We start from the raw sequence: 57,671 nt of genomic DNA, 5'->3' as shown, positions 1-57,671 counted from the left end.
CTTTGCCAAACGCTTGGATTGACGGAAAAGTTAGTAGGCAGATTTTCCACGGAGCCGAAGACTACCAAAAAGATATAGCCGAAAAACACCCTGGAAGCGTTGTAATCTACGAACTTGGAACCAACGGGCCGCCTAGAGACGAGTCAGTTTTACAAAACATGGTAAATATTACTGGCGGAAAACCAGTGTATTTTGTAACAACTCGCGTGCCTCAACCTTGGCAAGACGAAACAAACGCAAAATTGCGTGCATTTGCAGCAAAGCGCAAAAACGTTGGAATAATCGACTGGAACGGCCTAAGCGCAGGCCATAGCGAGTTTCTAACAGACGACGGAATACACCTAACGCCTATTGGCGGCCCGCAATACGCACGAATGATACGACTAGCCGTGTGCGGCGGATAACTTGCCAGGCAAGCGCAAACCGCCCAAATCACGCCAAAATATTACGATGGTACATATGAGTGAGTTAATAACCCCATTTTCCCAAAGCAATAAGGGCGATTCGATTGCAGGATGGAAGAATCCACTGCGAGACCCACGCGACTTGCGACTAGCCAAAATCGCAGGCCCGTGCAGCCTTGTTATATTTGGAATCACGGGCGATTTAGCGCGAAAAAAGCTAATGCCAGCTGTATACGATTTAGCAAATCGCGGACTTTTGCCGCCTGGATTTGGTCTTACTGGCTTCGCTAGACGAGACTGGACCGATGAGCATTTTGTAAACTTTGTGCGAGAAAATATTCAGCAGCATTGCCGTACGCCATTTTGCGAATCCACATGGATTAATCTTGCAAAAGGCATACGTTTTGTTCGCGGAACATTCGACGATGCAAGCGCGTTTGAGCGCTTAAGCAAAACAGTAAGCGAGCTAGACCGAGATCGTGGAACTCGCGGAAATCATGCGTTCTACATGTCTGTTCCACCATCCAGCTTCCCTGTTGTAGCGCAACAATTGGCCGCATCTGGGCTTTCGCACTCATCCGAAAACGCATGGAGACGAGTAATAATCGAAAAACCGTTTGGCCACGATTTAGCTAGCGCGCAAGAACTGGATCGCGTAGTTTCCGAGGTTTTTGACCCAAATTCCGTGTTCCGCATAGACCACTATTTAGGCAAAGAAACTGTGCAAAATCTGCTCGCCTTGCGCTTTGCAAACGCAATGTATGAGCCAATCTGGAATGCTAATTATGTTGACCACGTGCAAATCACCATGGCAGAAGATATTGGCATAGGCGGCAGAGCTGGATATTACGATGGCATTGGCGCTGCGCGAGATGTTATTCAAAACCACTTGTTGCAGCTAATGGCACTTACCGCTATGGAAGAGCCTGTAAGCTTTAGTGCTAGCGATTTAACAGCGGAAAAAACTAAGGTCTTGTCTGCTATACGCTTGCCTAAAGATTTAGCTGCAAACACTGCCAGAGGCCAGTATGCAGAAGGCTGGCAAGGGTCATACAAAGCCGTTGGATATTTGCAAGAGCAAGGAATTAGCCCAGATAGCAATACAGAAACGTATGCTGCTGTGCGATTAGACGTAGACACTCGCCGCTGGGCTGGAGTGCCATTCTATTTGCGAACAGGCAAACGCTTAGGTAAGCGAGTTACAGAGATTGCCGTGATTTTTAAGCGCGCTCCACACTTGCCTTTTGAGACTACTGCTGTGCGCGAACTTGGAAACAATGCAATTGTGATTCGCGTTCAGCCAGACGAGGGCGTAACAATGCGATTTGGCGCAAAAGTGCCAGGCGGAACGTCTATGGAAGTTCGCGATGTTTCCATGGACTTTAGCTACGGAAGGTCTTTTACAGAAAACTCTCCAGAAGCTTACGAACGCCTTATTTTAGACGTTTTGCTTGGCGAACCTCCGCTTTTCCCAACAACGCAAGAGGTTGATTTAAGCTGGAAAATTTTGGATCCGATTGAAGATTTTTGGGCTTCTCTTAACACGCGTCCGCAACCGTATCGCGCTGGAACGTGGGGACCAGCGGAAGCTGACGCCATGCTTGCTCGCGATAATCGCCATTGGAGGTTGCCATGATTATTAATCTTCCTAACACAAACACGTCTAAAATATCCGCAAAAATCGACGAGCTTCACGAAGAACGAGGAGAATCCGCCACTGGCCGCGTGCTCACTCTTCTTATTGATACCACTCTTAAAGAGCTTGAAAACGCGCTGAATGCAGCAAACGCGGCTAGTCGCGAGCATCCTTGCAGAGTTATAGCGATTGTTCGCGATTGGCAAAGCGCTAGTGCAAATTTGCATAATCAAAATCAAGACAATCAAGCAAATCAAGCAAATCAAGAAGAAGAAACACCAAACTTAGACGCTCAAGTGCGATTTGGAGCAGATGCGGGCGCAGGCGAAATCATTATTCTCTATCCGCATAACGACCTTGTTCGCCACCCAGATACGCTTGTTATTCCGCTTCTTGTGCCAGATGCTCCGATTGTTGCATGGTGGCCTACAAACGCGCCCGAAAATCCTGCTAAAGACTTGCTTGGAGCTATGGCAAGCAGCAGAATCACAGACGCTCAGCGAGCCAGCAACACTCTTGAAACCGTACAAAATCTGCGCAAAAATTGGTCTTCTAAAGACGTTGATCTTTCTTGGACTCGCATTACGTCTTGGCGTGCAATGCTCGCCTCTATGCTCGACCAGCCGCCGCACTTACCAATTCTTAGCGTTAAAGTTAGCGGAGCCAAGCACTACGTTCCACTACATTTGCTTGCACAATGGCTAAAAATCTCGCTTAATGTTCCTGTGGAAATTGTTGAAGATTCTAAAGCGCATGCAATTACGGAGGTAAGTCTTAAGCGGCAAGACGGCGAGCTTTCTTTAACTCGTCCTTCTGGCAGCAGCCAAGCAATAATAAGTCTTCCAGGGCAAGCAGCTCAGCCTATTTCTATGCCGATTCGTTCTTTACAAGACTGTTTAAGTGAAGAATTGCGCCGAATTGACCCAGACGAGATTTACGCGCAGCTTATTAACGAAAATTGTTGCGCAATGCAGAATAACAAATGTGACTAAACGCAATAACACAATCAAGAATAACGAAGATTGCAAAATAAGAGGTTCATATGACTAAAGATTTTAGATTTGCGCATAACGCAACAGTGTACGGCTACGACAATCAAGATATTCTAGCTGCTGTTGCTGCACAAAAACTTGTGACTTTGATTATGCAATGGCAAAACAATGTTGAAAATCTTAATAAGCCATTCCATCTTTTGCTAACAGGTGGAACAGATTCTATTCGCATGTTTCAAATGTTAGCTAGCAACCCGTTACTTCCAGCAATCGACTGGTCTAATGTGCATATTTGGTGGGCAGATGAGCGTTTTGTAGCTTATAACAGCAGCGATCGCAATGCGCGCAAAGCTCGCGAGCTACTTCTTAACATGCTTAGCGATAACAAAGTTTTGCAGGAGTCTCATATTCACGAAATGCCTGCAGACGAGCGCAGTGCGCAAGAAGTGGCGAATGCTAGCGATGCTGAAAATAATGCGATTTTAGACGCAGCAGCACGCGATTACGAAGAAGAGATTATAGGACTGCTTGGGCCAGAGCCGGTGTTTGATTTGGCAATTCTTGGCATGGGCCCAGACGCGCATATGGCCTCGCTTTTCCCAGGATTACCGCAAATTCATAATCGAGATCGCATAGTCTTAGGCGTAAATAACTCCCCTAAGCAGCCGCCAATGCGATTAACGCTTAGCGCACCCGTGCTGGCTCATAGCCGCCGAACTTGGTTCTTAACGGCTGGCGAGCAAAAAGGAAAAGCTTTAATGGACGCACTTTCGGCAGACAATAATCCAGACTATCCTGCGTCTTTTGCCAATGGCACCGACGAAATTGCATGGCTAACTACCACCGAAACCTTGCAAGCTGCAATTCAGTAATCTGCATAATATTCAATCAACTAAAAATTAAATCAACATAGTCGAGTGGCGCATTTGCGAAAATCTGCTTGACAAAACATGGCGCATTTGCGAAAAACAGCCCCTAAAAACATGGCGCATTTGCGAAAATCTGCTTGACAAAACATGGCGCATTTGCGAAAATCTTTATAAAACCGTTGAAATTACAGGGAAAACTGCATTCGGTAACACTTGAACAAATCAAACACAAATTTACAATCTAAGAAAGAGCGCAAAACCACATGTTTGATAGAAAAATATATAAAGAAATGCTGAAATGGAAGCATGAATATGCACCAAATTATGCGCTTTTTCTTAAGGGAGCAAGACGAGTCGGTAAAACAACGTTAGCTGAAAAACTTGGCAAAGAAGAGTATAAGTCTTATATTCTTATTCGTTTCGATCAAGCCGAAGAAGATATTAAGCAACTTTTTATAAACAGTCTAAGAGATTTAGATACTCTATTTAACACAATACAGTTAGCTTACAATACCAGACTTTATAATAGTGAATCTCTTATAATACTTGATGAAATACAATTATTCCCACAAGCACGGCAAGCAATAAAAACTCTACTTGAAGATGGTCGTTACGATTACATTGAAACAGGATCGCTTGCTTCTATTACAAAGAAAAGCAAGGATATTCTCATACCTTCAGAAGAGTACACATTAGAAGTACTGCCACTTGATTATGAAGAATACTTATCAGCGAACGATAACAACCTGATTTTCCCTACTATTAAAGGTCACTTTGAATCACTCAAACCTATGGGCAGTATGCACCAGAGCATAATGAAGTCTTTCAGAGAATACATGCTGGTTGGTGGAATGCCACAAGCTGTTCAAGCATACGTTGATACAAAAGATTTTGCGAAGGTTGATTTTGCTAAACAGCAAATAATCAATCTTTATAAGCAAGATATGCAAGATCAGGAAGAAGAGAACCCTACTTACGTAACTAATTTTTTCGATAGAGTTCCTGCAGAGCTTTCCAAACACGACAAGCGTTACGTGCTATCCCACGTAGATTCCAACGCGCGTATTAAAGAATATAGGGATCCAATACGTTGGCTAGAAGAAGCAATGATAATAAATATTGCAAACAGCGTTGAAGACCCAAGTGTAGCTTTGAATCTATCTACTATCAACCCTTCCTTCAAATGCTACATGATGGATACAGGACTGTTAACTTCATTAGCATACAAAGATAGACCTTACTTAGAAAATGAACTTTATAAGGCAATTCTGCTAGACAAACTACATGTTAATGAAGGAATGATAATAGAAAATATTGTCTCACAGTGTCTAAAAGCAAATGGACACAACGCGTATTTTTACAAAAAAACAAGTATCGATACCAAAAAGACAGTAATGGAAATAGATTTTCTCTTGCGCAAAAGCAACAAGATTATTCCAGTAGAAGTGAAATCTGGTAGTAGTAAAAGTGTGAAGTCAATAACAAACTTTATGGAAGCTTTTAGTAAAACCAGCAGCGAAGGAATCGTGCTTCACCATGGAGAAATTAAGCGCGAAGGTAAACTGCTTTACTTACCGTACTACATGGCTTCTGTATTGTAAAAACAAAGCGTCGCATGCAGAACTTACACATGCGACGCTTACGAAATAATTATTTTTAGATTATTTTTAGATTATTTGATTTAATCTTGCTTTACTTCTGGGCGATTAGGTTCTGCCCACAAAGTGTGAAATACGCCCGACTCGTCAATGCGACCGTAGGTGTGCGCGCCGAAGAAATCGCGCTGAGCTTGAATAAGCGAAGCTGGCAAACGCTTGGATCGCAAGCCATCGTAGTATGCAAGCAAGCTGGAGAATGCTGGAACAGGCACACCATGCTCCACTGCGCGCGCAATAACACGGCGCCAAGCAGCTTGCGACTTTTCAATAGCGTCTTTAAAGTACGGCGCAAAAAGCAAGGAAACACTTGCCTGCCCAGATTCAAACGCCTCGGAAACGCGGTTTAAGAATTGCGCGCGAATAATGCATCCGCCTCGCCAAATACGAGCAACAGCAGCCTGGTCAATCTTCCAATCATGCTCAATCGCAGCAGCCGCAATCTCATCGAAGCCCTGAGCGTAAGAAACAATCTTAGAAGCGTACAAAGCTTGGCGAATATCCTCAATAAACGCCTTACGCTCAGAATCGCTAAAATCAAAATGCATATCTGGCCCAGTCAAACCCTGGTTTTCTGCAGCTTCACGCAAAGCAATCTGGCTAGAAAGTCCGCGAGCAAACACAGCTTCTGCAATACCAGTTACAGGGATTCCAAGCGAAAGAGCAGACTGCACAGTCCAAGTACCCGTACCCTTCATGCCAGCGTGATCCACCATCATCTCTACCAAAGGCTTACCAGTCTTAGCATCCTTCTGGCGGAGCACATCTGCCGTAATCTCAATCAAATAAGAATCAAGCTCGCCCTTGTTCCACTCGCTAAACACGTTTGCAATGTCTTCGGACTTCATGCCCAAGCCGCGAAGCATCAAATCGTAGCTTTCGGCAATAAGCTGCATATCCGAGTATTCAATGCCATTGTGAACCATTTTTACAAAGTGACCAGCGCCATCAGTGCCAATATGCGTTACGCAAGGCTCGCCTTCTGCAACAGCCGCAATCGACTTTAAGATAGGGCCGAGCGTCTTCCAAGATTCTTCCGTACCGCCTGGCATCATCGAAGGACCGCGAAGCGCACCTTCTTCTCCGCCAGAAACACCGCAACCAACGTAGTGAAGACCACGCGCGCGAATGTTTTTCTCTCGGCGAATCGTATCTTCAAAGTAGGAGTTTCCGCCGTCAACAATAATGTCGCCTGGCTCCATAGCGTTTGCAAGCTCTTCAATTACAGCATCCGTAGGAGCACCAGCTTTTACCATAATGATTGCAGTGCGTGGGCGCTTAAGCGAAGCCACAAACTCTTCAACGGTTTTTGATGGCACAAACTCGCCTTCGCTGCCATGCTGATTCATCAGCGTTTCTGTGCGCGAATAATGACGATTGTAAACAGCAACAGTATTTCCGTGATGCGCAAGATTTCGCGCTAAATTAGACCCCATTGCAGCCAAGCCAACAACGCCAATATTTGCTCTAGCTTGAGTTTCCGCCATTTTATACCTCTATCTTTTAATATTTGTACCGTTTGTTGTTTTAACCGTCTTATTGTTTTGCTTTTATTTTTACCATTTGACTAACAAAAACACACTTTTTAAGTTTATCGTTTTATATGCACAAGCGTTATGTATGCGCTCGAAAAGCGTACGCCATAGCCCGAGCGTTAATGGCATTTTTGTGATAAAGATTACATTTTCTCTTTCTATCTTCCCTAATAAAAAGTCTTAAATGCCGCTTAAATCTTATAGACACGCGTGGTGAGCACAAATTTGGAGATACTAGATATAGGGATTCTTTATACAACACACCACTACAAATAGTGTTAATTAGTAGTAGACTTGCGCTTGCGCGCTCAACAACACGGCGCCAAGCAGAAAAGTGAATAACCATTAGAATCAGCACAATTACAACGCTCAACGAAGGGAGAAGAACCATGACTATTACAGTTTTCACCAAGCCACATTGCCCACAATGTGATGCCACAAAGCGTCAATTTACAAAGCTTGGCGTGAATTTTGAAACAGTAGACTTAACTCAAAGCCCTTCTACGCTAGACCAATTACGCGCAGCAGGCTACCGCCAAGCGCCAGTGGTGATTACGCCAAACTCGTCGTGGAGTGGGTATCGCCCAGATTTGATTGCACAAATCGCAAGTCAACTAGAAGACAACAATCAAAACGATTAAAGCAATCAACAATCAAAAATCAAAACAATTAAGAAGCATAAAAATGTGTGATCAAGAAAATATGTCACAACCAAGCGAGCCAGAAGCGCGCGCACAAGGCGAATCAATCGGAGCTGTAGTCTATTTTTCTTCCGTCTCCGAAAACACACTACGATTCGTAAAAAATTGCGATTTTCCAAGCAATAACGTAAACGTGTATCGCATACCGCTTCGACCAAAAGAGCCAGAATTGCACGTTCGCGAGCCATACGTTTTGATTGTGCCAACTTACGGCGGCGGAAATATTTCTAAAGCAATACCAATGCAGGTGCGAAAATTCCTAAATAATCGCGAAAATCGTTCGTTTATTCGCGGCGTAATATCTTCTGGAAACACGAATTTTGGAGACGCATATTGCGCTGCAGGCGGTCAAATCGCAGGCAAGTGCGCAATCCCAAATATGTACTCGTTTGAACTTACGGGAACTCAAGAAGATATAGAAAAAGTAGCGCAGGGAATACCAAGATTTTTACGGCAATTAAAAGAAACAGAAGAAATTAAATAAGCAAAACAATCAAAAACAATCAGCGTTTGAAAGCAAAATAACGCCCAAAGAAAGGAATTAATCAAATGAACAGCACGGATCCGATGAGTGAATCCACTTCTCTTAATCTTGATCACACTGATGCCAGCGAAACTGCAAACACAGCTGCTAGCAGCACAGCAGAGCGCATTCGCAACAGCCGCGACTACCACGTTCTTAACGCTATGCTCGGTCTTTTTGACCCAGAAAAGGGCATTCAGTTTGATAAAGACAGGGAAGCAGAAAAGCTTTACGTTTCGGGTTACGTGCAAAAACACAGCATGAAGTTTGCTTCCACTCGCGAGCGCTTGAATTATTTGATTAACAATTACTACTACAACGGCAACGTTTTCCACAAATATAGCGACGAGTTTCTCGATAAATTCTACGAGCACGCAGAAGCTGCTCACCACACTTTTGGCACATTCTTGGGTGCTTTTAAGTTCTACACTTCTTACGCTTTGAAGACTTTTGACGGCAAGCAATATTTGGAAAACTTCGCTCAGCGCGCAGCTGCAGTGGCTTTGGAACTTGCAGACGGAGACGAAAAAGCAGCGCTCAACTATTTGGACGAGATGCTTGCAGGCCGATTCCAGCCAGCAACTCCAACGTTCTTGAATCTTGGTAAAGCTCAGCGCGGCGAGGCTGTGAGCTGCTTCCTCGTGCGCTTGGAAGACAACATGGAGTCTATTGCGCGCGGAATTAATTCCGCTTTGCAGCTTTCTAAGCGCGGCGGCGGCGTGGCTCTGCTTCTTACCAATTTGCGCGAGCTTGGCGCTCCAATTAAGCGCATTGAGAATCAGTCCAGCGGCGTTGTACCTGTTATGAAGCTTTTGGAAGATTCATTCTCTTACGCTAATCAGCTTGGCGCTCGTCAGGGTGCTGGTGCTGTGTACATTAGCGCGCATCACCCAGATATTATGCGTTTCCTTGACACTAAGCGCGAGAACGCGGACGAGAAGATTCGTATTAAGTCGCTTTCTTTGGGCGTTGTGATTCCAGATATTACTTTTGAGCTTGCTAAGCGTAAGGAAAAGATGGCTTTGTTTAGCCCTTACGACGTTGAGCGCGAATATGGCAAGCCTTTTGCAGACATCTCCGTTACTGAGCATTACGATGAGATGGTTGCAAATCCTCGCATTCACAAGAAGTACATCGACGCTCGTGAATTCTTTATGACGCTTGCGGAGATTCAGTTTGAATCTGGCTACCCTTACATTTTGTTTGAAGATACTGTAAATCGCACAAATCCTATTGAAGGCCGCATTACTATGAGCAACTTGTGCTCCGAGATTTTGCAAACTCAAGAAGCAAGCACATATAACGCCGACTTATCTTACAGCCACGTTGGTCGCGATATTTCTTGCAATCTTGGCTCGCTTAATATTGCCAAGGCAATGGATGGAAACTTGGGTACAAGCGTTGATTTGGCTGTGCGCGCGCTCACTTCTGTTTCGGAACACACTTCGATTGATTCTGTGCCTTCGATTCGTCGCGGAAACGCAGAAGGCCACGCTATTGGCTTGGGCCAAATGAATTTGCACGGTTTCCTTGCTCGCGAGCATATGCAGTACGGAAGCGAGGAAGCTCTTGACTTTACAGACATGTACTTTATGACGGTTGCCTACCACGCTTATAAGGCTTCTCACGCTTTGGCTGTAGAGCGCGGCCACGCTTTTGCAAGCTTTAAGACTAGCGCTTACGCTAAGCCTGCAGGAAAAGGCAACTACTTCGATAAGTACACTGATGGCAGCCGCTCGCTTGAACCTCGCACTCAAAAGGTTCGCGATTTGTTTGCACGTTTTAACGTTGCAATTCCAACCGTTTCGGATTGGGAGCAGTTGCGCGACGAGATTTTGCGCGATGGCATTTACAACGAGTATTTGCAAGCTGTTCCTCCAACTGGCTCAATCTCTTACATCAACCATTCCACGAGTTCGATCCACCCGATTGCTTCTCGCATTGAGATTCGCAAAGAGGGCAAAGTTGGTCGCGTCTACTACCCTGCTGCATACATGACGAATGACAATATGCAGTACTTTAAGGATGCATACGAAGTTGGTTGGAAGGCAATTATTGACACTTATGCGGAGGCAACTCAGCATGTGGATCAGGGATTGTCTCTTACTTTGTTCTTCCCAGACACTACGACTACTCGCGATTTGAACAAGGCTCAGATTTACGCATGGCGTAAGGGCATTAAGACTCTTTACTACATTCGTATTCGCCAGAAGGCTTTGGAAGGTACAGAAATCGAAGGTTGCGTAAGCTGCACGCTGTAAACCTTATGGTTGTAAATCTTCCACAAATTAAATCAAAAACTTAAAAATTTTATAAAACGTAAACACAGAATCAGGAGTAATTATGACAGAACTCGACCCAACTGCGCTCGATCCAACAGCACTACGCAGTAGCTTAGATAAGCCTTTCGGCACGAACCGCGTAATCGCAGACGATGCTATGATGGCAGCTTCCATCACACCAGCTCAGTATCGTTACCATCACGGTTCGCGCGTGCGCCCAGTTAATTGGAATAATATTGTTGACGACAAAGATTTGGATGTTTGGAATCGTCTTATTGCTAACTTCTGGCTTCCAGAAAAGGTGCCACTGAGCAACGATATTCCTTCTTGGCGCTCCCTCACCGATCTTGAACGCAAGACAACTACTCGCGTTTTTACAGGCTTGACTTTGCTTGATACCAGCCAGGCAACTATTGGTGAGCTTTGCCAGATTGAGCACGCGCGCACGGAGCACGAGCAGGCTATTTACACGAATATTGCTTTTATGCAGTCGATTCACGCTCGCTCCTACTCCTCTATTTTCTCCACTCTTTGCTCTAGCGAGGAGATTGATGAGGCTTACCGTTGGGCTGTTGGAAACGACGTTTTGCAGCAGCGCGTTACCACCGTGCTTTGCGAATATGAGAGCGAAGATCCGCTTAAGCGCAAGATTGCAGCAACTATGCTTTCTTCACTTCTTCTTTACGCGGGTTTCTATTTGCCACTTTACTTTGCTTCTCGCGGCAAGATGATGAATACTGCCGATATGATTCGCTTGATTTTGCGCGATAAAGCGATTCACGGCTACTATTCTGGCTACAAGTTCCAGCGCGGTTTGGAGCTTAGAAGCGAGAACGATAAGAAGAATCTTGAGAAGTTCACTATGAACTTGCTCGATACTTTGTACGATTTGGAAGTTGAGTATTCTGGTCAGATTTATGAAGGATTTGACTTCCACGATGACGTTTTTGACTTCGTACGTTATAACGCTAACAAGGCTTTGATGAACCTTGGCTACCCTGCTAAGTACAGCGAAGAAGAAACTCACGTAAGCCCTGAGATTCTTGCGGCTCTTTCTCCTGCAGCCGACGAAAATCACGATTTCTTCTCTGGCTCTGGTTCCAGCTACATTATGGGCAAGTCTGTTGAAACCGATGACGACGATTGGGACTTCTAGTCACTAGTCGCTAACCACTAGTCGCTAGTCGCTTTACTAATTAATTAGGTTGCTTATGTACTTTCATAAGCAACCTTTTTTATTTAATTATTTAAGAATATTTCCGTTTTGGAACTATTTTTAAATATCCGCGTACTTACCGAGTTATCGTGGCAGTTTTTGCTAATTTTGCATTTTCTGCCACGATAACTTGTTAAAAAATATGACGTCTGCAATTCTTGTTGCTTTTACACTACAAAAAAGATAAAATATTAGTATGAAAGCAACAGAAGTGAGGCTATTATGTCAAACAAAGAGATGCTCCTTGACTATTTAGATAACCATCATGGAATAATTACATACAAAGATTGTAAAACATTAAATATTCCAACTATATATTTAACTCGTTTGAAAAACGAAGGTGTTCTTAATCGAATTGAAAGGGGAATTTTTCTCTCTTCCAATGGTGATTATGACGAATATTACTTCTTTCAATATCGTTATCCACAAGCTGTATTCTCTTATGTTTCAGCTCTTTATCTTCAAGGTTTTACAGATGAAATTCCACAACATTTTGAAGTAAGCGTTCCTAGAGGATATCGTTTTAATAATCCACCATCAAATTTAACTATTCATTGGGTCTCAAAATTGTATAGCAAATTAGGCATTACTACAACGATTACCACAATGGGGAATAAAGTACGTGTTTATGATTTTGAACGCATTATTTGTGATTTTATAATAAACAGAAACAGTATTGATTCTGAACTCTTTGTTAAAACTCTTCAAGCTTACAGTAGGTATAACGGGAAAGATCTTATAAAGCTTCATGAGTATGCAACAAAAATGAATATATCCAATAAAGTCAAGCAAACACTGGAAGTGCTACTGTGAATAAATCAAAATCAACAGTGGCAAAATTATTCGAAAAAATATAGTTATACAAAAGGAATAACATTTTCAAACGTACTTGATGAGACTATAAACTTACTGAACATTCTTAGTGCTAAGCAAAATGACTAAATTTGTATACATTGGCGACAAGACGGCAATTTTGGCGACATAAAAATGTCGCTTTGTGTCATATCTCTCATGTTTATTCTTGACAAACTCATACAGCGACTTTAATATTTTTAATAAAAGTTTAATTTAATTAAAGTTTATAGGCTGAAGAAAGGGGTGATATGGATCATATTCCAAGATGGATGGCTAATCTTACAGACGAAGACATGTCGTTTATAAAGAACTTTGTATTATCGTCTGGATCGTTAAAAGAAATGTCGCAAATGTATCAAGTCTCTTACCCAACGATGAGAATCAGGCTTAACAGGCTCATTGAAAAACTGCGTATAAGCGACAATGAACCAGAAGACCCGTTCGTTCTTTTAGTAAAGAGTCTTGCTATTGACGATAAATACGATGTTGACACAGCTCGAACACTCATAAACGAATATAGAAAAAGAAAGGATGAATCATGAGCTATGCATTATTTGGTCCGATAATTGACATTCTTATCGCACTTGCTATATGTGCTTTAGTGTTCTTTATTGCAAGAAGTCTTATTCGATATGCGCATTCTCTTAAGAAGGACGATAAGTCATCTAAGCAGTCTGCAGAAGATAAAAGAATTGCGTTACAGGACTTATAAAACACAAAAACCGAGTTATCGTGGCAGATTTTGCTAATTTTGCATTTTCTGCCACGATAACGTGTGATTATGGCTGCGCGATATAGTACGTAACTATTGTCTCGTAATCAGTTAAAAAACATTGTTTGTGCGTCAACAAAGTTGATGCTTGTTTTAGCATGACGAGGATTGTAAGAAGTTGGATGTTTTGTAAACAACATAAATATTTTCTTATAATCGCTATTTTTTGCATTCTCAACTAAAGTTGCGCGCTGCAACAACTTGCTCACCGCTTCAGCTTCGTTAAGATTATTACGCCACTTACATTCTGCAATAAGAAGCTGCTTGTTAATATCGTCTTCTGCAACAATATCAATATCGGTTTGCTCACGAGCAATAGGATCCGCACCCCACCATTTACCTAACTTAGTTGGTAAAAAGTCCATTCCTCCAACTTTGCATTGGCGCACAATCCACTGTTCGCACATTTTCTCAAACTGTTGACCTACAAAAGTACTAAACACTTCATGCTCACCGCCGAGAACACTACTTGCGGCAGCGCGTGAAAGTCCGCGTTCGATCAATCCTTTATTCGGTGCTACAAACCTATACCAATACGCAAAGAATGGGTCACAAATCTGCCATAATCCTTTTTTGCAATGAAGTGGATTCATGCCAAATGGAATATTTCTTTCAATTAATCCAAGGCCTTCTAATGTTTTCAAATACACGTTCACTGATGTAGCTGGCAATCCAATACGATCCGATATTAAAGTCGGAGTATTGCATCCCGTAGCAAGAGCATTTAGCACACTATTGTATGTTGAAGGATCGCGCAATTCCTGGCGCATGAGCATGTCTGGCTCAGCGTACAAAATTCCCGATATGTTAAAGCATAATTGCTCAAGATTTTCCGCAAACGAAGACTTATTATCTAACTGCTCTATATAGTATGGTGTTCCTCCAAGGGATGCAAAATAGTTGATTTTATCTTCCCAAGTAGCATTATTTGGCATAAGCTCAGATGCTTCAAAAAGATTAAATGGTCGCAGGCGAATCTGCGCGGTACGTCTTCCGTAAAGTGGACTCTTTTTGCCAAGCACTTCACTTTCCATGAATCCTTCGTTGCTGCCACACAAAATAAGAGTCATGTTCGTGTTCTTAAACTTATGATCTATTGCGACTTGGAATGTTGACGCTAAGGATTTATCTGCTTGAGCTGCGTACGGAAATTCGTCGAAAACTAGAATAAGTGGAGATTTAGGAGCATTCTGGTCTACGGCGTTAGATTGTTGCGCAACAAAAGCGAGAGCGTCGTTCCAATTATTAAACGATCCTGTAGTTGACGGTAGATTGAAGAAGTCGTACACAACGCGCGAAAAATCACGCAAATTCTCGATATTAGTTTGCTCGCGAGCAGTAAAAAGTATTGCGCGCTTATTTTTACAAAATTGTGAAATAAGCGAAGTTTTTCCTATTCGTCTTCTACCATAAACTATTGCCATCTGGAACGAGTGTTTGCTGTTCTCATATAATTTTTCAAGTACCTGTAACTCGTCTTGTCTGCCAACAAAAACCATATTCCACCTGCCGTTACGCCAATAATTGTAATACTTTTCAGCGCATCTTATTGCTGCTGAATCTGCGCTCTAGTTAATATAATCGCGATTATTATAATCATAATTATAATAATCTAAATTATATTATTTTGCAATATGCTCAACGCAATCGCACGTTATCGTGGCAGATTTTGTTAGATTTGCAATTTTTGCCACGATAACTCGGTTTTTTGCGGTATAATATGACTAATATGCCAATGCAAAAAGGCGTTTGGCTCTTGTAAAAGGATTTTGCTATGACCGTGAATCAAGAAAAACTGTATCGCCGCGAAAAGTATCTTAGCAAAATTCGCGCGTTCTACGATGATAGCGATCTTATAAAAGTGATTACTGGCATTCGCAGATGTGGTAAATCAAGTCTTATGCGCACAATTATTGATGAGCTTAAAGAACGAAGTAATCCAGTTGCAGAATCTAATATTATTTATATAAATCTTGATAAGCGTGAATATAGAAACGTAAAAACAGCCGATCAGCTTGACTCTCTTATAGAAAAACTTACTAATGCTAGCGGCTTAAAATACGTGTTTTTAGATGAAATACAAAATGTTAAAGGATTTGAAGAAGTAGTAAACGGCTTTCGAGAAGAAGGCGAATATTCTATTTTTATAACGGGATCCAATTCCTACTTGTTAAGTGGCGAATTAGCAACAAAATTAACTGGAAGATATCTTGAATTTGAGATGTTTCCGCTAACTTTTGATGAATATGAAGATTTCAAAAAATTCTATGATCAACCAGTAGATTCCGACATTAGTAAAGAGCTTAATAATTATATTCTCGAAGGTGGTTTCCCTCGTACTATTGCCATAGATAATATGAGTGACAAACGAACGTATGTAAGTAATGTTATTAAAGAAATTTTTGATAAAGATATTAAAACTAGAGTAAAAATTAAAGATACGCAAGCGTTTGAAGCTGTACGTAACTATATTATTAACAATTTTGGCGCTACAACTAGCATCAATAGCTTGTGCGAATCTTTAAAGAAGAATGGATTAGCTATAAGTCGTACTACTTTAGCAAGATATATTCGTGTTCTTTTAGATGCGAAAATCATTTATGAATGCCCACGTTTCGACATGAAATCAAAGCGTGCTCTTTCGGGGGAAAAGAAGTATTACTTAGCAGATTTAAGTTTTTATTACGCTCTCAATACGGATAATCGCATAAACTATGGTCCTACTTTGGAAAATATTGTGTACTTATATGCTAAAAGCTTTGGATACTCTGTAAGCGTTGGGCGTATTGGAAAGTTGGAGTGTGATTTCATTCTGCGCAATGCAGATATGGATTATGCTTACGCGCAAGTAGCTTATACGATTTTGTTGAGTCGAGAAACAGAAGACCGCGAGTATAGGGCTTTAGAAGCTATTCATGATAATTATGAAAAATATGTTATGACCATGGATTCACTTATACAAAAACGTAACGGCGTTAAGCACGTAAACATCGCAGATTTTATTAAAGATAAGCAGATTTTTTAGAAAACTATAATAAATAACCTGCGCATATCGTGGCAGAAATTGCAAATCTAGCAAAAACTGCCACGATAACTCGGTATGTCACGCATTTGCGGGTTCTATTGCAATACGCCCACCTAACGCTTGAACAACCTTCGCAATAGTTTGGAAGCTGGGATTGCCGTCTCGTCTTAAGCTTTTGTAAAGGCTTTCCCTTCCAACCTCGGCTTTTTGAGCAATCTCTTTCATTCCTTTAGCTTTTGCAATATCGCCTATAGCAGCTTGCAACAAGCGAGGATCATTAAGTTCTGCTGCGGCATTGAGATATGCAATAACATCATCATCGTTCTCAAGATACTCACTCGCATCCCATTTACTTATATTTACCATTTCTTCTCCTCAATTAACTGTGCAAGAAGTATCTTCGCTTGCTTAATATCTTTACTTTGACTACTTTTATCCCCACCAGCAAGTAATAGCATTAACTTTGAGCCTTTTTGTGCAAAATACACACGATATCCTGGTCCAAAAGCGAAACGCAGTTCACTAATGCCATTGCAAACTGGATGTAAATCACCTACTGGCTTACCTGCAATTTCACATAATCTCAGCCTCGCGTTAATTCGAGCTTTAGATTGCGTATCGCGAAGTTTTTTCATCCAATTGCGATACTCATCTGTTTTAAGTATCTCCATAAAAATATTTTATCCTGTAGGATACAATTTTGCAATTTCTGCCACGATAACTTGTGATTTAGTAATAATTGTGTACACAATGGTGCTACTTTGGCATTACGTTGGGTGCTACATGTCTGCTACAATAAAGCAAAGCTGAATAACAAATTTATGATTTTAAGCTTAAAGGAAACAACATGACTTCTACAAAAACAGCCAAAACAAGCAGATTAAGTGTAAGAGTTAATCCAGAAATACGAGATAGCGCATCGCAAGTTCTTGAACATTATGGTCTTGATATGAGTTCAGCAGTCAACTTATTTTTGTATCAGATTGTAAATACGCAACGTTTCCCATTTTCACTTGAAAGTTCTCCTTATGAGCACTCTATTGATGAAGCTATGAAAGAAAAACCAATAGCTGCAGGTACTGTAGACGATTTTGCTGAGCTGATGCGCAATGCCTAAACCGCCATTTTATAGTCCAATCTATCTGCGAGATGTTAAGAAATATAAGCAGAAGCATTACGATATTGAACAGGTAATCAATATTGTGAGACTTATTTGCAATGGTGCAGACTCTCGCGAGCTTGCAACTTATAGAGATCATATTCTTAAAGGCTCATACAAAGGCGTGCATGAATTGCATGTGTCTGCAGATGTTCTACTGTTGTATCAAGTTAAAGAAGATTGCATTATATTCCTACGCTTAGGATCTCACGACGACTTATTCTAGCTAGCAAAAACTGCCACGATAACGCAAGAGTCTGATTGATGCTAGTTTAACGGAACAACAACATTGACCAGCCAAGTGTCATCATCTTTTTGCGCGCTTAAAGATCCACCTAAGCGTTCCACAGATTTTTTATGAAACAGTAGTCCTTTACCAAAAACAAGCCTTTCGCCAAACTTGTTCAACATTGAAATTGAATTCATACACATTATTTTGCATTCGCGCTCATCAACCGTAACATTCATAGAAAAATCAACGCTAGTATTGCAATGCTTGCGAATATTAGTAAGCAACTCGCTGCACATGCGAATAGCACATTGAGCCTTTTCAGTACTAACAGTTGCAGATGCAGTAAAATCACCACTCCCCGAACTTTCATCATTTACTATTAAAGAGCCATAATACCCAAGCTGCTCGCAAATCTTACGCTCAGATTGCAATCGTGCGCGAATATTGCATAAGAAATCAGTCAAACTTATGCGATCATTGCTATTAGAACCATAAACGAACTGCGTGCTGGCAATATTTGAATCTAAAGAATCATCATACTTATGCTCAGCTTGCTCAAGTAGGTTAATAACAAGTCGCGTTTTAGAAAGCGCATTACGAGAATGCTCAACAATCTGCTCTAGCGACTCTTTTGTATGATCACTTTTCTCGGCATACAAAGCATCAGTCGCAAGCAATGTAATATCCGTAATCTCATTGTTCACATCGTCGTGCAATTGCAATGCAACAGAAGCAATATAAGACTGGAACTCACTGCGCACAATATCCATTTTTGCGCGATTATTTTCCTCCAACATGTTCAAATACTTGCGCAAAGCGTAACCGCAAATCATGGAAATAAGAATAAAACAAGGGAAAGTAAGCGGAATGTACGCCATTTTTGCAAAGTACATAATATTCAGCGAAACTATGTACGCACAAAGCAAATACTTCCACGAATCGTAAAAGCCTGCAACAAACATGCTAGCGATCAATGAAAAAAGAAAGCAAGTTGCATTTACACCTGGTACTGCTAACGTTACGCAATATAAAATCGGAGTTACGAGGGATATTTGACGAGGAAAAGCAATCAAAAGAAATATTGCGAACATCCAAACGTATTGGCACACAGATTGCTGCGGGTTATGCCACAAACCAGCTGTATTGCAAGATTGCACATCCATTGACACTACAAGAATCGCCAATATTATGAATAAAGTTCGCTGAATTTTCCAGCTTTTAACCAACTCAATAACGCGCGAAAATGTTTTCATTAACATGCATTATCCGTTTCTTGCAAAAGATTCGGATGATTTTGCAGCGAATCATTAAAATATTGCATATTGCTATTTTGCTCACGATTTTGCATTGCAGCAAATGCGGATATTGCTTGCACTCGGTTAGAAACATGCAATTTTTTGTAAATTCTATGAATATGCGTGTTAATAGTGTTTGGCATAAGACCAAGTTGAGACGCAATCTGATTCGTTGTGTAACCTTTAGCGAGCAGATCCATAATTTTTAGTTCTTGAGGCGGCAAAACGCTACGCGACCTTGATTTAGAAAGCCTAATAAAAGATTCTTGCGGAGTAGCAAAATCGTAAACAACATCTTTAACACAACGGCAGCCATACACCTGCTGATTATTACAATATTGCAAAGCTTCTGCTAGTCCTTTGAAATTGTCTTTAGCAACCATTGCTTGCCCGCCAACTTGCGAAACCATCGAAGCGTAGGATCTACAATCGTAAGAAGTCATGCCAATTAGAATAATGCTGTTGTTTTTCTCGCGAATTGCGCGTATTACGTCTACTCCAGACATGTCTTTCATTGACATATCTATCAGAATATAATCTGGAGTAGTTTTTGCTACTTGGCAATATTTCAAAGCTTGCACGCCTGATTTTACGCACCATTTGCACGCGTACTCGCTTGGCAAAAGCTTGCTGAGCACGTTTCGCATAACCGCTAAAACTAATGGGTCGTTATCTACTATTGCATACGTTTTTGGCATAATGGCTTTCTTGCAATCTTATGCTACTTTTCTTATATTCTACTTTATAATCATGCGCAAAGTAGAGCAAATCGTGTAGTAATAAATGATTACAAGTAATGCATGTAAATCAAATGTGATTATAATAAGTAACAATATGTGACTTTTGGTTGCGTTGAAAATTCATTTTCAATAATGATTGCAGCAGGATTATATGACAAAACGACTAGTAGTATTGCACTCCGCAGAAGTAGCTGCGATGGCGTTTGCCTCAGCAGCTGCTTTTATGCGTAGCTTTGACTTGTTCGCTTTGTGGCTTGTTCTAGGACTTCTTTCTGTTGCAATGTATTCTTGTGCATATTTTTTCTTGCTCAACAGCGTTATTAAAGCAAAAAATGCGTATATAGAAAATAATATATCTAAGTTTAGCGGCGCGGGCGCTAACAGCATAAGTAGTGATGTTGAGAATACAGAGAACAACAAAGATTACATAATGACTCTTGAGCGAGAGCGCAAAAAAGTCGAATCACAAAATAAGCAAATAATCAACAATTACTCAAATAATTTAATAAATATTATTTCATGCTTTATTTGTGGGCTTATTCACGTTCCTTGGATTTATTACTACGGAATTGCAAATGGCGTTTTAACATTGGTGATTTTGTGGCGAGTAATAAAGCGCCCACAAGGTCACCCTATTGATGAAAGCGATTTTTAAGGATTTAGACTTTAAGGATTTAAGCTTTTAAGGATCTAAGCTTATTGTTGATCTTCCATTGAAAGATTTAATCCTTTTGCAGCATTGCGAAAATATTCTATGTGATCGCCATAACCGTCTGCAATAATAGCATCCTCTTTTACAACAAAAGAGCCATTTTCTAGCACAATATATTTTGTAAAGAATTCTTCTAATTGCTTAGCTAATTCATCAATTTCATATTGTGAAAGCTCTTCGCTACTATTTTCCGCAAGGTTATCTTCCTGCTTTTGAATTTGATTAATGCTATTTTCACTAACATTTCCTATTTTGTTTACGTTATCTTCTGGCTGCCAAGAGTTTATACCAAAATCACTCATGCTTACATTACCCATATTTGCGCTACTCATGTTTGTATCTCCTTGTATTTGTAACATATTCACAACTTATATTCGCAACACATATTTTCAATATATTTGTGCGTTGCTTTAAGTCTAATTACAAACATTTTCCGTGCAATCTTGAGTACTAAGTTCTGAGTACATCGTATTGCTCGAGGGATTGCAACATTTATACTAGAAATACAAAACGCATACGAACGATAAGCAATGTACATGAATTAGCTATAATGCTCACAAACAAAACAGCGAATTGGAAGGGAAACAACTCATGAGCAAGGACTATATAAAACTTATTAAAGAAACGCTTATTTGGATTCTTAAGTGGGCAATATTTACAGTAGTCGAATTCCTTATTTTGTGCGTTGCGCTTATATCTTGTAATCATGATTTTGTACAGTTCATGCACGAATACAGTAATGCTATTATTCCATTTATGGCATCACTCGGAGTCATGATGGCAACAATGATTCGCAACGAAGGCACTATTTTTGAAGTCAAAGATTAAGGTAGTTCAAGATTATTTTGCGGATTGAATTGAAGCCTCTTGGCGAGCAACATCAAGCGCTTTGTTGAAGGCATCACTAGTCCAACTTGCTCCAGCAACAACCGAAATATGCAAATCTTTTAACGGTTTTCCAACGATTTTTCCTGGAATAGCCTCACTGAAAGCGCTCATGTGTTTTTTGGAGATTGGCGTAAACGGATGAGACGTTATTTGCACACTGCTAATATTTCCATTTGCAACGCTTAAATTCACGTCAATACTGTCTTCTGCAACTGGCCCATACTTAGCTTTGATTTTGTAATCGCCATCTTTGTAATTGCCAGTGTCTGTTTTAGGCGAATTTTGCTGATTTTGCTGATTTTGCGAATCCTCACTTTGCGCGGAAGCATGCGATTGTTGCGCGCCAGAATCGTAAGATTTTGAAGAATTGCCACTATCGTTTTCGCTTTGACCAGAATTACCAGCAAACTCATCATTCATCGGCACAGCACTCGGCTCGCCGCAAGATGCAAGAAACGCACTTGAGCTAGCCAAAACCGCAATCGCAGCAACCGTTTTTGCAATTTTTTTAGACTTCAAATCATCACGTGAAACATTGTGAAACATATTATCTGAAACCATAAAATCATCGCCTTTAAATCTTAAATTAAAACCATACGCAACTAATCATCTAAAAACTAATCATCTAAATTCGCTAATTTAGGCGACTTAGTCGGCTCATGATTTTGCAAAGATTGCGCAACGCTTTCATCAACATGTGCACTCGTAAACGCAGGCTTGCCACCAATCGCCTCGTACGCTTTGCGCGCATCCTCATTATTCCAACGCTCCCCAACAAGCACACCGTGGTTGAGCATAATTTCACGATCCGCGCATTGAGCTACCAAAGAATCGTGAGTTACAACAATAATCGTAGTGCCCTGGGAATGAAGCTGCTTAAATAAGTCAAGTACAATCTGCTCATTCTTTTCGTCCAAATTACCAGTCGGCTCATCCGCAAGAAGCAACTTCGGGCAGTTAATAAGAGCACGCGCAACGCAAACACGCTGCTGCTCACCGCCAGAAAGCTGGCTTGGTAAATGATGTGCGCGGTCCTTTAATCCCACGCGTTCCAAGGCTTCCATTGCTTGCGATTCATCTACAACTGAATGATAATATTGCGCAACCATCACGTTTTCTACGGCTGTTAAATGCGGCACAAGATAAAACTTTTGAAACACAAGACCGATTACGTTTTTGCGAACGTCTGCAAGCTGGCCCGCGTTCAAATCCTCGAGTTTGCGGCCTTGCAAAGCAACGGATCCTTTAGACGGCGAATCCATGCACCCAATAATGTTCATTAGCGTAGTTTTGCCAGAGCCGCTCGAGCCAACAATCGAAAGCCACTCGCCTTGCGGCACAGTAAGCGACAAATCGTCAACAGCGCGAAGAGAGCCGTAAATCTTGGAAACATGGTCCAAAGTCAACAGCATTTCTGGCTTGGAATCTGTATTTTCCTGCCTATTTTCTACATTCTCTGCCATATTAAATCCTTAACTAAAATCCTTAACTAAACACTCTAAAATCACTATAAAAGCTATTCTTCTCGAAGCACAATCGCAGGGTCGATTTTTGAGGCTCTCAAAACAGGCGGCAAAGCGGCAACGCAAGACGCTGCAACGCTAAACACAATAGAAAACACCACCAGCCACCAATTCACGCTCAAATCTCGCGCAAACACCATTGACGCAAGCAAGCGCGCAAATCCATACCCTACTGCCGTACCAGCGATTCCGCCAATAAAACCATAAAGCCCAGATTCCGCAGTGAACTCAATGCCAATGCTCTTAGCGCTCGCACCCAAAGCTTTGCGCAAGCCAATCTCATTTCGGCGCTGCTGCACAATCGAAGAAATCGTAGTGCTTACGCCAACCATCATCAACGCAAGAACAACCAGCGAAACAATCCAAAATAGGCTGCGAAGCATAGCAATAATTCCAGTATCTGCCGCTGTAACTTTAGTAACTTGTTGCGCACGAACACGCATAGAAGTCATATCGTTAATGCTGCGCACAACCGCATCTACGTTCGGCGCAGAAGATGAGTAAGCAATCACGTCCGCGCCGCGCTTAACGCCTGTAAGCGCACGCAAATCCGCGTTAGTTGCGTAAAGCATGGAATCTTCGGCGTCTCCCGTATCTAAAATGCCGCAAACGCGGAAAGTTGTGCCGTGAGTATCCATAATATCTGTGGAAACTCTGCCTTCAACAAGCTTTTTTGAGGAAGATTTATCTGCTTGATTTTCTGCTTGATTACCTTGCGATTTTTGCGCGGGCTTGTGCGAATCTGGGGAATTATCGCCAGCGCGATACGCGATTGCAATGCGCGAACCAATCTTCAATCCCATAGCCGAAGCAACATCTCGCCCAACCATAACGTTGCCGCTGCTAGGCCAAGCGCCATCCACGTTCCAATGCTTATTAAGCGACTTAACAGCGGAAACATCCACGCCAGCAAGCACATACGGAGCCGCATTAATGCGCACATTTTCGTAACGGTAGGTAGCAGATCGCATAGCACCTTTTGCAAGAACCATGTCGTTAGTGTGTAAAACCATTGCGCGATCAATGCCATTTTTCCACTCGCCTGCAAGCGGCGTCACAATAATATTCGCCCCGTACGTGCGCATTTCGTCACTCATTTGTTGAGGAACAACAATGCAAATTGCAGCCAAGCAAAACAGCGTAGCGGCACCAACAAGAGTGGCAACTACTGCCATAAGCGCACGCGACTTTCGGCGAAAAACAGCGCCAAACAGCATAGTCGCAAACATTGCGCTATTAGAAGTCATACCCGAACCAGATTTAACGCCCATGAAGCACCTCCGCAGGACGCACATGCAAAATAGAGCGAATAGAAGAGCCAGCGGCAGCAAGAACAGTAATCGCAAGAAGCACAAACACCAGCACAAACACCATTGGTCGAAGCGAAATCGCAGAACCAAACACGCTAAATCCAATCACTTGCGCAACTCCAAAGCCTACAATCATGCCAATAAACGCACCAACGCACGCAATAACCGCTGTTTCCATAAGCATTAGCCGCGCAACAGCGCCATCGCGCGCACCCAGCGCCTTAAGCAGCGCAAGCTCCCCCGAGCGCTCCGAAATCGCAGCCGCCATAAGATTTGCAACCGCAACAGCCGCCGCAATCAAGCTAAGCGCCGTCATAAGTACCATCACAGCACGCGTCTTGTTAAGTACGCTGCCTTGCATAGCCGAAACTTGCCGCACTTGCTTTGCAACAGCTCCTGGAATCACTTCTTCAATTTGGTAAGTAATCGAGCTTGGGTATGCTGTGCAATACCACGTCTCCCACTCTTCTTGGCTAAGAGCCGCTGGATTCTTCGCCGCTTTACGAGCTAAATCGTTTTCTGGCGTAGTCAATGCTTTAACTTCAATCGCCTCAACCATATTTGGCTTATTTGCAAGACGCTGTGCCTGGCTGGAATCCGCGTAAATCGCGTTATTGTCGCTATCTCCAGAATCGTAGATGCCAACAATTTTAAGTAAGATTTGCCTGCCAGAACGAGTTAGTTTTATTCGCTGACCAACTTTTAGATTATGACTTTTAGCAAGATTTGTGCCAACAGCGGCTTCGTGCTTAAAATCGCGCGGGAATCTGCCTTCAATCATCTTCCACCAAGACCGCATTCCTTGCACGCCAACAACTGTTGTCTCTCCAGAAGCGAGCGCAAGCTTGCGATTAAACCACGTGCCAACAATCGGGACTACTAAATTAGTGGATTTAGCGGAATTGGCGGATTTAGCAGATTCAGCAGAAGAATTTGCTTTAAGATTTGCGTAAATCGTTAGTTTTGGCGCAAAATTCGTTATGTTAAAAGCCCAAAAAATCATTTTGATTTTTGCAGCATCCGATTCCTTCAAAAAAGCGGTAGATTCTTCGCTTTCCGCATCAGCCAAAGTTTGCGAAGATTGCGAAGATTGCGAAGTTTGCGAGTTACTATAAGCTGACTTTGTGCGAGACGCATACAAATCGTTTACAACGGCATTCGACTTAGGCTGAACAATAATATTGGATCCGTAAGAGCTAAGCTCCGCGTTAATTTTGTCTCCAACGTCGTACACAACGCTAAGCATTGCCACGCTTACACACGCACTCAAGCACACAACAATCGCTATAAGAACTCGCTTTTTAATCTGCCTAGCAAGGGAGCGCGCAACCATTCGAATCATAAACATTTGCAGGCACCTCTACTTAAAGTGCGAGCTAAGCACGTCTAAATCGGCTGTGTGAATGGTAATTTTGCCGCCACCAGCCTTGTACGGGAATGGAATCGGGTTGCATCCGCCCTTAAATCCAATAGTCGCCAAATTTATTGCAACATCGCATTTTCTGCAGATTATCTTGCCGTCTTTTTCGTAGTAGCCTGCATCGCCACAATTTTCGCAAGCATCCAAGCCCACACCATACGCTCCACCATTTTTCTTGATGATTATAAAGCGCATAATAGTGCCATCTTTAGCTTTGTATTGGAATCTATGCAAGTGGCCATCGCTAATTTGCACAAAGTTGATTGTTGCTACGCCATCATGCAACTCGTACGGTTCTGGAGGCGTAAGCGTTGGCTTAATATTCATAAGAGACACGCCAGCGGTAAGCGTAAGTATTACTACGATTGCAGCCATTAGCGCCGCGAGCGCGGACCTTCTAGACTTGCGCTTAAACGCTCGCTTTGCGCGGATTTGTGCAGGATTTTCTCCCACAACTTTTGTTCTAGCACCGCGGATTATAGAAGATACAGCTGGAATCAAAAAAACGCATATTTGGGCGATTATTATAAGCGGAGCATTGTTTATAAGCCAAACAAGAATGCTAAACGAAAAATCGTCTATATACAGCAAAATACTTCCTTGCATAATTTGCAGCAAAGACGTTAAATGCTGAATTAGCAAAATTATTAAGCTTAGAATAATTGCGATTTTAAAGGCGCCAATACTCGCGGTTGTGCGCAAAGAGCGCACCATAAGACTTATGCAAATCGCAGCAGCCGCGCCAAGAATAAATCCTAGAGCGCGAAGAAGCATACTAGAAGTAAACGGAGGCGTGCTGGAGTCAACGAAAATCGTAAGCTGCAAAATCACGTCTGGGAGCGCGTAAAACACTGTAAACGCTAGGCAGAGCGCGCCAATTGCATTGCTTATGTGCAAGAGCAGTGGATTTTTGCGCCATTTTGCAACAGTTTTTCCAGATACTGCAATACAAGCGATTGTTGCAACATCTAGCGGAACAGCAATGCAAAGCGCTGGAAGATTCACAAAATTGCGCTGATTAATCACCACGCTTGCGCGCAAAAATGCAAAAACGAGCGCAGCAACTGTTCCAAAAATCAAGCCAAAAAATCGCCAGCGGGAGCTGATTGGTTTATCTCGCCCCTCGCCAACGCTTAGCGTTGCGCTTAATCCCATTGTAAGCAGCGCAAGAGGGAGCAGCCCTGGAAGTACTGTAACGAACATCCTGAGCATGTTCCCTCCTTTGCTGTTTACATGATTTTTGTTTTTTATTTATGCATTATGCATTATTTATGCATTATGCATTATTTATTTGTTGTTTTTATTCGTAAAAACTACCACTGGCAAAACTACCACTGACGTGGAGTGTACTTCCAATCGTCAAAGGTGGCGGTAATTGGCTCAGTCCAGAATCGGCCATCCACACCCGTAGCAGGATCTACGTGAAGCATCCAACCCTTCTTTTCTGGCGATTCAACCGAAAGCACCAACTTGTAGTTTCCAGCCTTGTCGAGCTTAACATTTGCGCCGTAGTGTGGGCCGTCGGAAGCGTTCATTTGCATAAACGTACCCTTTACAACGGCTTCACCGCTCGCCTTATCAACAATTTGATAATTCACAGTCAAATCTGGAATAAACTCACCCTTGCCGTAGCCAAGCTGTGTACCTTTCTTGTTTGCGTGAATATCTGCCTCAAGGTGGAAGCTTGCCTCGCTTGCCTTTAAGCCCATGCCTGCTGGAACCATGTCGACTGGCTGGAAGTACACAGCGCCAATCGTAAGCGGGCCAATGTTCTGGTCTTGGTGAGGTCCAACTGGAACCTCTTCAAAGCCCTTGTCTCCACCCTTATCGTCGGCCTTCTGCTCAGATGATTGTGGCTTAGCAGCAGACTTTGCTGCGTTTCCGTTTGCGCCACAGCCAGTGAGTGTTAGCATTCCTGCAAGCGCTAAGGCTGCAATTGCCATCATCTTTTTATTCTTCATATCTAACCTTTTCTATTAGTTATTGTTTATTATTGCTTGATTTTTAGTTTTGATTTTTAGTTTTGACTTATCCGTTAACTGTTGCTAACTGTTGCTAGCAGTTGCTTTGTGCTTTCGCGCGCGCACAAAACTCGCGCACAGCAGTGCCACAACTACGATTGCAGCTACGACTTGCGCCGCAATCGTTTCAACGTACGGATAGAATCCAAGCCAATCGTTAGTTGGCAAGCCTTGAATATACGCGCCAGCGAGCGCATCGCCCTCTATAAGCGCATGCACACCTCCGCCAGCAAAAATCACCACTAAAATGCACATAAGCGCGCTTGTTCCTGCAAAGAACGGGCGAATCGGTATGCGCACAGACGCAAAGCGAATCAGTAAGAAGATTACAACTAGAACAGCAGCTGCGGCCACGAATCCGCCCCAAATCATGGAGTCAGCTCCGCTTGATACAGCAAAAATCGCTTGGTAGAAAATCACAGTTTCTGCACCTTCGCGAAACACTGCTAGGAAGCTTAGCAACGCTAGAGAAATCAGGCTGCCTTTAGAAACAGCTGCCGTTGTTTGGTTGCGAATATACTCGTTCCAAGCTTGCACAGAAGACCTTGAAATCATCCAATTGCTTGTATAAAGCAGCATGAGCATTGCAAACAGCGCCACAACGCCTTCCGTAATCTCTTGCTGCGGTCCAGAGCCATTGAACAACAATCCAAATAGCGCAGCAACAACAAGCGACGCCGCAATTCCAGCAACAAGACCCATGTAAATGTACTTAACCATGTGCTTGTGCCCAGATTTAATAAGATACGCGATTATTGCAGCAACAACCAGCAGAGCTTCCAACCCTTCGCGCAACAAGATTATAAAAGCCTGGCCAAAAGAGCTTGTTATAAATTGCATAAACACATTGGCATTAGCCGCCGCTCCGCCGTCTAGCTTGGATGCATCTTCAATAAGCATTGACTTAAGATCTGTAAACAGCTTTTTTGTTTGCGCAAATGATTTGCCATTGTTCATAGCTTGCCTGCACTCTTTGAATTGATATTCAACAGTGCTTACTCGGCTTCCGCTTATTGCGTTCATAACGTTCTTCTCAAAACCGAGCTTTTCGTAATACTTGTAGTAGGCTTCGTTCACTAAATCAACAGCTTTGGCAACTTCTTGCTTATTTGCTTTTGCCGATTTGTATGTTGATGCAGATCTATCTAATATAACGTTCATTTCTAGCGCTACTTGACTCCAAGTTCTGCCGTTTCGCCCAAGATTCTTCTTTTTTGCAGCATCGAGCTTTTTGCGTTCTTTTGCGATTTGCGCGCGCAATTTGGATGCATAAACATTTGGCTTATCTAAATTTGCGTTTGCGTCTAGCTGAGCCGCAGTTTGCGCAACGTCTTCTTCTAGAGCAGATACGACTTCACTAATTTGCGCGGCCTGATTTTGTTGATATACCAGCGTTTGTAATTGTTGGAACTGATCTTGCTGCGATTGAACTTTATTCTGGCCAATCGTATCTCGCACAACTGTAATCATGTTTGAAGCTACATAAACAGAGTTATATGCGGCTTGAAACCTGGTTGCTGCTCCTGCCATATTTGCGTTTGCATACTCGCTTTTGCCTTGTTCTAGCTGACTTGCAACAGCTGACGAAACTTCCGACCAAGTGTTGTATGTTTTATTGGCATCCGTAGCATAAGCAGGCGTTGGAGCTGCGATTAGACCAGCAAAACCAGCGAGCCCTGCAAGCCCTGCAAAACCCGTTGCGCAGCATACAAAAACGCATACTGATGCTAAAAGCGCTACTAAGCGCGACGTTTTTTGGCGCGCTTTTGCACACGCGTGCATAATGTCTCCATATCTCCTTTGGCTCTAATCCCCATCGAGCGCACCCAACTTCTTCTGTTTTCGTCTTAATTTTTAGTCTTAGTTTTATCTTTAGTTTTAATCGTTTAAATTTTTTGGCGACTTTATCGCGGCTTGTTCCGTTTTATTTGGACTTTGTTCCGTTTTGTTCTATTTAAAGTCACCTCGCAAGTAACCCCATCAACATAATATCGATATATCAGGTAGATTGATATAGTTCAGCGCAAAAAACTCGCAAATATTACAAAATGATATTGATAATGAGAATTATCTTTGGACAATCAGGGGGTAAGCAACAAAAAAGAACCCCCAGGTTTGAGCACTGTTAGTAGGCTTAGGGGGCTGCTGTTACTAGTGAGTTTATCACTATTTCTAAATATTCGCTATTTCTATCAAAAGACACAAAATAAAAGAGGGAACCGAAACTATGTCAGCTCCCACAGGTGTGTGTCCGCAAACGCACACCGCAATTACGTTTTAATTATACCTGTTGTACATGGAAACAAAAGTTGATATATAACACCTTAAAATACATCTACATTACGAATGATATTACGCACGCTTGAAGGTAAGGAGTTAATCGCGATAGTACTCGTATTGTTTGCGTCTAGCTTCGATTTTGTGCAGGCAAGCCTTGAATTACACAACGCAACGACGCAACAACGCATTAGGCAATAAGACGACTAGGCAGCATGAACCGCATTGGTTGGCATTATTCAGCATTAGTTGGAATTAGTCCACAAAAAAGTGCGCGGGGAATGCGCGCGTTTTGCGAAGCGTTTTATTAGGCAGCATTACAGCAAACTCAGCACTGGTAGTTTGCACGATTTTTTGCAAATCGCTTTCTTGCGATACAAACAACGCACTAGCGAGCGCATCAGCGTAAGCAGTTGGGAAATCGCAAGTTTTAGCAGGAATATACGCCCAGCTTGCGCATAAATTGCAAGCAGGAATGCCGTCAAGCGCATTAATCAAATGAGTCGCAATTAAATTAGACTCAAAGCCACTTGCATCTTTGCCTAAGTAACTTGCGTCTTTTACTTTCCATCGCCTTCTTGAAGTAGACGACGCACACAACGCTCCGCTTGCGATTGATGCCACCCCAACTGCTTGAGTTGTGTCAAAAGGATTTTCCAGAGCCACTTTTATTTGACTATTCTCTTCGCTAAAACAAGCGCGCATATCTCCGCCAGCGTTTACTAGAAAATCACAATCGGCGGGCGAATCGCAATCCGAAGGCGTCTCGCCACTAAGCTCCTCTTTAATAATCTGTGTTACAAAATCTACAAAATAGCCCTTACCAGCTGCACCAAAATCAAGCTGCACTGGCTGATTTGTGTGGAGCGTTGTGCTGCCGCCATCTTGCGAAATATCTGCCCACGTAACTGGCAAAGCACGGCGATAGTTAGACCAGCTGCCACTGCTGCTATTCCCATTCTTGCCTTCGCTAGCTTGCGATTGCGGAATAAAGTGAACAGAATTGTTGTAGCCAAGCTCAAGCAAATCCGCGCCAATGCACGCATCGAAAGCACCGTGCGTTGCAGCGTAAAACTCGCTATAAAGCGCAAAAAGAGGCTGAGCCCACGTTGGAAACTCAAACTCGCCGCCGCGCTTTGCACGAGCCATGCGCGAAACAAGCGAATCTGCACGAAAACGCGAAAGAGTGCGCTCGTAATCATCAATAAACGCGCGAATCCGCTTCTGCACGCGCTGCGAAATCGGCACGCTGCTAGAGATAATAATCCCAGTGCCAAGCGCATGCTCAATCGCCACAACGTTTCTAAACATCGCTTTCCTCACGCAAACATTTCATTCGCTTTTTTAGAAAGCTCATACCGAAGAGGGCGCTCACCAATAGAATCAACCATTCCAAGCTCAATCAAACCGTTAAGCGCGCTCACAATCTTTCTCTCACCAACCTGCTCACCAATTGCATTACCAACGTATTCGCTTAATTGCTTGCGAGTCATCGGAGTCGGATTATACGAAAAAAGCTTATTTTGCAACAAAATAGAAAGAACTTCGTGCTGCACTTTAGAAATCGCTGTTTTTTTGGAAAACTCGAATATCTTATTCAAGCAGTAAACAATCTGTTTTAACTGCACACTAATATTGTTTAATACTTCGCTCTGTGCTTTTTCAACATATTCCAACATTGTGCAGCAAAACATAGTTAAATCATTGCAATTAAACAGTTCTTGCGATTTGGAAAAGGCAGCATAATATCCAGATTTTTCTGCATAAATTATAGAGCTTAAGCTCAAAATTGTTGGCATCGAAAGCTGCTCGTGTAATTGCAAAGCAAGCAAAAACCGCCCAGTTCTGCCGTTTCCATCGTAAAACGGGTGCACGCTCTCAAAAGCATAGTGGCACATGCACGCCTTAATAAGCGTTGGAACTTCGTTGCTATTCATCAAACTCAACATCTGCGTTAAATGATCTTGAATTTCTGCTTCCGTTGCATCGCCATCATGCACTGCATTATCCGCAGCATCACGAATACTTACTTTCCCGCTCCTAAAAATCTCACCATCTGGAATATCGCCTGATTCTAATTCGCCCTGCATAATGCTGTTGTAGATTTTTCGTATATCTTGCAATGTTTGCGGAACTGAAGAATCACATTCATTGGAATCTACAAGCTCAAGAAAAAGCTTAGTAAATTCACTAAAACGCGTATGCTTATTCTGCTCATTTGCAGCATCAAGTGCTTTGGAAAGCTCTTTTCTAGTGCTGTGAACACCTTCAATAATGTTGGTATTTTGCACTTCTTTTGCAATAAGTTGCATTAAATACTCGCGCTGAGCAAACCGCGGCAACTCGTTCCACGCTTTTTCAACTGTTTTTTCAGCATTCGCAATATCATTCATGTGCGTTACAAGATCCGTTACGCACGTTGCAAAAATTTCATGCGCATCAAATACGATTCCGGAATGATACGTTGCAGGATTATCAATGCGCAATCGATATTCTTCTTCCGCAATATCGCAAGGTTTTGCATTACTTTTAGACATTGCAACTATTGTGCGTATTGTTTTGTAATCCATAATGCGACTCCATTTACATTATTGCGTTTACGTTATTGCGTTTACGTTATTAAGGATTTTGTAGTAATGTCTTGCAATGTTTTGCTTGCGATATTTTTGCTTATACGCAAATAACGCATTTATCACAAAATGATTGCATAGCTAATGTAAAAATATATTCTATACCTACATTTTGCCAAAATGAAGGCATAGCGCATAAAAAAACATTCATCTATACCGACATTTTCGCAAAACAGCACTATAGCAACGCAGCAAGCAGAACGCGTTACAACCCAAAAAGCTTCAACAACGCTCGGAAAGTATCTTGACCATCATAGCAAGTTTCAACTAGGAATCCGCGCTCATTGCTGTATTCTTTGAGACCGCGATAATAGTAATATTTCTTTCGATCCTCAATAATAAACGGCACAATATTATGCTTTAAACATTCCTTAAAAGCAATCAAACGCCCAACCCTGCCATTACCATCCTGAAATGGGTGTATCCGCTCAAACCTGTAATGAAAATCAACTATATCTTCTAGCTGCAAATCAGTTTTAGCAAGGTATTCTGCCAGCAACTTGCTAATCTCCTCATGCACTTTTTTAGGCTCGCAAGTTTGCACACCGCCCACAACATTCGCGCGCAACTTGTAATCTCCCACACTAAACCAAGGTAGAAGCTCGTCACTTGTTCCGCGTTTAAGCAGCAAATGTAAATGCTTAATCATGTCTTCGCTAAGAGACTCCTCAGCAACATCAATGCAGTAATCAATCGCACGAAAATGATTCACTGTTTCAACAATGTCATCAACCCTAATAGCTGTACCAGCATTTGCACCAACAACTGTACCTTTGTTTTCACTTTTGTTCGCACTATCGCCGTACATATTTTCTTCGGAGCCAATAGTATTAGTTTCAAAAATTCTCCTAGTTTGATCTTCACTTAACTGACTTCCTTCAATATGATTCGAGTTGTACGTCATGCGAATTTGAAGCTCGTGATAAATTCCGCCTGGAATACGATGCGCTTTTTCTTCCCTAAGCCTTTGCAAAATAGCATTACCTGAGATTAAGCAATACAATTCACTCGGCTTACATTGTAAATAGTTGCTGATTTTTGCGATTACTAAGTTTGATAGTTTTTCACCTTTTGAGATTTTTGCAATCGTACGAGAAGAAATATGCAACTCGGCTGCTAACTGCGATTTTTTAACGCCTTTTTCTTGCAGCCTGTTGTTCAATCCCGTGTAATCATACATTTTTAACGCTTATCTTTCTTCTGCTGCCTTGCTTTATTGAGATGAATTATTGCGAATTTATATACTCACGCACTAAAAATCTTTACTTATTTTCCCATAATCAACATAAAAAGTAAAGATAATTGCGATTTGACGAATCCAGCATCGGCAACATAACGCCACTTTAACACAAACAACACTAACGCTTGACGTTAGTAACGCAATGCATTAGCATAGTTTTATGGAAACAAGAGAAAAGGAACTTAATGATTACCTATACGGCGGAGCATACCCCAAAGGTTACCCCACAGGATTAGAAAAAATCCTAAAGAGAAAGCTACAAATACTAAAGGCTGCACACAGTTTGCAAGATCTTAAAGCGCCGCCAGGCAATCAGCTTGAGCCACTCAAAGGCAATTTACTTGGATATTGGAGCATAAGAGTAAATAAACAGTACAGACTAATTTTCAAATGGAACGATAATACGAAAGAAGCTTACGATGTCTACTTCGACGACTACCACAGATAACTATTTGAGCACTCCAGGCGAAATCTTGCGCGAAGAATTTATGGAACCTCTTAAAATAAGCTCATACAAGCTTGCTCACACTATTGGCACATCGCAAACAGCTATTGGAGAGATTCTCAGCGGTAAACGTGCAATCAGCGTAGCAATGGCGTACAAGCTATCTAAAGCTTTTAGAACAACTCCAGATTTTTGGCTCAACCTTCAACGCGACTACGACATTTTGCGATTTGACGAATCCAGCATTGGCAACATAACGCCGCTCGTTTCGGCGTAACACGATTTACGCGCTTTAAAACTAAGCAAATCCCACTTCGCAAATTTGAAAATTTTTGGGTTATAGGCCAAAAAGTGTGTAAAAAATCATGTCTCACGTATTGCAATACAAGCGTTTTGCGGTAATCGAATCTGTTTTCTGCACATTCGCCACCCGGACAAAAAGTGTGTAAAAAACAAGCTCATAACCCTTATAGCAGTAAGGCTCGTAGCATATCGAATGTAGATTATTCTTCATTTGTATGAATAACCCACTATGCGATAACTGCCGTCAAACAATTCCTTGATTTCCCATAATCAACATAAAAAGTAAAGATAATTGCGATTTGACGCACATAAAAGTAAAGATTTGCAAAAGAAAATATGTATCAAAAAATAATCAAGCCACCAGTGCTAGTATGCTCAAGCGCTAAATTCAATCTAAATTCAAGCCATGCCATAACGCGTTTTATATGCCGCGTAATCCTTATCTTGCAAAACACTAGCAACATTCGGCGCGTATTCATATTCTTCTTCAACAAGATGCGCAAACTGCTGCTGAGCTAAAAGATCAACCTGCAAAGGCTTTGTAATAATGTGGAACATATCCTCAAGAAGCTTATTATCGTTAGTATCTTTAGCCCGAATCGAAGCGTTATCGTTAACGCGCTGAGTTATTAATCCCCAATCAAAATGGTACCCAGCATCTCGCGCAACAATATCCCAAAAAACGCGCTGCGTTCTGCCATTGCCCTCACGAAATGGATGCAAAACATTAAAATTATTGTAATTTACGCTTAACTTACTAATAAACTCATCAACAGATAAGCCCTGCAATAAATTATCATTTTTAAGCGTCTGCTCACAGTAGCGAATCCCAACGCCCATGTATTCAAGCGGATGAAACGGCTCGCCACCACCTTTAGACATGTCAATAGTACGAATCTGACCAGCCCAATCGTAAACATCCTGGAAAAGATAATGATGAATCCACTGCAATTGCTTAACAGTTCCTTCAGCATGTGGCAAGTTTTCATACAACTTATAGCTACGGACTGAAACTAAATCGTTTTCAAAGAAATCAAGATCTTCCTGAGTTTGTACATTAAGTTTGTTCTTCAGCACTCGCGTATGAGGAATAAGATATGGGTCAAAAACTTCATCAACCATCATTTAACCCTTAAATAAATTAAGATTAATTATTCCAGACCGTAACGCTTACGAGTTAGAGATATAAGCTCATCTGCGCTTATAGAACCGCGAATATATTTTCTTGTATCAGCCAAGCATGCAGAAGAGACCGTACCCCCCTCTAATTTTGCTGAAGATAATGCTATTGCAACGTTTTCCAGTCGGAACTTTTGCGTTTCTTTATCAATCATTTCTACTCCCTGCCAACACCCTCTCTCAAATCAAAAATAACTACCAACTATTTTACTATTCGCAATGCATTTATGCGCAATGCATTTTTGATTACTGCATATTCTGCTTACAACACATTTTTGTTGCATCATATTTTGTGATTCAACGAATCCAGCATCGGAAACATACAGCCGCTCGTTTCGGCGTAAATAACCTAAACTTTGGATTTTGCACAAGACAATCCACTTTCAAAAGTGAAAAAATATTACAGTTTTGAAAGTGAAAATGATATAATACTTTCAAAAGTAAAATAAAATTAAAGTTTTGAAAGTAGAAATACGTGTTTGCTTTCAAAAGTGAAAAATACTACGATTCCTACGACATTGAAGGAATACGCGTAATAGACATAGCGCAATGGCTACTTAACGCAAACTAAGCGAAACAACAGCATGCAATACAAAAGGGCCTTCGAGAGTGAACGCAAGCGAACACAAACGAAAGCCCTAAAACACTAGCGCTAACATGTAGCAAGCAAAACTTAGCTACGCACCTTGCGCAACACAGCACCAAAAGCCGCAAACATCAAAGCAGCAAAAGCCACAAATGCGCCACCAACACCAGTAGCAGGCAAAACACCCTTACCATCACCCTGGCCAGCTGTATTGTTTTCAACAGTAATATCCGTCCAGCCAAGCTGATTACCCTGCTCATCCACAAGCACAACAGTATGCTTGCCAGAATAGCCAGCAGGGAATTGCGCATCAAAATAAGGAACGCCATCAGGGCCAAGCTTAACAGTCACAAAATCACTGCCATCCACGCTACGCAAAAGCTTAGGAGTGGAATAAATGAACGCGTAAGCCTTCGCAGAACCCTCGCGATGCAAGCGATTAAGGAACGCCTTGTTGTTAACGTTTACAGAAACCTTGTTCGCAGAACCTGCAACAGCAATGTTGTTGGAACCAACCGTTAGCATGCCCTTTAATTCTGGCTTAAGCTGATCAACGCTAGCAGGAGCCGAAGGAACTACAGCTTTAGCTTGAGATGGCTTTGCAGCAGACTCAGACTTGGCGGACTCAGACTTAGCAGCAGCATCAGGAACAGAAGGAACAGCAGGAACGGATGGAGCGGCTGGAGCTTCTGGAGCTTCTACAGACTTATCTTCTGGCAATGCTTCTGGAGATGCTTCTGGAGACACTTCTGGCGAATCTTGGCCAGCAGCATTAGGAAGTTCTGGAGCCTTTGCAGACTCACTCTTCTTAATCTTTTCCGCTTCTGCAAGAAGATTCTTTAAAAGATCCAAATTAGACTTCTTAGAATCGCGAATTATTTTAGCGGTAAAGCTAAGTCCTTTTGCTTCTGCCTGCTTAGCTAAATCTTCCTTTTCTTCATTATATTCTTTAACAGACTTCTTAAGAGCTGCAGAAATCTTATTATTTAATTTCAAAGCAGCAGCACCAGCTTTGTTTACCTCAGCGGCACTCAAATCACCAAAAGGCTTATTGGCAAAACTCTTTATATCTTCTAGGAACTCTGCAGCAGCAGCATACTCATCTCTAGTAGGCGTAAACATACCGCCATTAATAAGCTTTGCTAATTCAACAGCATTAGCATAAGGTTTTTCTTGTGCACTTCGATGCTTCTGCAATTTTTCCTTAAATATTTCAAGTTTTGAAGAATCAATGCTTTTGTTGTTCTTCTCTAATTCCTTCTTAAAATCTTCCTCCGAAACACCAAGGTCTGCCATAACTTGGATCAGAGTATCCATCTCTCTTTCTTTTTTATCTTCAATCTCTTTTTTAGTTTCAACAGGATTTTTGGAAGCGGCAATCTTCTTAAGCTCATCAAGATCTTGCTGAGTATACGTCTTATCAGCTTTACCGTCTGCAGACTTACCTCTCAAAGCATTCACGTAATCTCTATTAGCGGCAAACTTATCATTGAAATTAGTCTCACTATTAGCCAACGCTGGCATGGCAAATGCAATTCCCGAAACAAAAGTTGCCATCGCCGCAAAAGTGGCGATTGCTTTTTTACTTAACATACTTTTCCTTTCCTCTCATCACGAATCATCGTGCGAAGAGCCTATTTGCTAAAACAGCACAATAAGTGATTCAATTTAGGCTTAAATTAAATCATTACAAAGTATACAGATACCCTACCCCCGTAATGTATTGTTATAACCTTTCCATAACAGATAAAACAGACCAATTAAACAAAAATAAGACATAAACAAAACACAGATAAAACAAAAGCAGGAGCTGCGATAAATAATCGCAAACTCCTGCAATATACAAGCCGATTAAGCTTAGGTTTATAAAACCGTAAGAGTCAGGCTTAAATTACCTTTGCATTAGGCAACACGTTGCCGTCTTTATCAACGTTGCAACTGTGCTCAACAGCAATCGTAATGTGATCGTTGTCAACGGAATAGAAGCCATCAGTCACCTTAAAAACGTGACGAACGCCTTGCAAATCGTCAACCTTTACAAATCCGTGATCAATCAACGCAAGCACAGCCTCATGCCCAGGAAGCACGCCCATTGTGCCATTCACAGAAGGAATAACAACAAACTTAGCAGCACCTTCCCAAACAGGATGCCTGGCTGCAACCACGCTAACGTGCAGCGTTTTCACTTGCTTTTCTGCCATAATCACGCACCAAACTCTTGCTGCATATCGTGCCAACGACGCTCAAGATCATCAATGCCACCAATGCCAGAGAACGCCTGCTCAGGGATCTCGTCGTAAACGCCATCGCAAATGCGCGTAAACGCCTCAATCGTCTCATCAGCTGGAACATACGAACCTGGACGACCAGTAAACTTTTCGGCCACGTAGAAGTTCTGACCAAGGAACTGCTCAATCTTACGAGCGCGGCTCACAGTGGTCTTATCTTCTTCACCAAGCTCATCAATACCAATCAAAGCGATGATGTCTTGAAGCTCCTTATTACGCTGCAAAATAGCCTTTACGCGATTAGCGCAATCGTAGTGAGCCTGGCCAACATAACGAGGATCCAAAATTCTAGAAGTAGAAGCCAAAGGATCCACAGCTGGGTAAATACCCTTAGCTGCAATGTCACGCGAAAGCTCGGTAGTTGCATCCAAATGCGTAAATGTTGTTGCAGGCGCAGGGTCGGTGTAATCATCTGCAGGCACGTAAATAGCCTGAAGCGAGGTAATGGAATGGCCGCGAGTAGAAGTGATTCGCTCCTGCAACGCACCCATCTCATCTGCCAAGTTTGGCTGATAACCAACTGCAGAAGGCATACGGCCAAGCAACGTGGAGACCTCGGAACCAGCCTGAGTAAAGCGGAATATGTTATCAATAAACAGCAACACATCCTGATTCTGCACATCGCGGAAGTACTCAGCCATAGTCAAAGCGGTAAGAGGCACACGAAGACGAGTCCCAGGAGGCTCATCCATCTGGCCAAAGACAAGCGCCGTCTTCTCCAAAACGCCAGCTTCTGCCATTTCGCCAATCAAATCGTTACCTTCACGGGTACGTTCGCCAACGCCAGCAAACACAGACACACCACCGTGGTTCTGTGCAACGCGCTGAATCATCTCCTGAATCAACACGGTTTTACCAACGCCTGCGCCGCCGAACAGACCAATCTTTCCGCCCTGAACGTAAGGGGTAAGCAAATCGATAACCTTAATGCCTGTTTCAAACATCTGAGTCTTAGACTCAAGCTGATCGAAAGCAGGTGGATTGCGGTGGATTGGCCAGCGCTCAGTCACCTCAATATGCTCACCTGGTTTGGCGTTTAAAATGTTGCCGGTAACGTCAAAAACGTGACCTTTAGTAACATCTCCAACAGGTACCGAAATTGGACCGCCAGTGTCTCTAACTAAAGCGCCACGAACCAAGCCGTCCGTAGGCTTAAGCGCCACTGCTCGCACGGTTGAATCCCCAAGGTGCTGCTCAACTTCCAGAGTAATCTCGTGGACGGTATCTCCCTCCGTGTTTCCAACGGTGTTGATATCCACCTTGAGAGCATTGTAAATATCTGGAAGATAGCCAACTGGGAACTCAACGTCAATCACGGAACCCTGAACACGGGTTACGCGACCAGCTGTTGGGTCGTCTTCCTTTGCATCTTCTGGAGGTGCTGTGGTCTGATTTTCAGCCATATGCTCCTATTCCTCCTCATTGTTCAGCGCATCAGCGCTGCCGATAATCTCGGTAAGTTCTTGTGTGATGGAAGCCTGGCGAGAAGCATTTAGCTTTCTCGTTAAATCATCCACCAAGTTGCGGGCGTTGTCTGTAGCCGTATGCATAGCATTCTGCCTGCTAGCTGTTTCGGATGCTGCAGATGTAAGCAAACACTCGTGAATACGCGATTGAATATACTTTGGCAAAACCGCATCCAAAACCTCGTCTGGGCTAGGCTCAAAGCAATATTCCACAGCGTCTGGGTTGCTGCGACTAACCGCCTCTTCTCGAGCCGAAACCGCACCCGTAGAAGAAAGCGAAGCCGAAGGACCCGAGGCCGCCTCGTAATCTGGCCTATGCATAGCAAACTCTTCGCCGTCTTTTAACGGAACCAGCTCAACTGGAAGCATGCGAAGCGTACGAACCTTTTGTCTCACCATGTTTACAAACTCAGTGAACACAATGTAAAGCTCGCTAACTCCACCTTCTTCTTCGGGAGTCATGTACGCATCCATTAAAGTATCGGAGATTCGCTCTGCGATTGTTACATCAGGATGATCCGTAGAACCTTCCCAAGTGCCTGCAACGTCGCGGTTGCGATACTTGTAGTAGGTTGCGCCTCTTCGACCATACACGTACAGCTCGGCGTGCTTTCCTTCGGCATCTAGCTTTGTAAGCAGCGCCTCTGTTTCTCGAATAATCGAAGACGTAAACGCTCCAGCCATTCCACGGTCGGAAGTCAACGCCAGCACGGCTACGCGATTACCCGCACGCTCTTTCCCAAAGATTGGATGCTTAATGTTTGCTTCGTGATGAGCTACCAACGCCTGCACGGCATCGAAAATTGCGTCGCTGTATGGCTTAGCGTTAAGCGCAATATCTCGCGCTTTTGCAATATGCGAAGACGCAATCATTTCCTGAGCCTTAAAGATTTTGCCCAAAGACTGTGTGGAAATAATTCTCGATTTCAATGCAAGTTGGGAAGACATACGCTACTTCCCCTCAGACTCGTGATTGCTTGAATCGCGACCATCCGACTTTGGCTTTGCAACAAGCTTTTCCTTCTCAACAGGAGCAGGATTTTCGGCAGGAGGCAAAGAATCCTTAACAATCAAAGGCTTTCCTGCAGAAGTCTTAAACGACTTACGGAAATCTTCGATTGCGGCATCAAGCTTTGCTTCTGTTTCTTTGGTAAAGTCCTCGGTATCGCGAATCACTTGCAAAATGTCGGTTCCCTTATCGAGGTAGTCCAACATCTCGCTTTCAAAGCGAAGCACGTCTTTTACAGGAATGTCGTCTAGCTTGCCGTGAGTACCAGCCCACACGGAAACAACCTCTTGTTCCATGGAACGAGGCGAGAACTGCTTCTGCTTAAGCAACTCAGTTAAGCGAGCGCCACGCGTGAGCTGAGCCTTGGAGGCCGCATCCAAATCGGAAGCAAACATTGCAAAGGATTCCAAAGACTTGTAACGAGCCAACGAAATCTTAAGCATGCCAGAGACCTTCTTCAAAGCCTTAGCCTGAGCTGCGCCACCAACACGAGACACAGAAATACCAACATCGACTGCTGGACGCTGACCTGCGTTGAACAAATCGGACTGCAAGAAGATCTGACCATCTGTAATAGAAATTACGTTGGTTGGAATGTATGCAGAAACGTCATTTGCCTTGGTCTCAATAATTGGCAAGCCAGTCATTGAGCCGCCGCCCATATCGTCGGAAAGCTTTGCACATCTTTCTAGCAGACGAGAGTGAAGATAGAACACATCGCCTGGGTATGCTTCACGCCCAGGTGGACGACGAAGAAGCAAAGAAATCGAACGATATGCTTCTGCTTGCTTAGACAAGTCGTCGAAAACAATCAAAACGTGCTTGCCGTTGTACATCCAATGCTGGCCAATTGCAGAACCAGTGTATGGAGCAATGTACTTAAAGCCTGCAGAATCCGAAGCTGGGCTTGCAACGATTGTTGTGTACTTCATAGCGCCTGCTTCTTCGAGGCTCTGACGTACGGAAGCAATTGTTGAACCCTTTTGGCCGATTGCTACATAAATGCAACGAACCTGCTTTTTTGGATCGCCACTTTCCCAGTTTGAGCGTTGATTAATAATCGTATCGATTGCGATTGCTGTTTTACCAGTTTGACGATCGCCAATAATCAACTGACGCTGACCGCGACCAATTGGCGTCATTGCGTCAATGGCCTTTAAACCAGTAGACAAAGGCTCGTCAACAGGGTGACGATGAATCACGTCTGGAGCCTGGGCTTCAAGAATACGACGCTCCTTGCACTCAATCGCACCAAGACCATCAATTGGATTACCCAATGGATCCACGGTACGACCAAGATAGGCGTCTCCCACTGGCACAGACAACACTTCGCCAGTGCGGTAAACTTCCTGCCCTTCCTCAATGCCCGTAAAATCGCCTAAAATAACGACGCCGATTTCGTGTGCATCAAGGTTAAACGCTAGGCCTAAGGTGTCGTTCTCAAAGGTGAGCAGCTCGTTTGCCATGCAGCCAGTTAAACCAGCCACATGCGCAATGCCGTCACCAGCCGTAACAACATAGCCAACTTCTTGCGTTGGCATGTCTGCCGGCTTGTACGAGTCAACAAACCCGTCAAGTGCCTTGCGTATAAGGGCGGGATCAATAGATAGTTCCGCCATAATTCTCCTTATTTAACTATTTCACTGCCTGTGTCCAAGCACCATTTCGCGCAGAACGCTGCAACTGCTTAAGTTGCATCAGCATTGTGCGATCTGTTACTTGATCGCCGATACGTATACGCATACCGCCAAGCACGTTTGGATCTACGATTGGGTTTATGTATGCACGATGACCCAACTTATTGCTGTAGATCTCAATCAAACGCTTAATCTGCTTATCTGTAAGAGGCTGAGCGGTTGTAACAGTAACCAAAGTTTCGCCCGCTTCACGCTCAAAACCAGACCACGCGCCGCCAAAGCTGCCCGTTTTGCCGCTTTCAGCTCCACCATGCCATGTTCCTACAAGATAGTGCATAATGCGCAACACAACAGGATGCGCCTTACCTCCAATAAGCTCATCAATCAATCTTGATTTGTCTTCCGAAGACCTATTTGGATCGGTAATGGCGTCAGAAAGCTCAGGATATTTTTCCAGCATATCCATCATTGTTGAAAGCTCATCAGATATACGCTGAGCTTCGTCGTGAGCATCTGAAATGGCTTGCGCAAGCGAAGAACGCGACAAGTTTTCGCTTACTCGCGATGCCTTTTCTGGCATCCGTACCTCCTCATTTATGCAAAACTTAAGTAGTGGAATCAAGCATCACCAAGATTTAACTTAGATTAAAACTAAAATGTAAAACTTAGTGAAACCGCTTGTTTTAGCTACTTGTTTTGACCCGAATCCTTAACACTTGAGACTTCATCAATCACATGATCAATGATTTTAGAGCCTACGGCATCGTCATCTAGCTTAGATGCAAGAATCTTGCCAGCTAACGCTGCAGCGAGAACCGAGACTTCTCCTTGGAGGCTAGACATGGCGTGCTTATGCTGAGCTTCAATGGAACACTGAGCTTCACTAATGATTTTTGCAGCATCTTTTTCTGCGCGCTGTCTCGCTTCATCAACAATCTTAGAAGCCTGTGCACGAGCCTGTTCACGAGTCTTTGCAGCATCTGCTTGAGCCTGAGCAAGCTCTTCTTCCATCTTGCTCTTTAACTCATCAGCTTCACGCTGCATGTTTGCTGCTTTGGCCATTCCGCCTTCGATTTTTTCTGCACGCTCATCAAGAATTGCCTGGAATTTAGGCATAACAAACTTGTAGAAAAATGCTGCAAGAACTACCAAAACAATTAACGACCACACTAAGTCATAAGGCTCAGGCAAGAACAACGCCAAACCATTACTCTCAGATGCATGTGCCATGGCTTGTCCTTTCTATTCCTTCAACACTTTTGTATTTGTGCTGGAACGAGTTGTTTCGTTCGGTTCACTTTCCCATAATGTAGGCAACGAATCCGAGCAAGCCCAGAACCTCGATAAATGCCAAGCCAACAAACATAAACAGCTGAATACGATTGCCAACTTCTGGCTGACGTGCAGTGGACTCCATAGCCTTAGCAACAACGATTGCCATACCAAGTGCAGGAGAGATTGTTGCAACAGCAAAGCCAAGGATGCTCAGGTTACCGACCAATCCTGCTAGAGCGATGATGTTATTCATTGGTTTCCTTTCTGTTAAAACAGTAACCAGTATAAACCCGTAAGATGTGTAAAATCTGAAGATTTAAGCTATGCTATCAGGCAACAGCAACAGCAGATTTTTCTTCTTCCTCTGGGTAGCTTTCCGAAATGTAGACGGACGCAAGCACGGTAAAAATAAATGCCTGCAATCCTGCTACCATAATTTCGAATAGGGTAAACAGAATGCCACCAAGCAGCCATAATGCACCGCCGAAGGCAAGGAGTTTATTGCTGGAATCCACCACAAAGAAGTTGGTGAATACTAAGCAAGTGGCCACCAGCAAATGGCCAGCAATCATATTCGCAAACAAACGGATTGTAAGCGAAAGTGGTCGCACAATTATTAATTCTATGAGCTGCAATGGCGAAAGAATAAAGTAAATCGGCCATGGCACGCCCGCTGGGAATAATGCTTCACGGAAGAATCGCAAAAAACCTTTTTCGCGAATGCCAGCAATAAGATATTGGCACACAACCCATAAAGCAAATACAAGCGGACCAGTAATGGTTGCGGTTGCAGCCATATTCAATCCTGGAATCACAGAACAAAGATTAAAGAAGAAAATTGTTATAAATAACGTAGACATCATTGGCACATAGCGCTTGCCACGTTCTTCGCCAATCATCTCATACACAATGTTAAATCGCACAAAGTCCATTAGGATTTCTAGCACACTTTGGAATCGCGTAGGAACTACTTTTGCGCGAGCGGCACCAATGCCAAAAATAATCATAACGATTACAGCCATAAGCACGCGCACCAAAATAATGCGGTTCATTGCAAATGGCGTGCCTTGGAATAAAATCTCTGGAGGCAAAAACTCATCAATCTTAGGCAACTCTGGCTGTTCTGAAGCCAGCAATGTTGCCGAATGCACAGTGTTAGCTAACGCTTCAATAGCTCCACTCATCAGCTCCTCCTTGTAAGGCGTCGTTTATATCGCTACTCACGTTTAATTAATACTAAACCTTTAATACTAATCCTCTTAAAGCTGGGTTGCATAAACGGCAAACTCTGTAAATCTATTCGTTGGTGTGATACTAAACGAAAATATATCTCTAAAATGCTGATTCTACTCTTGGTTTGTACATTTGAGTTATATTGTTGATTATTAACGAGTTTTGCGCTTATAAAGTATGCAAATCTCTAGTCAATTGTTTATTGTACTCCACATTTGTTTAGAATTAAACCGCTTTTGCAGGAAACACGCCGAAGACTTGACAAATCTAAATTTGCACCTATCGTAGATAGAGCTGCTAAAAAGCAGCCGACGCGGGGTGGAGCAGCTCGGTAGCTCGCTGGGCTCATAACCCAGAGGTCCATGGTTCAAATCCATGCCCCGCTACTAAAGCCAAGAATCGCATACTTCTCACGAATGCGCATCTTGGCTTTTCTTTTAATCTTTTTAGTTGGCGCAGTCTTTAGCGTGATATATCTGATATATCAATAGAGAAGGATTGCAAGACGACGGCGAGCGCGATTCAAACGCTCATCGCCAGCGGGAAGCATTGCAAAATACTCAAGCATGCGGTCTTTAATCACCTCTGCGCAATCTTTGTGAGAAGCAAGAAAATCAAGAAGCCTGCCAAAAGCATCGTCAATGTGGCCATCAATCATATCTACATCTGCTACAGAAAGCTGAGCAGAAACATCACCAGGATTATCTCCAGCAGATTTGCGCACAGCCTCCACATTTGTGTTTGTATTCCTGCTAAGAAGCAAGGCTTTAGCGCGTTCGCGAGCAGCTAATAAGTCATTTGGATTAGCCTGCAATACTTTTTCATACTCACTTGCAGCTAGCGCATAATCACCACTAACGGCCGCAGCGCGCGCTGCCTTATGCTCAGGAGGAACGTTGGAGAAATCGCCAGAATCCGCAGAATTATCGTCTGCGTCAGCATCTGCCGAATCTGAAGAATCTGAAGAATCTGCTTTAGATTCCGCTGAATCAACATATGGAGCAGTTCCAGCTACACCAGACTTTTCTGCAACCTTAACCAGCTGCGGCAAAATTTCGTTACAGATTTGCTGCAATTCATCCGCGCTAGGCAAACCTTGACAAATAGGCATTGGCCTTCCACCAACAAGACCATAAATCGCAGGAAGTTGCTGAGCTCGCAAAGCCTGAGCAATCGATGGGCTTTGATCCGCGTCAATTCGCGCAAGTTGCATTCGACCATCTAGGGCAGTAATAGAATCCGCAAGATTTTGCGCTAAATCATAAGAAGTTTCATCACTTTTTTGCCAAACAAGCAAGATAATTGGAAAACTTACGGAAGTCTGAACCATTGCCTGGAAAGTCTGATCGTTAACATCAATCACATACCCGCCTGCAAGTGGCATTTTAGACTGAGGCTTGCCAGATTTTTCGGCGGCTTCGCGCTTTGCAAGAGCCTCCGCTTTGCGCTTTACGCCTTCTAGATCAACTGCGCCAGCAAGTGAAAATCCACCCGGATTCATACCCATGGATTGCGAATCAACCATATTTCCTCTTTTACTTGAATTTTGTACGCGATTCAACGCCGTACATGCTAAAACTCTACAACGCCTCTACTTTTATAGGCTGACGTTCCGCGCCAACTGGAATAATACTTGCACCAGACCCAGCAGGAGGCACAACCATAGCTATAACGTTCACATAGGTTACACGCATTGTAGAAGTGGCCTTAGCGTCGCCGAACAGGGCTTTTTCTTCATCGGAAGCTGGCCTAGATTCGCGGCCTTCGCCAGCTTTTCTAGTCCAAACTGAATCAATACGAGCAACAACCAAATCACTTCCATCGCTTGCGCGCATAACGCTAATCTGATTTGTTACGGGAACAAAAACCTGCTCCTGAGAGCCCTTGTTTCGCTCCATTCCCGCTTGAACGGTTTTAGAAAGCTCCTCTAACTTTGATCGCAAATAGTCTGCAGCAAAATACTTTGCAAACTTGCTTGATTCGCCCCTTTGTAAAACATCTGCATATGCAGTTGTAGCCGCCTGCGGAGTCATAATCAAGCCAGAATCATTGGCCTTCCCCATAGAAGCTCCGATTGAAGGAACTGGGAATTTTGGCAAGTGAACGCCTGGGAAAAGCCTTGCTACCGCCCAAAGTTTGTAATTTGAGCGCGCGCTATCTTGGCGAATCACCAACAGGCGCTTAGATTGCTGATCTTTTGTTGTTGTGGTAATCGTCATTAAATCGCGCGGCCAGCTTGCGTTTGTTGGCACAATTGTTTGAGCAACTTCGCGAGGAATAGTGGTTTTTGCGTCCAATTTGCCTGTTTTTGCAGCAATCGCCAGCTCGCTTGCGCGCACAAGAGCCGAAGGGCCGCTCATATATTCCTCAAGATTGCTTGCGTTTTTCTCTTCGTTGGCCTTTTCTAAGGAGCGTAAAACTCTTAAACGTATATCTTTTTCTTTGATTGGAGTTACGTCTGGAATCTCCTTAATGCTAGAGCCTTCTTCTGCTTTAGGAACTTGGCCTTCGCAAGCGCAAAGCGTAAGGCACATTGCCGAAGCAATTACCGACGCACATGCAAAACGTGCGTAATGCTTGATTTTATGCGCATAAAACATAGTCATACTTTCCAAAATAACGTTACTTTTTGCGGTTTTTTGAAGATTTTGAGTTGGCATTGGTGGAACCGTTGTTAGTGCCACTGTTGGAGCCACTATTGGAACCCCTGTTGGAGCGGTTATCAAATCCTCTATCTCTGTACTTGCGATTTCTTCCTTGCTTTTGACCGCGAGCATCGCGCTTGCTGCCTGGCTTTGCACTAGCCGAATCGCTAGATGCCGAATCTCCAGCCACCGCCACCTTGCCGCGATTGGCCTTGCGGTTGCGGTTGCCGCTGCTACTGCCACTGCCACTGCCGTAACGGGACTCATTCTTGTAGCGATTTTTTGCGCGGCCATTTTCGGATTTTTGTGCTTTTTGTGCGTTTTGTGAGTTTGGCTCTTTCTGAGCACTTTCCTTACTATCCGCTGAGCTAACAGATGAGATGTTTGCCGAGCTACCATCTGAGTTATCCGCTGAATTTCCCGCAGATTCAACATCGCCAGACTCCGCGGAAGAATCGCCAGCCACCGCCACCTTAGCCTCGCCAGCCAAATCGCCATTAAAAGCAACCCCAGATTCGCTAGCAAACCTAGCAAAGTAAGACTGCAAATCGTCTTTAGAAATAACAGTTGTTTCATCTAAAGCCGCAGTAGGGGAAGAATTTAGACCAGACTTTACGCTTATAGAAGAATCAACAGCCGCTTGAGACTTTGCGGTACGCGTTCTTGCGTGAACTCCGTGCCTTGCATGCGCCCCAGAACTGCCCTTGTGCTTAGACTTTTTGCGCTTTGTACTGCCAAAAATACCAGCCAAAGTTCCAGCCAAAGCCTCCGAGATCTTAACTTCTTCTTGGCTAACATTTTCAACACTAATCAGGCCCGTTCTGCTTGCAACAAGTCGCTTATTTCGCCTGCGATGCGGCGCCATTGCAAACACAGAAGCAGAAAGCCCGCAAAGCAAAATAAACAGCGCGCCTACAAAATACAAAGGAGTTGCAAAATCAGGTAGATTATGCCTGCGCCAGCGCAATTCAACAAAAGCTTCGGGAGAATTCTTGCCAAGGTCAATAATCAAAGCTCTACGGGCAATTTTTGCTCGCAAAGCCGATGGCAATTTTTGATGCGATGCATGAGATTGCGCATTATCTTGCGATTCTTGTTTTACATCCAAATCCGCCGCATTGCCCGCCTGCTCAAAATCGGCAGCATTTACAAACAGCTTTGCCAAGCCCATTTGGCAAGTGGCATTAGTCCACAAATCTGAATCTTTAAAATCAACATCTTTAGAAGCCTTAGAATCAGTAGCATTCGCACTAGTTTGAGCAGCAACCGAATCATCGCCGCCATCTGCACCTGCGTTGTCTACCTTCATAACAGCGGTAGAAAGATTACTCCAATTATCAAGACCCGTTATTCTTTGCACGGAATGCCCCTGCACCCATCCGCGCACGTCTTTAGCCAAGCCAACCGCAACGCAAATAGGCTTGCGAGTATTAAGCGCCGCAACGCTGATTCTTACGCGATAATCAACAAGGTTTAAAACACCTGGATCCGTAACAATGTATCTAGAGCCATACACGTTTGTATGCGCCGAAACAATCGAACTCGGCTTCCAAACCGTTGCATTAAGCACACCAAGAACAATACTAAGAACAGCGAGTAGCCCAAAAATAGGCGCCACAATGCCCCGCATGACCTTAGCTCGTTTTGTAGGATGTTGCATTAAACCTCTTTCTTAAACCTGCACTGCCGCTAATCGCAGCAACGCACGCAGGCGTATTAAAGCTGATTCTAAATTCGTTATATTGTATCTACTTTTATCTATTCTACAATCCTCATTAATCTTTTATAAGACTAAGCGATTTTGCTTAAGCGATTTTGGCGATAAAACATTTAAAATCATGCGCAAGTTATAGGCTTAAACTTATGACAAAAACCAGATTAAATTTAACTAAATCCGTTATAGCTCGAGCAATTTGTGGCGCAAGCGCGATTTCTATGTGCTTCTGCTTAGCATCTTGCAGCGCAAACAGCGAGTCAAGCAATGGTATGGCAGATGCTGCCGCAAACGCTGCTGGAATGCAAGTTTTAAACGGCGTTAAGGCAAGTGGAGACTTAGGCAAGCAGCCAAAAGTTGAATTAACAACCCCTATAGATGTTAAGCCAAATTCTTACGCCATTTTGCAAAACGGCAATGGCGCTAAAATCCCAGAAAATAGTCGCGTATGCGCTAATGGCATTGTGTACAACGCTAAAAATGGCAAAGAACTTATGAGCACCTGGAAGCAAGGCAAGCCAGACTGCTCAATCGTTGTTAAAAAGGGCGTTACAAACAAGTCTTACTACACGCTGCTTAGGGGAAGGAAGATTAATTCCACAATCGCCTTTGGCGTGCCGGCAAATCCTCAAACTAAGCAAGACGCGTACGTAATGGTGTTAACTCTTGTTTCTTCAATGAAGACTCTTGACCGCGCAACGGGCAGCAAGGTTACGGATATTCCTGAAAACTTGCCAAAGGTAACTCTTAGTAAATCTGGAGAGCCATCGTTAGATAAAAATAACTATGTTCCAGACGGAAAGCTTGTTGCTCAAACTTTGATTGAGGGAACTGGCAAAGAGGTAACCAAAGAAAGCACTGTAACCGCCCATTACACTGGCTGGACTACCGATAAAGACGGCAAATTACATCAGTTTGATTCGTCATGGAAGCGCGGAACACCTGCGGACTTCTCGCTAGCTGGTCAAGTGATTCCAGGATGGACTAAGGGTCTGGCTGGAAAGAAAGTTGGATCCCAAGTTCTTTTGGTAATTCCTCCAGAAGATGGCTATGGCAAAGAAGATAAGAAGGACGCACAAGGAAACGTAACAATTCCTGCAAATTCAACGCTTTACTTTGTTGTAGACATTCTCTACGCTTCGTGATTTAGTTGCGATTTAACTCGCGATTAAACTGCGATTAATGTTATGCCGCGCTTGAATAAATCTTGCGCGGCATTTTTGTACGCGCTCCGACCTGCCTTTTCGCTTAAAGCGTAGCGCGAAAAGGTAATTCGGAGCGCTGAGCTTGCTCAAAGTTGAAAGCACGGTGTGCTTTCAACGCAAGCGAAGACGTGAGCGCGCTGTAACGCGCGAACGACACGACCTGCCTGAGCGCTTAGAGCGTAGCGCGAAAAGCGCTTTGACTGAGCTTGAAAATTGCATAACGCATTTCAAGCTCCTTCAAAGCGTGATTTGGCTTAAGGCATAAAGTCCAGTGGACTTTATGCCTTAAGCCAAATCAGCCGAACGGCTACTAATAGCCGTGAGGAATAGAGCGCTGAGCCGCTCAAACGTAAAGTCCAGTGGACTTTACGTGCGGCGAAGACGTGAGCGCGCTGTAACGCGCGAACTATTTGCCAAATTTGGTACAAAGTCGGAAAACCGCCAGCGTTACAAATTCCTCACGAGCGAGACAAATGTAACGAAAATCAGCCAAAAAACGTTACAAACGTCTCACTTGCGACGCATATGTAACGCAAAACCAGCTCCCGCTGCAGCCACAATTACGCACACTGCAACAACAGCACAGATAACAGCAATATTAGGCCTATTGCTGCCAGCAGCAGCGCCAGATGCGCCAGTCGTAGCAGCCGCAACATCCGCAGCTTGCTTAGATCCAGTTGCAATCGCAGCACCTGCATCAACATCTCCCACGCTTTGCCCATGCTTTGCAATATTTAGCTTCGCCCAGGCAATCTGCCTACCTTCTTCGTTTGTTATCAAAAGCGTATAAACGCCAGCGCAATCATTTGGTAAGTTAACACTAAAATATGCCTTCTTGGAGGTTTCCGATTCAAAGTTTGCGCAAAGAAAATCGTTGCCATTAGTATGATTCAGCATCTTAGGCTTAGCGTCTTTGGTGTTTGCAGCCTCTACCGCGCTAGGTTTTTCTGCATCTCCCTTATAAAGGTACACAACCAGCTCACTTCCCGAGAACACACGTTGAAGCTGCTGTTGAGTAGCGTTAGGGAAAATCTTATCTGTGTTAATATAAAAAGCGTTCGGCATTCCTGCCTCAACACCCATATTGTTCATTAAAGTCAATGTGTTTTTAATGTTCGGGTTAAGCTCTTTTAGTGTTTTAGGTGCTGGAGCTGGCTTAAAGTAATCGTAATTTGTTTCTTCATCATTGCTGGAATCTAGCGAGTATGCCTTGTATCCAGCAAATGGCGAACGCGTTGGAGCTGGGTCTTTAAAACTATTAGAGTGCAAGTTTTGCATACCTTTTGCAACATCTTGTGACCCCGGGAAGCTATTCCTAATGTGGAATCGCACTGCGTCTGTAAGACCTTTGTACGCATCTTTAATCTGCTCAGGTGTTTTTGCAGCATTTATACGCTTCCATTGCTTTTCTAGAGCGCGCGCTTCATCAACAACCCTTGCTGATATGTGCAAAGCAAAGCCGTAATAGAATCCTCTAAGATCTTCTTTTACAGATTTAAGAAGTTTTTCACTAGGCGCATCTAATTTGCCTGTTTTACTTGCCATTCGCGTAGCGTTTGACGCCATCAACATACTGTAATACAAATGGAACGCAAGGTTTCCTTCGGCGAAGGATTTATCTTCGTAATCTATCTTAGATAACTGTTTTTTAATAAGACCAACGCCATCGGTTGTTCCGTAGAGTTTTGCAAGACTAACGTTTGTGTTGTTTTGCAGATTAGCATAATTGTCTGATTCGGCGGATTTTGCAGCAGCAGGATTTGCAGATGCAATCAAGCAGCACGCGCACATAGTTAAACACGTTATTAAAACTACGAGTCTTTGTAAAATCGATTTTGCAAAAACATTAGATTTTATAAGAACATTTGGCTCTGTAAAATTGCGATTCATAGAATTCCCTTCACTATCTTCTTGTTATTCTCTGCTTTTATTTTTGTGTTTATTCTTCGATTGTTTTTTGTGTTTATTTAAAAACGCTTAAACGTTTGCTTAATTCTACATCTAATTATGCTCAGACCAACAATGACGCCGAAATGCGGATTTTCCGCTTTTTGTTGCTGATTTTGGTGTGGTAGAGCTACAAAAAGCGGAAAATTGTTTGCGCGCTACGCTTCAAGCGAGAAGGCAGGTCGGAGCGCAAAAAAGCCAGAGCTAAATGCCCTGGCTTTTGGCTAATCATAAGCTAATTAACACCGCGCGGCTTACGCGTATGTGTATGAATCAAGTACTCTTGACTATCTACCAACGGTCTGCCTTCTGCATCGCGAGAATGCAACGTGTATGTGCCGTCGCCATCCATCCACCAAGAAACCGTTGAATCCGCCATTTGCAAATCAATGTACTGAATCAACGCTTCCACCTGGTCTGGAGCACTTATGCGAACCAGCGTTTCAACGCGCCTATCAAGGTTGCGATGCATCAAATCTGCCGAGCCAATCCACACTTCTGGGCCACTTGCAGGGCCGTCGCCAATCTGCGGTCCGCAAGAATTAGCAAACGCGTAGATTCGGCTGTGCTCAAGGAACCTGCCAAGAATAGAGCGAACGCGAATATTCTCACTCAAGCCTTCAATACCAGGCTTTAGCGAGCAAATTCCACGCTCCACAATGTCAATCTTTACGCCAGCTTGAGCCGCGCGATACAAGGCATCAATCGTCTTTTCGTCAACAACAGAATTGACCTTAATCTTAATCCACGCTTCTTTACCAGCAAGAGCAGCCGTCTCTTCCCTGCGAATTCGCTCAATAATACCCGTTCGAACTGTGCGAGGAGCTACAAGCAGGCGATGGAAACTAGACTTTGGAGCGTAACCCGAAAGCTGATTAAACAAGCGAGTCAAATCTTGGCCAACTACAGGATCGCAAGTAAGCAAGCCCAAATCTGTGTAGAGGCGAGCCGTCTTAGGGTTATAGTTACCAGTACCAACGTGGCAATATCGGCGCAATCCTTCGGCTTCTTGGCGAACCACCAGCGAAAGCTTGCAATGAGTCTTCAATCCAACAATGCCATACACAACGTGAACGCCTGCACGCTCAAGCTTGCGCGCCCAAGCGATGTTGGCGTCTTCGTCGAATCGCGCTTTAATCTCAACAAGTGCAAGAACCTGCTTGCCAGCATGAGCCGCGTCTACAAGAGCATCGATAATTGGCGAATTACTAGACGTGCGGTACAGCGTTTGCTTAATTGCAAGCACTTTTGGATCTGCCGCCGCCTGCGCCAAGAACGCCTGAACAGAGGTAGAGAACGAATCGTAAGGGTGATGCAGCAAAATATCGTGCTCGCGAATCGAAGCGAAAATATCTTGCGCATGGCTGGTTTCCACTTCTGCAATCTGACGATTTGTAGTAGGAATAAACGGACGATACTTCAAATCTGGGCGATCCAGCGCTTGCAACTCAAAAAGAACCGTCATATCTAGCGGCGAAGGCAAACGATAGACTTCCTCTGGGCTTACGCGCAACTGATTAGCCAGCAACTGCGACAAGAATGGGCTAGCTTCGTCGGAAATCTCAAGACGAATAGGCGGCCCAAAACGGCGACGCAAAAGCTCCTTTTCCATAGCGTTGAGCAAGTTTTCTGCATCGTCTTCCTCAACGTCAATATCTTCGTTACGCGTAACGCGGAAAGATCGCGCTTCTTTAATAATCATGCCTGGGAAAAGCGATTCCAAATGTGCTGCAATCAACTTTTCCATAGTGATAAATCCGTAGCGCTCTTCGCGGCCTTCTTCATCTGTTAAATCGTCAACTGGAACCAGGCGATTCAAATTGTCTGGAATCTTTACGCGAGCAAAATGCGATTTTCCAGAATTTGGATTTTCTACAATAACAGCCAAGTTGATTGACTTGCCAGAAATATATGGGAATGGGTGAGCAGGATCCACCGCAAGTGGTGTTAATACTGGGAAAACCTGCTTGCGATAATAGTCTGAAAGCCTATCTTTTTCGGATTGCGTAAGCTTATCCCAACTGAGCATAACAATGCGCTGCTTAGCAAGTTCTGGCAAAATGTGGTCAATAACATAATGCGCATGCTCATCTTGACGACGATGCGTAACCTCGCTAATTGCGCGCAACTGTTGACGCGGGCTAAGCCCACTTGCCGCGGTTACTGCGATTCCAGAGTCGATTCTGCGCTTTAACCCTGCAACTCGAACCATAAAGAACTCGTCTAAGTTGGAGGCAAAGATGGCTGCAAAGTTAGCACGTTCAAGAAGTGGTAAATCGGTATTTTGCGCTAGCTCAAGCACGCGGCGATTGAACTTTAACCAGCTGAGTTCGCGGTCAAAGAAGCGATCTTTTGGCAACGGTAGCTCGCCCTCACGAGCTTCACGCTTTTCTGCCTTTTCGTCTTCGGCGATGTGTTCTGCAATCTGGCCGCGCAGAATCGCCTTTGAGGGAGCGTCAAAAATTTGTACCATACTCCGTAATTGTATGCGCTGTAAGGGATGTGCGCGACTGAGTGTCGGCAGCAGCAAAGACCTCGACACGCCGATAGCGGCAACATGCGAACGCATTTGAACATGACAACCATTGCATGTTAACAAAATGATGCAAAACTGGCGACTTTTTATGTGCGATTGAACACTAATTACAATATGTTAACAAAAGCGATTTTGCGCTTTACTCTTAAAGCAAAAATGGCGATAATAAGAATCACAAGAACAAATTAAAAGAGCGGTAACCCACAGAAATGTATGGATGTTAGATTCCAATTACGTTGAACGGATACTTAAGACTTTTACCGTTGCAACGAGGATGTTGTGCAGATGAATCCGCTAAAGTTGTTTTTGTAGCAAGAGGCTCGTCAAGGTGGCGAGCCTCTTTTGATGCACGAGAATTTTGAGTGCTGGCGAGCGCTGGGTGACTACGCACCGCCCCCCCCCCAACACACGCGACTGTCTGGCTCTTAAGGGAAACTATCAAAGAATAATTGTTGGAAAAATATTGGAATAATACTGTTAAAATTCATTTTCTTAGCTTCTTTGAAAATGATTTATAGATAGCAGCAAAAACAGCAAAAACAGCAAAACAATTAAGAAGGATCGAAGAACCATGCAACACTCGTTTACAGTAATGTTGGCAGCCGAGTTTATTGGCACTGCCATTCTTATGATTTTTGGCAATGGAGCCGTTGCCAACGTTGAACTTAAAAACACTAAAGGTCATCATGCAGGTTGGCTAAACATTGCTATGGGCTACGGTTTTGGCGTTATGTTCCCTGTGCTAATGTTTGGCGGAATTTCTGGCGCACACATAAATCCTGCTATGACAATTGCACAAGCTGTAAACGGCATGTTCCCTTGGCAAAACGTGCTTCCATATATTGTGGCTCAGCTTTTGGGCGCATTGGTTGGCCAGCTTATTGTATACGTAACTTATTTGCCACATTACAACGAGACTGAGGAGCCAGAAGCGATTCTTGGCACCTTCTGCACTACGGACGCTTACAATAACAAGCTTAACTACTTCCTCAACGAATTCTTTGGCACGCTCGTACTTGTTTTGGCAGCTCTTTGCTGCCTAACTTCTCCTTGGGGAGAAAAGAATTTGGCAGGAGCTTCAATCGTAGTTGGCTTTGTTGTTTGGGGTTTGGTGACTTCTATGGGAGGCCCTACTGGCCCTGCTTTGAATCCTGCTCGAGACATTATGCCACGCTTGCTTCATGCCATTTTGCCAATCCCACACAAGGGTTCTTCTCGCTGGTGCGAGGCATGGATTCCAGTCGTAGCCCCTACTGCTGGTGCAATCTTGGGCGTGCTTATGTTTAAGTCGCTATTTGCGTAAATTAAATTTTGCAAAATTTAGAGCATAATAAATGAGCGTAATTGGTAGATTCGCACCCACTCCTTCTGGGCGCATGCATATTGGAAACATGGTTGCTATGCTTGCGGCTTGGCTTTCTGCAAAGTCGCAAGGTGGAAACATGATTTTGCGCCTGGAAGATCTGGACATTGCTAGAATGCCAAAAGATGCTAGCGCGCGAGTGATTGACGATTTGAAGTGGGCTGGTCTTGATTGGGTTGGCGAGCCGACTTATCAGCATAATCGCAATGCAATCTACCAAGAAGCTCTTGAAGCTCTAGAATCTTTGCAAGACGTCGACGGAAATTCCCTGATTTACCCGTGTTTTTGCTCGCGTTCCGATATTCGCGCGATTGCAGCTCCGCAAGAAGGCGACGGCTTTATACGCTACCCGGGTACGTGCAGAAATCTTCGCAAAAATGCGGAAGGCTTAGCGCAAATCGAAAAGCGTTTGCAAAATAATCAGCAACATTCTTTGCGACTTGCTGTTCCCTCGGCTGATTCGCCGCAAGCGAATGTGAGTTTTATAGACGCGATTTTTGGCGCACAATCGTTTAATATTGATCGCGATTTGGGAGACATGGTGATTCGCCGCGCGGATGGCGTATTTTCTTACCAACTTGCGGTTGTTGTTGACGATGTTTTGAGCGGAGTAAACGACATTGTACGCGGACGCGATTTGCTTCGTTCGGCGGCGCTTCAAATTTGGATTGGTGAGTTGCTGGAAAAGTCGGGATTTTTTGCGGCTCACGGCGTGCATTATTTGCAGCCAAAATTTGCGCATTTGCCACTAATTGATAACGCTCAAGGCGAGCGACTCGCAAAAAGTAAGCACTCGCTAGACGTTGGTGCGCTTCGTGAATCTGGTTGGAGCGCCGAGCGCATGATTGGCTATTGCATGTATCTTTTGGGATACAAGAACCCTGGGCAAAATCAACCAGTAGATATGAGCGCAGCCGAAGCTCTTACG

At 43.4% G+C, this 57,671-nt stretch carries 56 protein-coding genes and 1 tRNA gene (2 of these 57 only partly in view); 23 read left to right on the top strand and 34 right to left on the bottom strand.

Features of this window, described 5'->3' with window-relative positions:
- From ACZ0NX_RS05395 to ACZ0NX_RS05375, 5 genes are all read left to right on the top strand, one after another.
- A protein-coding gene (locus tag ACZ0NX_RS05395; RefSeq protein WP_464405964.1) for an acyltransferase family protein crosses the window boundary here: on the top strand, positions 1-404 show its 3' end. The gene continues 1,843 nt to the left of window position 1, outside the view; only the last 404 of its 2,247 coding nucleotides appear in the window; its start codon lies beyond the left edge, outside the window; the stop codon is at positions 402-404.
- A gap of 55 nt (positions 405-459) precedes the next feature.
- Positions 460-2,040, top strand: coding sequence for a glucose-6-phosphate dehydrogenase (gene zwf / locus ACZ0NX_RS05390; protein WP_464405962.1), 1,581 nt, complete (start codon positions 460-462; stop codon positions 2,038-2,040).
- On the top strand, positions 2,037-3,032 hold the full coding sequence (locus ACZ0NX_RS05385; protein WP_464405960.1) for a glucose-6-phosphate dehydrogenase assembly protein OpcA: 996 nt from the start codon (positions 2,037-2,039) through the stop codon (positions 3,030-3,032). Before zwf ends, ACZ0NX_RS05385 begins: the two co-directional genes overlap by 4 nt.
- Positions 3,033-3,082: 50 nt before the next feature.
- Positions 3,083-3,904, top strand: coding sequence for a 6-phosphogluconolactonase (gene pgl / locus ACZ0NX_RS05380; protein WP_464405958.1), 822 nt, complete (start codon positions 3,083-3,085; stop codon positions 3,902-3,904).
- A 260-nt stretch (positions 3,905-4,164) separates the two neighbouring features.
- Positions 4,165-5,502: an ATP-binding protein gene (locus ACZ0NX_RS05375; protein WP_415695514.1), complete on the top strand. Its 1,338-nt coding sequence runs from the start codon at positions 4,165-4,167 to the stop codon at positions 5,500-5,502.
- A gap of 80 nt (positions 5,503-5,582) precedes the next feature.
- Here ACZ0NX_RS05375 and gndA read toward each other — a convergent pair whose 3' ends face one another.
- On the bottom strand, positions 5,583-7,043 hold the full coding sequence (gndA, locus tag ACZ0NX_RS05370; RefSeq protein WP_464405956.1) for an NADP-dependent phosphogluconate dehydrogenase: 1,461 nt from the start codon (positions 7,041-7,043) through the stop codon (positions 5,583-5,585).
- Between the two features lie 437 nt (positions 7,044-7,480).
- Between gndA and ACZ0NX_RS05365 the strand changes: the two genes are divergently transcribed.
- The 7 genes from ACZ0NX_RS05365 (at position 7,481) to ACZ0NX_RS05335 (ending at position 13,380) form a co-directional block, all read left to right on the top strand.
- A complete protein-coding gene (locus tag ACZ0NX_RS05365; RefSeq protein WP_016635882.1) occupies positions 7,481-7,732 on the top strand; it encodes a glutaredoxin family protein in 252 nt (83 codons plus the stop codon).
- A gap of 43 nt (positions 7,733-7,775) precedes the next feature.
- Positions 7,776-8,276 (top strand): class Ib ribonucleoside-diphosphate reductase assembly flavoprotein NrdI, encoded by a 501-nt coding sequence (nrdI, locus tag ACZ0NX_RS05360; protein WP_415688881.1) that lies wholly within the window; start codon positions 7,776-7,778, stop codon positions 8,274-8,276.
- Positions 8,277-8,341: 65 nt separating this feature from the next.
- The gene (gene nrdE, locus ACZ0NX_RS05355) at positions 8,342-10,576 is read left to right on the top strand and encodes a class 1b ribonucleoside-diphosphate reductase subunit alpha (RefSeq protein ID WP_464405954.1); all 2,235 of its coding nucleotides are present in this window, start codon (positions 8,342-8,344) and stop codon (positions 10,574-10,576) included.
- Between the two features lie 82 nt (positions 10,577-10,658).
- Positions 10,659-11,753, top strand: a complete 1,095-nt coding sequence (gene nrdF, locus ACZ0NX_RS05350; protein ID WP_415690485.1) for a class 1b ribonucleoside-diphosphate reductase subunit beta — start codon at positions 10,659-10,661, stop codon at positions 11,751-11,753.
- A 282-nt stretch (positions 11,754-12,035) separates the two neighbouring features.
- Positions 12,036-12,626: a type IV toxin-antitoxin system AbiEi family antitoxin domain-containing protein gene (locus tag ACZ0NX_RS05345; protein WP_004124360.1), complete on the top strand. Its 591-nt coding sequence runs from the start codon at positions 12,036-12,038 to the stop codon at positions 12,624-12,626.
- 290 nt (positions 12,627-12,916) lie between these two features.
- On the top strand, positions 12,917-13,210 hold the full coding sequence (locus tag ACZ0NX_RS05340) for a DUF2089 family protein (RefSeq protein ID WP_004114263.1): 294 nt from the start codon (positions 12,917-12,919) through the stop codon (positions 13,208-13,210).
- Positions 13,207-13,380, top strand: coding sequence for a hypothetical protein (locus ACZ0NX_RS05335; RefSeq protein ID WP_004110365.1), 174 nt, complete (start codon positions 13,207-13,209; stop codon positions 13,378-13,380). The genes ACZ0NX_RS05340 and ACZ0NX_RS05335 overlap by 4 nt, the downstream gene beginning before the upstream one ends.
- Positions 13,381-13,487: 107 nt before the next feature.
- Here ACZ0NX_RS05335 and ACZ0NX_RS05330 read toward each other — a convergent pair whose 3' ends face one another.
- Positions 13,488-14,939 (bottom strand): ATP-binding protein, encoded by a 1,452-nt coding sequence (locus tag ACZ0NX_RS05330; RefSeq protein WP_464405952.1) that lies wholly within the window; start codon positions 14,937-14,939, stop codon positions 13,488-13,490.
- A 275-nt stretch (positions 14,940-15,214) separates the two neighbouring features.
- Here ACZ0NX_RS05330 and ACZ0NX_RS05325 point away from each other — a divergent pair, with 275 nt between their 5' ends.
- Positions 15,215-16,465: an ATP-binding protein gene (locus ACZ0NX_RS05325; protein WP_464405950.1), complete on the top strand. Its 1,251-nt coding sequence runs from the start codon at positions 15,215-15,217 to the stop codon at positions 16,463-16,465.
- Positions 16,466-16,543: 78 nt separating this feature from the next.
- Here the strand turns inward: ACZ0NX_RS05325 and ACZ0NX_RS05320 are convergent, their stop codons facing one another.
- Together ACZ0NX_RS05320 and ACZ0NX_RS05315 are read right to left on the bottom strand one after the other, a co-directional pair.
- On the bottom strand, positions 16,544-16,831 hold the full coding sequence (locus tag ACZ0NX_RS05320) for an addiction module antidote protein (RefSeq protein ID WP_060787097.1): 288 nt from the start codon (positions 16,829-16,831) through the stop codon (positions 16,544-16,546).
- Complete coding sequence (locus ACZ0NX_RS05315; protein WP_060787096.1) at positions 16,825-17,136, bottom strand: type II toxin-antitoxin system RelE/ParE family toxin; 312 nt, start codon at positions 17,134-17,136, stop codon at positions 16,825-16,827. The genes ACZ0NX_RS05320 and ACZ0NX_RS05315 overlap by 7 nt, the downstream gene beginning before the upstream one ends.
- A gap of 176 nt (positions 17,137-17,312) precedes the next feature.
- Between ACZ0NX_RS05315 and ACZ0NX_RS05310 the strand changes: the two genes are divergently transcribed.
- Both ACZ0NX_RS05310 and ACZ0NX_RS05305 read left to right on the top strand, forming a co-directional pair.
- Positions 17,313-17,582: a type II toxin-antitoxin system RelB/DinJ family antitoxin gene (locus tag ACZ0NX_RS05310; RefSeq protein ID WP_016636887.1), complete on the top strand. Its 270-nt coding sequence runs from the start codon at positions 17,313-17,315 to the stop codon at positions 17,580-17,582.
- A complete protein-coding gene (locus ACZ0NX_RS05305) occupies positions 17,575-17,850 on the top strand; it encodes a type II toxin-antitoxin system RelE/ParE family toxin (protein WP_012913985.1) in 276 nt (91 codons plus the stop codon). The genes ACZ0NX_RS05310 and ACZ0NX_RS05305 overlap by 8 nt, the downstream gene beginning before the upstream one ends.
- Before the next feature lie 41 nt (positions 17,851-17,891).
- Here ACZ0NX_RS05305 and ACZ0NX_RS05300 read toward each other — a convergent pair whose 3' ends face one another.
- Positions 17,892-19,115, bottom strand: coding sequence for a histidine kinase (locus tag ACZ0NX_RS05300; protein WP_464405948.1), 1,224 nt, complete (start codon positions 19,113-19,115; stop codon positions 17,892-17,894).
- Entirely contained in the window at positions 19,109-19,849 is a 741-nt protein-coding gene (locus ACZ0NX_RS05295) for a LuxR C-terminal-related transcriptional regulator (protein ID WP_464405947.1), read from the bottom strand. Before ACZ0NX_RS05295 ends, ACZ0NX_RS05300 begins: the two co-directional genes overlap by 7 nt.
- A 193-nt stretch (positions 19,850-20,042) precedes the next feature.
- Here ACZ0NX_RS05295 and ACZ0NX_RS05290 point away from each other — a divergent pair, with 193 nt between their 5' ends.
- Positions 20,043-20,546 (top strand): hypothetical protein, encoded by a 504-nt coding sequence (locus ACZ0NX_RS05290; protein ID WP_464405945.1) that lies wholly within the window; start codon positions 20,043-20,045, stop codon positions 20,544-20,546.
- A gap of 41 nt (positions 20,547-20,587) precedes the next feature.
- On the opposite strand, the gene ACZ0NX_RS05285 is transcribed toward ACZ0NX_RS05290, so the two are convergent.
- Entirely contained in the window at positions 20,588-20,935 is a 348-nt protein-coding gene (locus ACZ0NX_RS05285) for a hypothetical protein (RefSeq protein ID WP_464405943.1), read from the bottom strand.
- A gap of 259 nt (positions 20,936-21,194) precedes the next feature.
- Between ACZ0NX_RS05285 and ACZ0NX_RS05280 the strand changes: the two genes are divergently transcribed.
- A complete protein-coding gene (locus ACZ0NX_RS05280; protein WP_165847558.1) occupies positions 21,195-21,431 on the top strand; it encodes a hypothetical protein in 237 nt (78 codons plus the stop codon).
- Between the two features lie 12 nt (positions 21,432-21,443).
- Here ACZ0NX_RS05280 and ACZ0NX_RS05275 read toward each other — a convergent pair whose 3' ends face one another.
- The 10 genes from ACZ0NX_RS05275 to ACZ0NX_RS05230 form a co-directional block, all read right to left on the bottom strand.
- Complete coding sequence (locus tag ACZ0NX_RS05275; RefSeq protein WP_464405942.1) at positions 21,444-22,052, bottom strand: FMN-binding protein; 609 nt, start codon at positions 22,050-22,052, stop codon at positions 21,444-21,446.
- Positions 22,053-22,108: 56 nt separating this feature from the next.
- A complete protein-coding gene (locus tag ACZ0NX_RS05270) occupies positions 22,109-22,954 on the bottom strand; it encodes an ABC transporter ATP-binding protein (RefSeq protein WP_004133596.1) in 846 nt (281 codons plus the stop codon).
- Between the two features lie 53 nt (positions 22,955-23,007).
- Positions 23,008-24,285: an ABC transporter permease gene (locus ACZ0NX_RS05265; protein WP_464405940.1), complete on the bottom strand. Its 1,278-nt coding sequence runs from the start codon at positions 24,283-24,285 to the stop codon at positions 23,008-23,010.
- Positions 24,275-25,672, bottom strand: a complete 1,398-nt coding sequence (locus ACZ0NX_RS05260) for an ABC transporter permease (protein WP_464405938.1) — start codon at positions 25,670-25,672, stop codon at positions 24,275-24,277. Before ACZ0NX_RS05260 ends, ACZ0NX_RS05265 begins: the two co-directional genes overlap by 11 nt.
- A gap of 12 nt (positions 25,673-25,684) precedes the next feature.
- Positions 25,685-26,956: a DUF2318 domain-containing protein gene (locus ACZ0NX_RS05255; protein WP_060787088.1), complete on the bottom strand. Its 1,272-nt coding sequence runs from the start codon at positions 26,954-26,956 to the stop codon at positions 25,685-25,687.
- Positions 26,957-27,072: 116 nt separating this feature from the next.
- A complete protein-coding gene (locus tag ACZ0NX_RS05250; RefSeq protein WP_060787087.1) occupies positions 27,073-27,705 on the bottom strand; it encodes an iron transporter in 633 nt (210 codons plus the stop codon).
- Between the two features lie 84 nt (positions 27,706-27,789).
- Positions 27,790-29,547, bottom strand: a complete 1,758-nt coding sequence (locus ACZ0NX_RS05245) for an FTR1 family iron permease (protein ID WP_464405936.1) — start codon at positions 29,545-29,547, stop codon at positions 27,790-27,792.
- Between the two features lie 750 nt (positions 29,548-30,297).
- Positions 30,298-31,338, bottom strand: coding sequence for an FAD:protein FMN transferase (locus tag ACZ0NX_RS05240; protein ID WP_464405984.1), 1,041 nt, complete (start codon positions 31,336-31,338; stop codon positions 30,298-30,300).
- Between the two features lie 23 nt (positions 31,339-31,361).
- Positions 31,362-32,612, bottom strand: coding sequence for a Fic family protein (locus ACZ0NX_RS05235; RefSeq protein ID WP_464405933.1), 1,251 nt, complete (start codon positions 32,610-32,612; stop codon positions 31,362-31,364).
- A 265-nt stretch (positions 32,613-32,877) separates the two neighbouring features.
- Complete coding sequence (locus ACZ0NX_RS05230; RefSeq protein ID WP_464405931.1) at positions 32,878-33,852, bottom strand: Fic family protein; 975 nt, start codon at positions 33,850-33,852, stop codon at positions 32,878-32,880.
- Positions 33,853-34,072: 220 nt separating this feature from the next.
- On the opposite strand from ACZ0NX_RS05230, the gene ACZ0NX_RS05225 reads away from it, so the two are divergent.
- Positions 34,073-34,360: a type II toxin-antitoxin system RelE/ParE family toxin gene (locus tag ACZ0NX_RS05225; RefSeq protein WP_415695482.1), complete on the top strand. Its 288-nt coding sequence runs from the start codon at positions 34,073-34,075 to the stop codon at positions 34,358-34,360.
- Positions 34,332-34,634: a HigA family addiction module antitoxin gene (locus tag ACZ0NX_RS05220; RefSeq protein WP_415695481.1), complete on the top strand. Its 303-nt coding sequence runs from the start codon at positions 34,332-34,334 to the stop codon at positions 34,632-34,634. The genes ACZ0NX_RS05225 and ACZ0NX_RS05220 overlap by 29 nt, the downstream gene beginning before the upstream one ends.
- Before the next feature lie 425 nt (positions 34,635-35,059).
- Here the strand turns inward: ACZ0NX_RS05220 and ACZ0NX_RS05215 are convergent, their stop codons facing one another.
- From ACZ0NX_RS05215 to atpB, 11 genes are all read right to left on the bottom strand, one after another.
- Complete coding sequence (locus ACZ0NX_RS05215; RefSeq protein WP_464405983.1) at positions 35,060-35,782, bottom strand: Fic/DOC family protein; 723 nt, start codon at positions 35,780-35,782, stop codon at positions 35,060-35,062.
- Positions 35,783-35,811: 29 nt separating this feature from the next.
- Entirely contained in the window at positions 35,812-35,994 is a 183-nt protein-coding gene (locus ACZ0NX_RS05210; RefSeq protein ID WP_016635642.1) for an antitoxin VbhA family protein, read from the bottom strand.
- A gap of 518 nt (positions 35,995-36,512) precedes the next feature.
- Entirely contained in the window at positions 36,513-38,018 is a 1,506-nt protein-coding gene (locus ACZ0NX_RS05205; RefSeq protein ID WP_464405929.1) for a hypothetical protein, read from the bottom strand.
- 293 nt (positions 38,019-38,311) lie between these two features.
- On the bottom strand, positions 38,312-38,626 hold the full coding sequence (locus ACZ0NX_RS05200; RefSeq protein ID WP_060787082.1) for a F0F1 ATP synthase subunit epsilon: 315 nt from the start codon (positions 38,624-38,626) through the stop codon (positions 38,312-38,314).
- Positions 38,627-38,628: 2 nt separating this feature from the next.
- Entirely contained in the window at positions 38,629-40,116 is a 1,488-nt protein-coding gene (gene atpD, locus ACZ0NX_RS05195) for a F0F1 ATP synthase subunit beta (protein ID WP_060787081.1), read from the bottom strand.
- 6 nt (positions 40,117-40,122) lie between these two features.
- Complete coding sequence (locus ACZ0NX_RS05190; RefSeq protein WP_060787080.1) at positions 40,123-41,127, bottom strand: F0F1 ATP synthase subunit gamma; 1,005 nt, start codon at positions 41,125-41,127, stop codon at positions 40,123-40,125.
- Between the two features lie 3 nt (positions 41,128-41,130).
- Entirely contained in the window at positions 41,131-42,807 is a 1,677-nt protein-coding gene (gene atpA / locus ACZ0NX_RS05185; RefSeq protein WP_060787079.1) for a F0F1 ATP synthase subunit alpha, read from the bottom strand.
- 16 nt (positions 42,808-42,823) lie between these two features.
- Positions 42,824-43,405, bottom strand: coding sequence for a F0F1 ATP synthase subunit delta (locus ACZ0NX_RS05180; protein ID WP_060787078.1), 582 nt, complete (start codon positions 43,403-43,405; stop codon positions 42,824-42,826).
- Positions 43,406-43,512: 107 nt separating this feature from the next.
- On the bottom strand, positions 43,513-44,055 hold the full coding sequence (locus ACZ0NX_RS05175; protein WP_415688854.1) for a F0F1 ATP synthase subunit B: 543 nt from the start codon (positions 44,053-44,055) through the stop codon (positions 43,513-43,515).
- Positions 44,056-44,119: 64 nt separating this feature from the next.
- Entirely contained in the window at positions 44,120-44,353 is a 234-nt protein-coding gene (gene atpE, locus ACZ0NX_RS05170) for an ATP synthase F0 subunit C (RefSeq protein ID WP_004126223.1), read from the bottom strand.
- A gap of 76 nt (positions 44,354-44,429) precedes the next feature.
- Positions 44,430-45,284: a F0F1 ATP synthase subunit A gene (atpB, locus tag ACZ0NX_RS05165; RefSeq protein WP_060787076.1), complete on the bottom strand. Its 855-nt coding sequence runs from the start codon at positions 45,282-45,284 to the stop codon at positions 44,430-44,432.
- 361 nt (positions 45,285-45,645) lie between these two features.
- On the opposite strand from atpB, the gene ACZ0NX_RS05160 reads away from it, so the two are divergent.
- Positions 45,646-45,719, top strand: a tRNA-Met gene (locus ACZ0NX_RS05160).
- A gap of 98 nt (positions 45,720-45,817) precedes the next feature.
- Here ACZ0NX_RS05160 and ACZ0NX_RS05155 read toward each other — a convergent pair.
- From ACZ0NX_RS05155 to ACZ0NX_RS05145, 3 genes are read right to left on the bottom strand one after another with little or no spacing between them, the layout of a single operon-like run.
- Positions 45,818-46,858, bottom strand: coding sequence for a tetratricopeptide repeat protein (locus ACZ0NX_RS05155; RefSeq protein WP_464405925.1), 1,041 nt, complete (start codon positions 46,856-46,858; stop codon positions 45,818-45,820).
- 55 nt (positions 46,859-46,913) lie between these two features.
- Entirely contained in the window at positions 46,914-47,939 is a 1,026-nt protein-coding gene (locus ACZ0NX_RS05150; RefSeq protein WP_464405982.1) for a DUF8094 domain-containing protein, read from the bottom strand.
- Between the two features lie 16 nt (positions 47,940-47,955).
- Positions 47,956-49,608 carry a hypothetical protein gene (locus ACZ0NX_RS05145; RefSeq protein WP_464405922.1) on the bottom strand — a complete coding sequence of 551 codons (1,653 nt, stop codon included), beginning with the start codon at positions 49,606-49,608 and terminating at the stop codon, positions 47,956-47,958.
- 233 nt (positions 49,609-49,841) lie between these two features.
- Between ACZ0NX_RS05145 and ACZ0NX_RS05140 the strand changes: the two genes are divergently transcribed.
- Entirely contained in the window at positions 49,842-50,837 is a 996-nt protein-coding gene (locus tag ACZ0NX_RS05140; RefSeq protein ID WP_060787071.1) for an FKBP-type peptidyl-prolyl cis-trans isomerase, read from the top strand.
- A gap of 570 nt (positions 50,838-51,407) precedes the next feature.
- On the opposite strand, the gene ACZ0NX_RS05135 is transcribed toward ACZ0NX_RS05140, so the two are convergent.
- The 3 genes from ACZ0NX_RS05135 to ACZ0NX_RS05125 all read right to left on the bottom strand — a co-directional run bounded on the left by ACZ0NX_RS05135 (position 51,408) and on the right by ACZ0NX_RS05125 (position 55,771).
- A complete protein-coding gene (locus tag ACZ0NX_RS05135; RefSeq protein ID WP_464405921.1) occupies positions 51,408-52,787 on the bottom strand; it encodes a hypothetical protein in 1,380 nt (459 codons plus the stop codon).
- 292 nt (positions 52,788-53,079) lie between these two features.
- Complete coding sequence (locus tag ACZ0NX_RS05130; RefSeq protein ID WP_415688847.1) at positions 53,080-55,317, bottom strand: RNA degradosome polyphosphate kinase; 2,238 nt, start codon at positions 55,315-55,317, stop codon at positions 53,080-53,082.
- A 283-nt stretch (positions 55,318-55,600) separates the two neighbouring features.
- The gene (locus ACZ0NX_RS05125) at positions 55,601-55,771 is read right to left on the bottom strand and encodes a hypothetical protein (RefSeq protein ID WP_464405919.1); all 171 of its coding nucleotides are present in this window, start codon (positions 55,769-55,771) and stop codon (positions 55,601-55,603) included.
- Between the two features lie 180 nt (positions 55,772-55,951).
- Between ACZ0NX_RS05125 and ACZ0NX_RS05120 the strand changes: the two genes are divergently transcribed.
- Positions 55,952-56,683 carry an MIP/aquaporin family protein gene (locus ACZ0NX_RS05120; protein WP_415695472.1) on the top strand — a complete coding sequence of 244 codons (732 nt, stop codon included), beginning with the start codon at positions 55,952-55,954 and terminating at the stop codon, positions 56,681-56,683.
- Positions 56,684-56,714: 31 nt separating this feature from the next.
- Positions 56,715-57,671: the 5' portion of a glutamyl-Q tRNA(Asp) synthetase gene (locus ACZ0NX_RS05115; protein ID WP_464405918.1), read on the top strand. The gene runs 78 nt beyond the window's last position; only the first 957 of its 1,035 coding nucleotides appear in the window; its start codon is at positions 56,715-56,717; the stop codon falls past the right edge of the window.

The organism is Gardnerella rara, assembly GCF_055452355.1.
The sequence above is the reverse complement of the archived record's forward strand: the minus strand, read 5'-3'. Positions and strand labels throughout refer to the sequence as shown.

What these genes read in the sequence shown, in the direction of transcription:
- ACZ0NX_RS05250 (WP_060787087.1), bottom strand. Translation starts at nt 27,705, where the DNA reads ATGAAGAATAAAAAGATGATGGCAATTGCAGCCTTAGCGCTTGCAGGA.
- zwf (WP_464405962.1), top strand. Translation starts at nt 460, where the DNA reads ATGAGTGAGTTAATAACCCCATTTTCCCAAAGCAATAAGGGCGATTCG.
- ACZ0NX_RS05300 (WP_464405948.1), bottom strand. Translation starts at nt 19,115, where the DNA reads ATGTTAATGAAAACATTTTCGCGCGTTATTGAGTTGGTTAAAAGCTGG.
- atpD (WP_060787081.1), bottom strand. Translation starts at nt 40,116, where the DNA reads ATGGCTGAAAATCAGACCACAGCACCTCCAGAAGATGCAAAGGAAGAC.
- ACZ0NX_RS05205 (WP_464405929.1), bottom strand. Translation starts at nt 38,018, where the DNA reads ATGTTAAGTAAAAAAGCAATCGCCACTTTTGCGGCGATGGCAACTTTT.
- ACZ0NX_RS05215 (WP_464405983.1), bottom strand. Translation starts at nt 35,782, where the DNA reads ATGGTTGATGAAGTTTTTGACCCATATCTTATTCCTCATACGCGAGTG.
- ACZ0NX_RS05225 (WP_415695482.1), top strand. Translation starts at nt 34,073, where the DNA reads ATGGAAACAAGAGAAAAGGAACTTAATGATTACCTATACGGCGGAGCA.
- atpA (WP_060787079.1), bottom strand. Translation starts at nt 42,807, where the DNA reads ATGGCGGAACTATCTATTGATCCCGCCCTTATACGCAAGGCACTTGAC.
- ACZ0NX_RS05335 (WP_004110365.1), top strand. Translation starts at nt 13,207, where the DNA reads ATGAGCTATGCATTATTTGGTCCGATAATTGACATTCTTATCGCACTT.
- atpE (WP_004126223.1), bottom strand. Translation starts at nt 44,353, where the DNA reads ATGAATAACATCATCGCTCTAGCAGGATTGGTCGGTAACCTGAGCATC.
- nrdF (WP_415690485.1), top strand. Translation starts at nt 10,659, where the DNA reads ATGACAGAACTCGACCCAACTGCGCTCGATCCAACAGCACTACGCAGT.
- ACZ0NX_RS05135 (WP_464405921.1), bottom strand. Translation starts at nt 52,787, where the DNA reads ATGAATCGCAATTTTACAGAGCCAAATGTTCTTATAAAATCTAATGTT.
- ACZ0NX_RS05150 (WP_464405982.1), bottom strand. Translation starts at nt 47,939, where the DNA reads ATGACTATGTTTTATGCGCATAAAATCAAGCATTACGCACGTTTTGCA.
- ACZ0NX_RS05230 (WP_464405931.1), bottom strand. Translation starts at nt 33,852, where the DNA reads ATGTATGATTACACGGGATTGAACAACAGGCTGCAAGAAAAAGGCGTT.
- ACZ0NX_RS05375 (WP_415695514.1), top strand. Translation starts at nt 4,165, where the DNA reads ATGTTTGATAGAAAAATATATAAAGAAATGCTGAAATGGAAGCATGAA.
- ACZ0NX_RS05255 (WP_060787088.1), bottom strand. Translation starts at nt 26,956, where the DNA reads ATGCTCAGGATGTTCGTTACAGTACTTCCAGGGCTGCTCCCTCTTGCG.
- ACZ0NX_RS05285 (WP_464405943.1), bottom strand. Translation starts at nt 20,935, where the DNA reads ATGAGTAGCGCAAATATGGGTAATGTAAGCATGAGTGATTTTGGTATA.
- ACZ0NX_RS05330 (WP_464405952.1), bottom strand. Translation starts at nt 14,939, where the DNA reads ATGGTTTTTGTTGGCAGACAAGACGAGTTACAGGTACTTGAAAAATTA.
- ACZ0NX_RS05220 (WP_415695481.1), top strand. Translation starts at nt 34,332, where the DNA reads ATGTCTACTTCGACGACTACCACAGATAACTATTTGAGCACTCCAGGC.
- ACZ0NX_RS05265 (WP_464405940.1), bottom strand. Translation starts at nt 24,285, where the DNA reads ATGGGCGTTAAATCTGGTTCGGGTATGACTTCTAATAGCGCAATGTTT.
- nrdE (WP_464405954.1), top strand. Translation starts at nt 8,342, where the DNA reads ATGAACAGCACGGATCCGATGAGTGAATCCACTTCTCTTAATCTTGAT.
- ACZ0NX_RS05145 (WP_464405922.1), bottom strand. Translation starts at nt 49,608, where the DNA reads ATGCGGGGCATTGTGGCGCCTATTTTTGGGCTACTCGCTGTTCTTAGT.
- ACZ0NX_RS05310 (WP_016636887.1), top strand. Translation starts at nt 17,313, where the DNA reads ATGACTTCTACAAAAACAGCCAAAACAAGCAGATTAAGTGTAAGAGTT.
- ACZ0NX_RS05325 (WP_464405950.1), top strand. Translation starts at nt 15,215, where the DNA reads ATGACCGTGAATCAAGAAAAACTGTATCGCCGCGAAAAGTATCTTAGC.
- ACZ0NX_RS05210 (WP_016635642.1), bottom strand. Translation starts at nt 35,994, where the DNA reads ATGATTGATAAAGAAACGCAAAAGTTCCGACTGGAAAACGTTGCAATA.
- ACZ0NX_RS05190 (WP_060787080.1), bottom strand. Translation starts at nt 41,127, where the DNA reads ATGTCTTCCCAACTTGCATTGAAATCGAGAATTATTTCCACACAGTCT.
- ACZ0NX_RS05200 (WP_060787082.1), bottom strand. Translation starts at nt 38,626, where the DNA reads ATGGCAGAAAAGCAAGTGAAAACGCTGCACGTTAGCGTGGTTGCAGCC.
- ACZ0NX_RS05275 (WP_464405942.1), bottom strand. Translation starts at nt 22,052, where the DNA reads ATGGTTTCAGATAATATGTTTCACAATGTTTCACGTGATGATTTGAAG.
- ACZ0NX_RS05260 (WP_464405938.1), bottom strand. Translation starts at nt 25,672, where the DNA reads ATGTTTATGATTCGAATGGTTGCGCGCTCCCTTGCTAGGCAGATTAAA.
- pgl (WP_464405958.1), top strand. Translation starts at nt 3,083, where the DNA reads ATGACTAAAGATTTTAGATTTGCGCATAACGCAACAGTGTACGGCTAC.
- ACZ0NX_RS05385 (WP_464405960.1), top strand. Translation starts at nt 2,037, where the DNA reads ATGATTATTAATCTTCCTAACACAAACACGTCTAAAATATCCGCAAAA.
- ACZ0NX_RS05130 (WP_415688847.1), bottom strand. Translation starts at nt 55,317, where the DNA reads ATGGTACAAATTTTTGACGCTCCCTCAAAGGCGATTCTGCGCGGCCAG.
- ACZ0NX_RS05270 (WP_004133596.1), bottom strand. Translation starts at nt 22,954, where the DNA reads ATGGCAGAGAATGTAGAAAATAGGCAGGAAAATACAGATTCCAAGCCA.
- ACZ0NX_RS05180 (WP_060787078.1), bottom strand. Translation starts at nt 43,405, where the DNA reads ATGCCAGAAAAGGCATCGCGAGTAAGCGAAAACTTGTCGCGTTCTTCG.
- ACZ0NX_RS05280 (WP_165847558.1), top strand. Translation starts at nt 21,195, where the DNA reads ATGAGCAAGGACTATATAAAACTTATTAAAGAAACGCTTATTTGGATT.
- atpB (WP_060787076.1), bottom strand. Translation starts at nt 45,284, where the DNA reads ATGAGTGGAGCTATTGAAGCGTTAGCTAACACTGTGCATTCGGCAACA.
- ACZ0NX_RS05290 (WP_464405945.1), top strand. Translation starts at nt 20,043, where the DNA reads ATGACAAAACGACTAGTAGTATTGCACTCCGCAGAAGTAGCTGCGATG.
- ACZ0NX_RS05120 (WP_415695472.1), top strand. Translation starts at nt 55,952, where the DNA reads ATGCAACACTCGTTTACAGTAATGTTGGCAGCCGAGTTTATTGGCACT.
- ACZ0NX_RS05245 (WP_464405936.1), bottom strand. Translation starts at nt 29,547, where the DNA reads ATGCACGCGTGTGCAAAAGCGCGCCAAAAAACGTCGCGCTTAGTAGCG.
- ACZ0NX_RS05345 (WP_004124360.1), top strand. Translation starts at nt 12,036, where the DNA reads ATGTCAAACAAAGAGATGCTCCTTGACTATTTAGATAACCATCATGGA.
- ACZ0NX_RS05340 (WP_004114263.1), top strand. Translation starts at nt 12,917, where the DNA reads ATGGATCATATTCCAAGATGGATGGCTAATCTTACAGACGAAGACATG.
- ACZ0NX_RS05175 (WP_415688854.1), bottom strand. Translation starts at nt 44,055, where the DNA reads ATGGCACATGCATCTGAGAGTAATGGTTTGGCGTTGTTCTTGCCTGAG.
- ACZ0NX_RS05140 (WP_060787071.1), top strand. Translation starts at nt 49,842, where the DNA reads ATGACAAAAACCAGATTAAATTTAACTAAATCCGTTATAGCTCGAGCA.
- ACZ0NX_RS05295 (WP_464405947.1), bottom strand. Translation starts at nt 19,849, where the DNA reads ATGCCAAAAACGTATGCAATAGTAGATAACGACCCATTAGTTTTAGCG.
- nrdI (WP_415688881.1), top strand. Translation starts at nt 7,776, where the DNA reads ATGTGTGATCAAGAAAATATGTCACAACCAAGCGAGCCAGAAGCGCGC.
- gndA (WP_464405956.1), bottom strand. Translation starts at nt 7,043, where the DNA reads ATGGCGGAAACTCAAGCTAGAGCAAATATTGGCGTTGTTGGCTTGGCT.
- ACZ0NX_RS05155 (WP_464405925.1), bottom strand. Translation starts at nt 46,858, where the DNA reads ATGGTTGATTCGCAATCCATGGGTATGAATCCGGGTGGATTTTCACTT.
- ACZ0NX_RS05365 (WP_016635882.1), top strand. Translation starts at nt 7,481, where the DNA reads ATGACTATTACAGTTTTCACCAAGCCACATTGCCCACAATGTGATGCC.
- ACZ0NX_RS05320 (WP_060787097.1), bottom strand. Translation starts at nt 16,831, where the DNA reads ATGGTAAATATAAGTAAATGGGATGCGAGTGAGTATCTTGAGAACGAT.
- ACZ0NX_RS05315 (WP_060787096.1), bottom strand. Translation starts at nt 17,136, where the DNA reads ATGGAGATACTTAAAACAGATGAGTATCGCAATTGGATGAAAAAACTT.
- ACZ0NX_RS05305 (WP_012913985.1), top strand. Translation starts at nt 17,575, where the DNA reads ATGCCTAAACCGCCATTTTATAGTCCAATCTATCTGCGAGATGTTAAG.
- ACZ0NX_RS05235 (WP_464405933.1), bottom strand. Translation starts at nt 32,612, where the DNA reads ATGGATTACAAAACAATACGCACAATAGTTGCAATGTCTAAAAGTAAT.